Origin of the sequence: Massilia sp. (assembly GCF_031995545.1) — a bacterium.
Lineage (GTDB): Bacteria > Pseudomonadota > Gammaproteobacteria > Burkholderiales > Burkholderiaceae_D > Telluria.
Genome location: NZ_DAMAGA010000009.1, coordinates 114559 through 156787 on the forward strand (window position 1 = coordinate 114559; position 42229 = coordinate 156787).

Sequence of the window (42229 nt, forward strand, 5' to 3'; positions counted from 1 at the left end):
GCGAGGGCGGGGCGGTGACGCCGCTGCTGCCGGGACGGTTCAGCTGGCGCCTGTCGCCGCTGGTGGTGTTCGGCCAGGTCGACGTGACGTTAGAGAATCCGCAGGCGCTGGCCAATCCGGTGCGCGTCACCGGCAGCTGGTCGCAATGGCAGGTCAGCAGCGGCGAACTGTTGCTGCCGGCCGAGGGCCTGTCCGGCCTGGGCGCGCCGCTCAACACGCTGGCGCCGTCGGGCACGATCCGGCTGTCGTGGAATACGCTCGACCTGCTGCGTCAGCCGAACACCGTCACGGTGCAGGGACGCACCGTGCTGTCGATGAGCGACATGGGTGCGCGCATGTCACCGATCAAGCCGCTGGGCAGTTACGAAATGACGATGGACTGGCGTGGACCGCAAGCCGATTTGACGCTGCGCACCGTGCGTGGCGCTCTGCTGCTGTCCGGCTCGGGGATGCTGCAAAATGGTCGCTTGCGTTTCAGTGGCCAGGCCAGCGCCGCCGACGGCTATGAAGATACTCTAGGGAACATGTTGAACCTGCTGGGACAGCGCCGGATGGTGAACGGCAAAAACGTAATCGCACTCGAGTTCAGATAATGAATAAAACCAACCGTACCACCTCCGTCCAAACCCAACTGCCGGCCCTGCGCCGCCTGGCCGCCGGCGCCATGCTGTGCTGCGCCGCTGCATCCACGCTGACGCTGGCGCTGCCATTGCCGGCGCTGGCCCAGGAAAGCGCGAACGCCGCGGCACTGAGCTTCGTGAACGCCGACATCGAGTCGGTGATCAAGGCGATCGGCCACTACACCGGGATGACCTTCATCATCGATCCGCGCGTCAAGGGCACGCTGACCCTGGTCTCCGAAAAGTCGCTCAGCAAGACCCAGGCCTTTGGCCTGCTGACCTCGGCGCTGCGCCTGCAGGGCTTCGCCGTGGTCACCAGCGGCGACGGCTACGCCAAGGTGGTGCCCGAGGCCGAGGCCAAGCTGCAATCCTCGCCGACCCAGGTCGGCGGCGTGCGCGCCAGCAAGGCCACCGGCGACCAGATCGCGACCCAGGTGTTCTACCTGTCGTACGAATCGGCGGCCAATCTCACCGCCGTGCTGCGCCCGCTGATTTCGCCGAACAACTCGATCATGGCCAACCCGGGCAACAACACCCTGGTGATCACCGACTACGCCGACAACCTGCGCCGCCTGGCACGCATCATCGCCGCGCTCGACGCGCCGGTGGCGGCCGAGCTGGACGTGGTCCCGGTGCGCAACGCCATCGCCAGCGATGTCGCCCAGCTGGTCTCGCGTCTGATGGAGCCGGCCGCCGGCGGCGACTCGGGCCGGGTTACGGTGCTGGCCGATCCGCGCACCAACTCGGTGGTGGTGCGCGCGCCGTCGCAGGCGCGTGCCAACCTGGCCAAGAGCCTGATCGCGCGTCTCGACCAGGAAAGCTCGGCGCAAGGCAATATCCACGTGGTCTATCTGAAGAACGCCGACGCCAGCCGCGTGGCGCAGACCCTGCGCGCGGTGGTCTCGCAAGACGCGTCGGCGGTGCCGGTGCAGCAGCAGGGCACCTCGGGCGGCTCGATCACCTCGGCCACCGGGGCCCAGGGCAGCAACGGCCTCGGCGGCCAGCAGGGCCAGCAGAGCAGCACCGGCATGGGCGGCACCGGCAACACCTTCGGCCAGCAGAGCCAGCTGACCGGAAACACCGGCGGCGTGGGCGGCGGCCAGGGTTCCGGCTTCATCCAGGCCGATGCCTCGACCAACAGCCTGATCATCACCGCGCCGGACGCGGTGTACCGCAACCTGCGCGCCGTGATCGACCAGCTCGACGTGCGCCGCGCCCAGGTATATATCGAAGCGCTGGTGGTCGAAGTCAATTCCAACAAGGCATCCGAATTCGGCGTGCAGTGGGTCGGCGCCACCGGCGACTCGGACAGCAAATACCGCTTCGGCGGCGTCCAGAACTACAACGGCGGCGGCAGCAGCAACAGCATCGTCAACCTGGCGCTGGCGGCCAGCCAGGGTACCAGCGGCACCACGGTGCCGTCGATTCCGACCGGCCTGACCTTCGGCCTGTTCCGCCAGGTCGGCGGCGAGCTGGGCCTGGGTGCAGTGGCGCGCGCGCTGGAAAGCGACGGCAACGCCAACATCCTGTCGACGCCGAACATGATCACGCTCGACAACGAACTGGCCACCATCAAGGTCGGCCAGAACGTGCCGATCATCACCGGTTCCTACACCACGTCCGGCAACAACAGCGGCAACCCGTTCCAGACCGTCGACCGCAAGGACGTCGGCCTGCTGCTCAAGGTGCGCCCGCAGATCTCGGAAGGCGGCACCATCAAGATGGCGATCTACCACGAGAACTCGAGCGTGGACGCCTCGACCCGCAACCTGGCCTCGGGCCTGACCACCAATGTGCGCGCGATCGAGAGCAATGTGCTGGCCGACGATGGCCAGATCATCGTGCTCGGCGGCCTGATCGAGGACAACGAAGGCGACGGCGAGGAAAAAGTGCGCGGCCTGGGCGACATCCCAGTGCTGGGCAACCTGTTCAAGTACCGCACCCGGACCCGCAACAAGACCAACCTGATGGTGTTCCTGCGTCCGGTGGTGGTGCGCAGCAAGGACGCGTCGAACTCGATCACGATGGACCGCTACGAATACATGCGCGCCGCCGGCGCCGCCGGCCAGCCGGAAAGCTCGGCGCTGCTGCGCGACCTCGGCTCGCCGGTGCTGCCGCCATTGACCGGCGGCCAGCCGCCGGCGGGCGGCGGCATGGCCACCGCACCGGTGCAGGCGCCACCGCCGGCCCAGGCCGCGCCGGGCGCCTCGCTCGATGGCGCGGCGCGCCCCGCTGCACCGGCCTCGGGCACAATGCAGAACAGGGCGGTGCCGGGCGCATCCATGCCGGGCGCGGCGCTTCCAGCCCGTCCTGCCGCAGGGGTGCCTGCCACAGGATCGCCTGCCGCAGGAACTGTTCCCGCTACCACGGTGTCTGAGCAAGGATCGGGCGTCAATGGTTCCGGCCAATAACGCATCCGAACGAGAAGTGAGTGCATCATGAACAATCTGTTGCCCTATGCCTTCGCGCGCGACCACGGCGTGCTGGCGCGCGGTAATGGCGAACCCGGCCAGAGCGTCGAGGTGCTGGTCTCCGGCGCCACCGCGCCGGCCGCCATCGCCGAAGTGTCGCGCCGGTTCGGCCGCATCGTCCTGCGCCGCATGGAGCGTGGCGAGCTCGACGACGCCATCGCCAGCGCCTATGCCGGCGGCGGCGGCGACGCCTCGCAGGTGGCCGACGAGTTCGACGCCGACCTCGACCTGACCAAGCTGCTGCAGGATGTCCCTGCCATCGAAGACCTGCTGGAGTCGTCCGACGACGCGCCGGTGATCCGCATGATCAACGCGCTGCTGACGCAATCGCTGCGCGAAGGCGCATCCGACATCCACATCGAACCGTTCGAGCAGACCTCGGTCGTGCGCTTCCGCATCGACGGCGCGCTGCGCGACATCGTGCGTCCCAAGAAAGCGATCCACGCTTCGCTGATCTCGCGCATCAAGATCATGTCGCAGCTCGACATCGCCGAGAAGCGCCTGCCGCAGGACGGCCGCATCACGCTGCGCGTGGGCGGCAAGCCGGTCGACGTGCGCGTCTCGACCCTGCCGACCGGCCACGGCGAACGCGCCGTGCTGCGTCTGCTGGACAAGGAAGCCGGGCGCCTGGATCTGTCGCACCTGGGCATGGACCCGCAGATGCTGCCGCAGTTCGACCGCCTGATCAACCAGCCGCACGGCATCGTGCTGGTGACGGGCCCGACTGGTTCCGGTAAAACCACCACGCTGTACGCGGCGCTGTCGCGCCTGAACGCGGCCACCACCAACATCATGACGGTGGAAGACCCGATCGAGTACGACCTGAACGGCGTTGGCCAGACCCAGGTGAATGCCCGCATCGACATGACGTTTGCGAAAGCCCTGCGCGCAATCCTGCGCCAGGACCCGGACGTGATCATGATCGGCGAGATCCGCGACCTGGAAACGGCGCAGATCGCGGTGCAGGCCTCCCTGACCGGCCACCTGGTGCTGGCCACCCTGCACACCAACGACGCGGCCTCGGCCGTGACGCGTCTGCTGGACATGGGCATCGAACCATTCCTGCTGTCCTCGTCGCTGCTGGGTGTGATGGCGCAGCGCCTGGTGCGCAAACTGTGCACCCAGTGCAAGACCTTCGACGGCAGCACCTGGCACGCGGTCGGCTGCGAACGCTGCGGCCACACCGGCTACCATGGCCGGGTCGGCGTCTACGAGCTGCTCGAAACCACCGAAGAGATCCGGGCCCAGATCCACAACCAGGCCTCCGAAGCCGACATCCGCGACACCGCCTTGAAGACCGGCATGAAGACCATGCGCGACGACGGCGAGCGCTGGCTGCTGGACGGCACCACCACGCGCGCCGAGCTGGTGCGCGTGACCAAGGACTAGGACGGGCAGGATGGGCACGAAGATGGGAACTGACTGATGCCGGCATTCCGTTATGAAGCGGTCGACGCCGCCGGCTCCACGCGCAAGGGCGTGGTCAACGCCGATAGCCCGCGCGCGGCGCGCGCCGACCTGCGCACGCAAGGCCTGACGCCGCTGAGCGTGGACGCGATCGCGGCCCAGGTCGACGAATCGGGCGCCACCCGCGCGCGCGGAATCGGCGAGCGCCTGTCGCAGAACGAGCTGGCGCTGTTCACGCGCCAGCTGGCCAGCCTGCTCGAAGCCGGGCTGCCGCTGGAGCAGGCCTTCACCGCGCTGCTCGAGCAGGCCGAGCGCGCCTACATGCGCGACCTGATCGCCTCGATCCGCGCCGAAGTGATGGGCGGCTCGGCGTTCTCGACCGCCCTGAGCCGGCATCCGCGCGACTTCGCCGAGATCTACCGCGCGCTGGTCTCGTCGGGCGAGCAGATCGGCCAGCTGGCGCGCGTGCTGTCGCGCCTGGCCGACTACATCGAGCGGCGCAACGCGCTGGTGCAGAAGGTGCGCCTGGCGTTCACCTATCCGGCCATCGTCACCGTGGTCGCGTTCGCGATCGTGATCTTCCTGCTCACCTACGTGGTGCCGCAGATCGTCTCGGTGTTCGCCAACACCAAGCAGAAGCTGCCGATCCTGACCGTGATCATGCTGGCGGTATCCGACTTCGTGCGCGCCTACGGCATCTATGTCGCGATCCTCATCATCGGCGCGTTCTGGCTGTGGCGGCGCGCCTTGCGCAACCCGGTGCTCAAGCGCCGCTGGCATACCTGGCTGCTGACGGCCCCGGTGTACGGCAAGTTCGAGCGCAGCCTGAACACCGCGCGCTTCGCCAGCACGCTGGCGATCACCACCGGTTCCGGGGTGCCGATCCTGCGCGCGCTCGACACCAGCCGCGAGACCCTGTCGAACGTCGCCATGGCCGAACTGGTCGAGCAGGCCACCGGCAGCGTGCGCGAAGGCGTCAGCCTGGCGCGCGCGCTATCGGCGCAGAAGCACTTCCCGCCGATGCTGGTGCACATGATCCGCGCCGGCGAAATCACCGGCGAGCTGCCGGCCATGCTCGAGCGCGCCGCCAATTCGCAGCAGGCCGACCTCGAGCGTCGCACGCTCACCATCGCCGGCCTGCTCGAGCCGGTGCTGATCCTGGCCATGGGCCTGGTGGTGCTGCTGATCGTGCTGGCGGTCCTGATGCCGATCATTGAAATCAACCAGCTGGTGCGTTGATCCGAAAGAAACCATGAACAAGCGTTTGCCCATTCTCCTCAGCCTGCTGGCCCTGATCCTGCTGGCGGCCTCGATCGCCTACTGGGTGCTGCAGCTGTACCAGCCGCAGCAGCGCCCGCTGGCGGCGGCGCCCGTCGTCAGCCAGCCCGAGCCGAGCCCGGACGCGGCCGCCACCCTGTTCGGCGGCCAGCCGGTGGCGGCGGCGATCTCCAACTTCCAGCTCACCGGCGTGGTGGCGGCCGGTTCCGCCAACAGCGCGGCGATCATCGTGGCCGACGGCGCGCCGCCCGTGGCGGTGCGCATCGGGCGCGAAGTCGCGCCCGGCATCGTGGTGTCCGAAGTGCACCAGCGTTACGTGATGCTGTCCGATGGTGGCGTGCTCAAGCGCGTCGAACTGGCCACCGACAGCCGTGCGCCGGCCAGCATGAACGCGCCGACCCCGATGGCGCAGCCGGCGCCGGCGCCGATGATGGCGCCGCCCGGCATGGAACAGCAGACCGCGCCCGGCGTGGTCAGCGCCCCGCCGGCAATGCAGAGCGTGCCGCCGGCCGGCGGCGGACCGCAGGGCACGCCGACTACTCCCGAAAACGCCCAGACCGTGCCGGAGCCGGCCATGGATCCGGGCTACGATCCGGCCTCACCCGAGAACCAGCAGCAGTTCCAGCAACAGCAGCCGCAGCCACAGCAGCAACAGCAGCAGAACAACCAGGTTCAGATGCCGCCGAACGCGGCGCCGATGAACCAGCCATCGCAGCAGAACCCGGTTCGCTAAGGCTGATCAGCCTGGCTTGGCTGAGCGCTCAGCGCTCAGTGCTCAGCGTCTCAGCGTCTCAGCGCAGTGAATGCCGCCAGCTCCCACGACCTGAAGCCCAGCAGCAGCGTATAGCCTTCGCGCTCGCCGGCCGACAGGCGCCGGCTGTGCTGGTGCAGACGCGCCAGTTCCTCGGCCAGCGCGGCGATGCGCTGCGACAGCTCGGCCGCATCGGCGTGCGACAGCCGTGCCGGCAGGCACATCAGCGTCTCGCCGGCGCCGTCGAAGCGACCGGCGAAATAATCCCCCACCACATGTTCGCGAAAGTAATGCTGTACGGGCCCGTCCGGCAGCCAGCGGAATGCGTTCGACACCCGCAGCAGGTAGCGGTTCAGCGGCTTGAGTTCGATCAGTCCCAGCCGGTCGAGCTCGGCCAGCAGCTTGACGCACTCGGCCTCGGTCAGTCGGTAGGTCTCGACGATCTGTTCCAGGCTCCAGTGGCCGAGGCAGCAGATCGCCACCAGCAGCAGGCGCGGATTGGCGACCAGTGAAGTCTCCTGGGCTAACGTCAGCGCATCGGGCTTGGCCCGATTCTCGAGTGCGCCGCGCAACACGTCTTCCAATGCGATGCCGCTGGCCTGGCACACCTCGGCCAGGCGCGACAATGACATGTCCTTCTGGCCGAACATGCGCTTGACGCTCGACTCGCTGACACCGATGCGCGCCGCCAGCGTTTTATAGGTGATGCCGGCCGCGCGCAGGCGGGCGCGCAGGGCGTCGAGGATCAGGTCGGGTGAACTCATGCGGTGCGATCGAAAAGACGTAAAAAAAGCGGACACGACTGTGTCCGCCTTGAGCATACACCGGAAGCGACGACTCACTCGTCGTCGTCCGCCACCAGTTTCGCTTTCTTGAGCGCCCGCTTGGCTTCGTGCCGTTCGCTCGACAAGGGCTTGGCGTGCGGCCCGGCGGCGCGCGCCTTGGCCAGCGCAGCCAATGGGTTGCGCGGCTTGCCGAACTGCTGCGACGGTTCCACGCGCAGCCGCATCTTTTGCCGTGTCGCCAGTGCCTTGTTCGCCATGCGGGTCTCCTCCAGCGCTTGTTACAGGACGTAGCGCGACAGGTCTTCGTTGACCGCCAGCGCATCGAGCCGTTCGTTGACATAGGCCGCGTCGATCCGCACCAGCTGGTCCTTCTCGCTTCCGGCGCTGAACGACACTTCTTCCAGCAGCTTTTCCATCACCGTGTACAGGCGGCGCGCGCCGATGTTCTCGGTGCGTTCGTTGACCGAATACGCGATCTCGGCCAGGCGATGGATGCCTTCGTCCAGGAACTCTACCTTGACGCCTTCGGTCGCCAGCAGCGCTTCGTACTGCTTGGTCAGGCTGGCGTGGGTCGAGGTCAGGATGCTCTTGAAGTCCTCGATCGACAGCGATTCCAGCTCGACCCGGATCGGGAAGCGCCCCTGCAGCTCGGGAATCAGGTCCGACGGCTTCGACAGGTGGAAGGCGCCCGAGGCGATGAACAGGATGTGGTCGGTCTTGATCATGCCGTACTTGGTATTCACCGTGGTGCCCTCGACCAGCGGCAGCAGGTCGCGCTGCACGCCGGCGCGCGAGACGTCGGCGCCGCCGCGCTCGGAACCGGTCGCGATCTTGTCGATCTCGTCCAGGAACACGATGCCGTTCTGCTCGACGTTGGCGATCGCCTTCTGCTTGAGCTCGTCTTCATTGACCAGCTTGGCGGCTTCCTCGTCGATCAGCAGCTTCATCGCTTCCTTGATCTTGAGCTTGCGCGGCTTCTTGCGCGCATTGCCGACGCCGGCGAACATCGACTTGATCTGCTCGGTCATTTCTTCCATGCCGGGCGGGGCCATGATTTCCATCTGCGGCGCGGCATCAAGCACTTCGATCTCGACTTCGCGGTCGTCGAGCGCGCCTTCGCGCAGGCGCTTGCGGAAGGTCTGGCGGGTGGCGTCGCCGTCCTTGGCGTCGGCGCCGCTATTGCTGACATTGAAGCCGAAGTCGCGCGCCGGCGGCACCAGGATGTCGATGATGCGGTCTTCGGCCGCGTCCTCGGCGCGCTGGCGCACCTTCTTCTGTTCGCTGGCGCGGGTCTGCTTGACGCCGATGTCGATCAGGTCGCGGATGATGGTGTCGACGTCACGGCCGACATAGCCGACTTCGGTGAACTTGGTCGCTTCGATCTTGATGAAGGGGGCGTCGGCCAGCTTGGCCAGGCGGCGCGCGATCTCGGTCTTGCCGACGCCGGTCGGGCCGATCATCAGGATGTTCTTGGGCGTGATCTCGTGGCGCAGCGCTTCGTCCACTTGCTGACGGCGCCAGCGGTTACGCAGTGCGATGGCGACCGCTTTCTTGGCCTTGCCCTGGCCGACCACGTGCTTGTCGAGTTCCGAGACGATTTCGGGTGGGGTCATGTTCATGATGCTGCTCATATCAATCCAGGGTCTCGATGATGTGGGACATATTCGTGTAGATGCACAGCTCGCCTGCGATGGTGAGCGCTTTTTTCACGACCTCGGCGGGCGGCATGTCGGTGTTTTCGTACAGCGCCTTGGCCGCCGACTGGGCGTAGACGCCGCCCGAGCCGATGGCGCCGATGCCGTCTTCCGGTTCCAGCACGTCGCCGTTGCCGGTGATGATCAGGGTCGACTCGCGGTCGGCCACCAGCAGCATCGCTTCCAGGCGGCGCAGCACGCGGTCGGTGCGCCAGTCCTTGGCCAGCTCGACCGAGGCGCGCAGCAGGTTGCCCTGGTGCTTTTCCAGTTTGCCTTCGAAGCGGTCGAGCAGCGTGAATGCGTCGGCGGTGCCGCCGGCAAAGCCGCACAGGACCTTGCCCTGGTACAGCTTGCGCACTTTACGTGCCGAGCCCTTCATGACGACATTGCCCAGCGTAACCTGGCCATCGCCACCGAGCGCGACCTGCGAGCCGCGCCGCACACTAACGATGGTGGTACCGTGAAATTGTTCCATTTTGACCTCGTGATGTTCTAGCCAACAGCAGGTGGGGTTACCCGACCGGATTGCAAGGTTAGCTCAGCAATATTGCCTGCCTCGGTGGCGTCGTGCGCCGCCGGGCAGCGCCAGACGCTACGCTGTCATGACGTTCAACAGCCGGTAGGATAACCATGTTTCTCTTCTTTTCGAACAAGCTCGGCTGCCTTGGCTCGACCTTGTTGTCGCTGGCGGTGACGCTGGTGTTGCTGCTGCTGTTTGGCGTGATCTGAGCCAGCAGCGTGCCGGGTATCAGTAGCGGTGCGGATACAGCAAAATGCTGGCGCCATCGACGCCATCCGCGCGTCCGACACCCAGCAGGCGCAGTAGCGCCGCCACCAGGTGATTCAGTTCGCGCAGCTCGACCCGCTTGCCGGCGCCGGCATGGGCCGCCAGGCGCGCCTGCAGCAGGCCGGCGCCGGCGTAATCGATGCGCGCCAGGCGCGAGCAGTCCAGCACCAGCGTGTCGCGCCCGTCCGCATGGGCATCGATCGCACTCAAGAGCGCGCTGTCCGCCGCGCCGACCGTGGCCGGCAGCATGAAGCGTTCGCCGTGGGCGGCGCCGGCATCCAGTGCCGGGGCCGCGGTGGACACGCGGCGCGGCGCTTCGAAAGAGGGCGGCGACACCTCATAAGTGACGCAGTAATCCATCGCCGCTTCTTCGAATTCCTTCTCGCGGTTGGTCAACAGCAGCAGCTCGAGCAGCAGCAGCCACGGCGCCTGGCTGGGACCGCGCACGCCGATCGTCAGCATCGCGCGCAGCGTGCCCATCAGGGTATCGGCACCGGCCAGGACCAGCTCGCTCCCCTTGGTGCGCAGCGTCTGCAGCGCCGCCAGCAGGCAGGCGGCGCCGTCGGGGTCGATCCGCGTCACCCGGCCGAAATCCAGGCGCACGGCGGGCGCGCCCGCATCCAGCACACGCTTCAGGTGCGGCGCCACGGCGGCGTCGATGGTGGGACCGAAGGTTTCGGCCAGCGCCACCACGGCGGCGGGGCGGTTGGGCGCGGGCGCCGGCAGCGGCTTCCAGGCCGGGGGGGAGGTTTCGAAATGGCTGGCGTAGTCGATCGCGATGCTTTCGAACACTTCTTCGCGACCGTCGGCCTGGTACAGGTCGAACAGCATCCACCACGGCAGGCGTTCGTGGCGGCCCAGCGTCGTCAATGCGTCGAGCAATAACTGCTCGGCGGCCGCGGCCTGGCCGTTGGCATACAGGATCGCGCTTTCGTCGACCGCCGGCGCGCTGGCCGGGACGGCGGCCGGATCGGGCTGGTCGTCGTTTGCAGGCAGCGGGGCGACCGCGGCGCCGGCCGCCGGATGGCGCGCGCCGCTGCCCCAGGCCGGTTCGTCGCTGAAGATGTCGGAAGCGAAGGCCAGCTCGATCTCGTCGATCTTGGCCGCGGTGGCGCGCGCGATCTCGCGCTGGCGCTCGCGCTCGGCTTCGGTGCCCAGGCGCGACGGCTCGCCGCGCAGGCGCGTCTCTGGCGGCGGCGCGAAGTCCGGCCGCGGCGCAAGGTGCGCCTGCGGCTCAGCGTCGTTCTTTCTCTTCAGGAAGGAGAAAAGCCCCATGGTCCCCGTTGTCGTCAGTCGGCCTGCTCGTGCATGACGGTAGCACGGACCGGCAGCACACGTGCTGTGCGCGCGCTCCGTTGGCTAGTGTATCCGAAGGGAAATAAAACCGTATGCATTGCGCATGTCTGGTGCGCGGCCGGTCCGGGGAAGGCAGAGAAAAGCGGCGCCTCAAACAAAAAAAGCATGCGACCGGAGCCGCATGCTTTTCTCGATCGGGCGTGAGGCAGGCCTCAGTCGCCGTACAGCTTTTGCTTCAGTTCGCGGCGCTGCTGGGCTTCCAGCGACAGGGTCGCGGTCGGGCGTGCGATCAGGCGCGGGATGCCGATCGGTTCGCCGGTTTCTTCGCACCAGCCGTATTCGCCGGCGTCGATCGCCTGCATCGATTGCTGCACTTTCTTGAGCAGCTTGCGCTCGCGGTCGCGGGTGCGCAGTTCGAGCGCGTGCTCTTCTTCGATCGTGGCGCGGTCGGCTGGGTCCGGCACCAGCACGGTTTCGCGCAGGTGTTCGGTGGTTTCGCCGGCGTTCTTCAGCAGGTCTTTCTCGAGCTCTTGCAGGCGGTTCTTGAAAAACGCCAGCTGGGCCGGATTCATGTAGTCGTCATCGCCCATTGCCCGAATCTCTTCTTCCGTCAGGAGGCGTTCTTCGGGCTGGGCGGTATTCGGTTTCGTTGTTTTAGTCATGATGCCTTCGATACGACAGAGGTTTTCATTTTATCAGCTAGCTCTGCAGTGATACCCCGGCGCACGTGCGCGGGGCGATCTGCAACACCAGCTGCCTTGATGGCGACGTTGCGCCATCCCTTCTCCGTCCGCGCCGCATGCGCGGCTGGGGCGGTTCGCCCTGTGGGCGGCTTGCCCATATGGGCGGTCCGGCGGGCCGACAAACTGTCGAGGCGAGTCGTCAGGCGACGCCAGGCAGACCAGTCAAACTGATGCAGTTTATACCAAACATTGTTCCAGACCACGGATAAATACGTCTTTTGGTAAATTTTTACCAATAAACACCATCTTGGTGGCGGGCGTTTCACTATCGCTCCACTTCGGTCCGACGTCGCTGCCCATGATCTGGTGCACGCCCTGGAACACCACCTTGCGGTCCACGCCTGCCATCCGCAGCACGCCCTTGTAGCGCAGCATTTGCGGGCCGAATACGTTGACCAGGCTGCCCAGGAACTGTTCCAGGCGCTCAGGGTCAAAAGCGCGCTCGCTCTTGAACACGAAGGCGGCGATGTCGTCGCTGTGGTGGCCGTGGTGGTGGTCGTGGCTGCAGGCTTCGCCGTGTGCGTGGTCATGACCGCAGTGGTCGTGATCATGGCCGTGCTCGTGATCATGATCGTGGCCTTCGTCCACCAGCAGGAAATCCGGATCCAGTTCCAGCTTGTCGTTCAGGTTGAAGCCGCGCAGGTCGAGCACTTCGGCGATCGGCGCACGGCCGAAGTCGCTGGTCGAGATCGGTGCACGCGGGTTGATGCGCGTCAGACGCGTTTTCAGGCGCTCGACCGCTTCCGGCTCGACCAGGTCGGTCTTCGACAGCAGGATCTTGTCGGCGAACCCGACCTGGCGCTGGGCTTCCTCGTGCTGGTCCAGCTGGTCCATCGCATGGCGCGCATCGACCACGGTGACCACCGCGTCGAGCATGTAGTGGGCGCCCACTTCTTCGTCGACGAAGAAGGTCTGCGCCACCGGGCCCGGATTGGCCAGGCCCGTGGTCTCGATCACCACGCGGTCGAAACTGATCTCGCCGGCCTTGCGCTTCTGTGCCAGATTGGTCAGCGCCACGATCAGGTCGCCGCGCACGGTGCAGCAGATACAGCCGTTGTTCATTTCGACGATCTGCTCGCCCGTGTCCTGCACCAGGATTTCGTTGTCGATATTTTCCTGGCCAAATTCGTTCTCGATGACGGCGATGCGCATGCCGTGCTCTTCCTGCAGGATGCGGTTGAGCAGGGTGGTTTTGCCCGCGCCGAGAAAGCCGGTCAGGATGGTGCTGGGGATCAGGTCCATTGGTTCGCTACTCGTGTTGAATGTCGGGGTGGGACGAAAGAACCGGGGGATTATGCCGCAATTCTTGCAACCTCACCATCAACCGTGTCGCGGCTTGATCGAGTTCAAACCGATGGCTGTTCCTGCGTGGCGCATGTGCTTACTTTGCGCTTATTTCACTTTGGCGCGCGGATGGGCCTTGTCGTACACCGCCGCCAGGTGCTGGAAGTCGAGCGCAGTATATACCTGGGTCGAGGTGATGCTGGCGTGGCCCAGCAGTTCCTGCACCGCGCGCAGGTCGCCCGAGGATTGCAGCAGGTGCGAGGCAAACGAGTGGCGCAGCACGTGCGGGTGCACATGCACCGGGGTGCCGGCGCGCAATGCATGCTGTTTCAGCCTGCTTTGCACCACGCGCGGGCTGATGCGGGTGTCGCGCGCCGACAAAAACAGGGCAGCGCTGCCGTCGCGCGCGGCCGGACGCACCGCCAGCCAGGCTGCCAGGGCCTCGCGCGCCGGTCCGCCCACCGGCACCCGGCGCATCTTGTTGCCCTTGCCGGTGACCACCACTTCGCCGGCCTGCGGGTCGAACCAGCCGAGCGAAGGCTGGCCGCCGGCGCGCGGGTCTTGCCATGAAACGTCGAGACCGGCCAGTTCCGACACCCGCAGCCCGCTCGAATACAGCAGCTCGAACATGGCGCGGTTGCACAGTTCGAACGGTTCGGCGTGGCCGCGCGGGTTCGCTTCCATCAGTTGCACGGCGTCGTCGACAGCCAGTGCCTTGGGCAGTGTCTTGGGCCGCTTGGGCGCGCGCACGCCGTCGACCGGATTCGCGGCCAGGCTGGTGTGCAGCGCCAGCCATTCATAGAAGCCGCGCCAGCCCGACAGCTTGCGCGCGATCGAGCGCGCCGACTGGCCGCCGGCGTGCAGCTTGGCGGCGAAGCGGCGGATGTCGAAGTGGGTGAGGCGGGTCCAGTCGCCGTGGCCGGCCAGCGTGGCCAGCTCGGCCAGGTCGCGCCGGTAGGCGGCCACCGTGTGCGCCGACAGCTGGCGCTGCGTGGCCAGCTCGGTCAGATAACGCGTGGCCCAGTCGTCAGGGGCGTCGACCTTGTCCACGCGTAAGTCCCGCTCAGGCGCGCAGCGGTTGCAGCGCGGTAGTGGCGGTGGCGGCGATGTGGACCAGGAAGTCGGTCGCCATCGCGACCGTGAAGCGCGCCGGGTCGGGCGAGCCCAGCACCAGCAGGCCGAAGCTCTGGCCCGGCGCGCCCAGCGGCAGCATGACGGTCGAGCGGATCGTGTCCGCTTCCGGCAGCCAGCGCACCGCTTCGAAATCGTTGTTCGGGCCGCAATACGGCGCGCGCAGGCTGTTGGCGAAGATGCGCACGTCGTCGCTCACGTCGCGGGTGAAGGCCTCGGCGCCATGTTCCGGCTTCACGTTCCACAGACGCAGCGTGACTTGCGGCACGCTGAAGTGCACGCGCAGGCCTTCGACCAGGTCGCCCGCCATCGCCGCGCCGCCACGCGACACCAGCAGCGCCTGGGTCCAGGCGTGGAAGCGGTTGGCGATGCCGGCGTTTTCTTCGGCGCGGCGCGACAGTTCCGACAGGCGCAGTTCGAGCGCGCGGTATTTGTCGCGCATCACTTCCATCTGGCGTTCCTGGAGCGACACCGCGCGCCCCATGAGCGGGCTGGACAGTTTCACTTCGCCCAGCAGGCCGGCGTGTTCCTCGAAGAACTGCGGATGGTCGATCAGGTATTGCGCGACGGCGCTGGCGTCCAGTGGTGCTGTGCTCATGGTGGTGGAAAGGTCCGGCGTAACGATGAGCCATTATTCTACCCGACCAGGCCCTCCGCGGGCACGCCGCCGGCGCGCACTTCACGAGGACTGGCGCAACAGCGGAAGATCGTGGCGCCGCACGCCGCTGGCGCGCGCCAGCGCATTGGCCAGCGCCGCCGCCATCGGCCCCTGCGCCGCCTCGGCCACGCCCAGCATGGGCTGGCCGGGCTGGTCGAGCAGGGCCACGTCGATCCGCTCCGGCACGCCTGAAAAACGCAGGATCGGATAGGTGCTCCAGTCGAAGCTGGCTACGCCGCCGGGGCCGTAGCTCAGCCGTTCCTGCAGGGTCCAGCTGGCCGACTGGATGATGGCGCCTTCGAGCTGGTTGCGCACGCCGTCCGGGTTGACCACCTGGCCGCAGTCGGCCGCGCACGCCACGCGCAGGATGCGCAGGCTCTCGCGGTCGGGATCGTAGGCCACTTCGACCGCGATGGCGACGAACGCCATGCGGTTCTTGTACTGGCCGAAGCCGAAGCCGACTCCGCGCCGGGAGGCCGCCTGCGGCGCCGGGCTGGCGGACCGGTCCGCACCGGGCTTCCAGCCGAACATGCGCGCGGCGCGCTCCACCACCGCCTGCGCGCGCGGCTGGCTGGCCAGGTGATCGAGCCGGAAACGTACCGGATCGGCCTTGGCCAGCGCGGCCAGCTGGTCGATCGTGCTTTCGATCGCCACCAGGTTCAGGTGCGCTCCCAGCGAACGCATGGCCGAGGTGCGCAGCGGCGTCACCGGCAGGAAGTGGTTGACGATGCGCGCATTCGGGATGTCGTACAGCGGCAGCGCATTGCGGTCCCCCCCGCCCTCGGGCATCGGCATCGGCAGCGAGGGCGTCGGCAGGATTGGCGCTGCCAGCAGGCCGGCGGCGGTCAGCTTGCCGGCATTGCCCGGCCGCTCGTTGTGCGAGCCGCTCCACAGTTCGTAGTTCCACTGGTCGATGCGGCCGTCGGCGCCGAGCCCGGCCTGCACCGTCGCCAGCATCGCCGGCGCATACGGTTCCCACAGGTGTTCCTGGTCGCGCATCAGCTGCACCCGCACCGGGCTGCCGGGCGCGGCGCAGGCCAGCAGCGCGGCGTCGGCGGCGACATCGTCGGCCGCATTGTGGCCGTAGCAGCCCGAGCCCTCGGTATGGATGCAGCGCACCTTCTCCAGCGGCATGCGTACCAGTTCGGCCAGCGCCGCGCGCAGCGGGTACACGCCCTGGGTATGGGTCCAGACCGTCAGCACCCCGTCCTTCAGCAGGCCGACCGCGCACGAAGGGCCGATCGATCCATGCGCCACGTACTGCTTGGTGTAGCGCGCGCTGACCGACGGTCCGGCTGCGGCGCGCTGGCGGCCCTGCTCGAGGATCACGATGTCCTGTGACGGCAGCGCCTGCAGCGTGGCATGGATGGCGTCGGGGCGCGGCAGGGTCTTGCCGCCTTCCCAGCGCGCGCCGGCGGCGAGCGCCTGCATGGCGCCGACCGCGCGCCATTCGTCGTCGGCCAGCACCGCCAGGTAGCTGCCGTCGCGCAGCACCTGGCGCACGCCCGGCAGGCGCCGCACCGCCGCCAGGTCGGCCTGCACCAGGCGCGCGCCCAGCCGCGGCGGGCGCACCACGCGCGCATGCAGCATGCCCGGCAGGCGCAGGTCCTGCACGTAGGCGGCGCCGCCGCTGACCTTGGCCGGAATGTCGACCCGCGGCAGCGAGGCGCCGATCATCCGGTACTCGGCGGGCGCGCGCAGCGGCGACGTCTCGCTGGCGGCGCGGTGCAGGCCGGCTGCATCCAGGCCCTTGAGCGCGGCGCCATAATGCATGCTGATGCCGCCCGGGCCGCGTACCCGTCCGGCACGCAGTACGACGCTGTCGGGCGCTACCAGCCACTGGCGGGCGGCGCCGGCGCGCAGCAGGGCCGCGACCTGGGCCGACGCGTGCAGCAGGGCGGTGCCGCTGTCGGCCATGGTGTGGCTGCCGGCGGTATAGCCTTCGTTGGGTGTGAGCAGCGTGTCGCCGCCGATGAAGCGGATGTCGGCCGGCGCCAGCTCGAGCTGTTCCAGCGCCACCTGCATCAGCGCGGTGCGCACGCCCGTGCCCAGCTCCACCTTGCCGCTGCAGACGGTGACCTTGCCGTCCGCCGCCACCTGGATCCAGGCGTCCAGCAGCGGCGTGTTCTTGAGGCTTCCCGGCAGGCGCGGATTGGCCAGTTTCGGCAAACCCATCGCATTGAACTCGGCGCGCGCCGCCGCCGGCAGCAGCGAGAACGCGACCACCAGGGCGCCGCCCTTGAGCACGGCGCGGCGGCCGGCGTCGGCTTGCAGGTCGTGGGCGCTCATGCCGCGGCTCCGGTTGCAGGTGCATGCGCGGCTCCGGCCGCAGGTCCCTGCGCGACTTCGCGGATCGCCGCCAGGATGCGGTGATGGGTGCCGCAGCGGCACAGGTTGGGCTCCATGTGGCGCACGATCTGCCGGTCGGTCGGATGCGGATGGCGATCGAGCAGTGCCTGGGCGCGGGTCAGCATGCCTGCGATGCAGTAGCCGCACTGGGCCGCCTGGTGCTTGATGAAGGCGGCCTGCAGCCGGCCCGGCTTGTCGGCGCTGCCCAGATCCTCCACCGTGCGCACCGCGCGGCCTTCGAGCGCCGCCAGCGGGGTGATGCAGGAGAACACCGGCTTGCCGTCCAGGATCACGGTGCAGGCGCCGCACTGGCCCATGCCGCAGCCGTACTTGGCGCCGTTGAGTTGCAGTTCATTGCGCAGCACGTACAGTAGCGGGGTGGCGGGATCGGCCTGCAGTGCCTGCGGCTTGCCGTTGATGGTGACGCGGGTCGTCATTCGTGGGTCTCCTTGCGCAGCTTGGCGCTGTGTTGGGCGACGGCGTTCCAGGCCGGCTGGCCGGCGCCGCTGCGGACGTAGGCGGCCAGCAGGGCTATCTGCTCGTCGCTGAGGGTATCGGCGAACGGCGGCATGTAGACCGGCGCGGCGCCGTCCACCGGGATGCCGTGCAGGACGGTCAGGATGAAGTTGTCGGGCCGCTCGCCCAGCACCGCGCTGCTGCGCGCCAGGGCCGGCCGGCCGCCGCTGCGCATCATCGGCGCCGGCGCCGCATGGCATCCGGCACAGGCCCCGGCGAACAGGCGGCTGGCCCGGGTGTCGGCGTCGGCGCCGGACGTGGCTGTCGCCGTGCCCGTGGCTGTGGCCGTGGCCGGAACGGCGGGGGCGGCGACTGCCGCAGCGTGCGCGGGCGCGTCCGACTGGATCGACATCAGGTACACCGCGATCGCTTCCACGTCTTCGCGCGGCACGCCGGCCAGGCGCTCGGTGACGGCGCGCATCGGCCCCTTGGCCGCGCCATGCGCCGCCGACAGGCCGCCGCTCAGGTAGTCGACCAGTTCCGCTTGCGTCCAGGGCGCGGCGCCGCCGTTCAGGCGGGTCAGGGCCGGGGCATCCCAGCCGTCGATGTTCCCGCCCTGGAACGGCGGATGGCGCTCGCCGCCGAGCGCCGTCATGCCGCTGTGGCACGAGGCGCAGTGGCCCAGCGTGTCGACCAGGTAGCGGCCGCGTGCGAGCGGCGTATCCTGGCGCGCCGGGATCGCGGCGTCGCCCGGGTGCAGGTAGAGCGCGTTCCAGAACGCCAGCAGCGGCCGGAAGTTGAGCGGGAACACCAGCCCGTTGGGGGGCGCTTCGCTGCGGACCGGCGTGCGCGACATCAGGTAGCCGTAGGCCAGGTCGATGTCGGTATCCGACATGCGCGTGTAGTGGATGTAGGGGAAGGCCGGATACAGCAGGTGGCCATCGCGCGCCACGCCTTCGCGCATGGCGCGCCGGAACGCTTCGGGCGACCAGCGGCCGATGCCGGTGTCCGGGTCGGGCGTGATGTTGGTGCTGTAGATGGTGCCGAACGGGGTGTCCAGCGCCCGCCCGCCGGCATACGCCGGGCCATGCGCCGCCGTATGGCAGACCATGCAGTCGCCCAGCGCCACCACGCGCGCGCCGGCAGCGACCAGGGTCGCGGTGCCGGCGGCCGGGACGTGGGCCAGCGGCGCCAGTTCGGCGGGGCGGACCCACAGGTACAGGCCGGCCGCGGAGACGGCAAGCACGGCGGCGACCGAGGCGGCGGCGGTGGCAAAGGTGCGTAGTTTCATCATGGTCGAGGATCTTGGCGGGTGGACGGGTGTGGCGCAGGCGCCGGACGGTACCGGATGCCGGCGGCTATTCAGGCGACCAGGCGCAGTTCGCGCGGGGCGCCGCGCGCCGCTGCCGGCGCATGCCCGGCGCCGGCGCCGGCAGCGGCGCGGGCTCCGGCCCCGAGCTGGAAGCTGCTGACCAGCTGCGACAGGGCGCTGGCCTGCTGGTGCAGGCTGCCGGCGGCGGCCGCCGCCTGCTCGACCAGCGCCGCGTTCTGCTGGGTGACGCCGTCCATCTCGGTGATCGCCACGTTGACGTGGCCGATGCCGGTGCGCTGCTCGCCCGAGGCGGCGGCGATCTCGCCGATGATGGCGCTGACGCGGCCGACGCTGTCGACCACCTCGTCCATTGTGGCGCCGGCACGCTCGACCATCTGGCCGCCGGCGCCGATGCTGCGCACGCTGTCGTCGATCAGCACCTTGATCTCCTTGGCGGCGGCGGCGCTGCGCTGGGCCAGGTTGCGCACCTCGGACGCCACCACCGCGAAGCCGCGCCCCTGTTCGCCGGCGCGCGCCGCCTCCACCGCGGCGTTCAGCGCCAGGATGTTGGTCTGGAAGGCGATGCCGTCGATGACGCCGATGATCGCTTCGATGCGGCCGGCGCTGGTATGGATCGCGTTCATGGTGTCGACTACCTGGGCCACCGCGCCGCCGCCCCTGCGCGCCACTTCCGACGCCGATTGCGCCAGCACGCTGGCCTGGCGCGAATGTTCGGCGTTGCTGGCCACGCCCTGGGTCAGCTGTTCCATCGAGGCGGCCGTCTCTTCGAGCGAACTGGCCTGCGACTCGGTGCGGTTCGACAGGTCGCTGTTGCCGGCCGCGATCTGGGACGAGGCGGTGGCGATGGTGTCGGCACTGGTGCGGATCGCACCGATCATGGAGGCCAGGTTTTCCTGCATGGTCTTCATCGCGTACAGCAGGCTGGAGCGGTCGGCGCCGTCGGTCTCGACGGTCATGCTCAGGTCCTTGGCCGCGATGCGCAGCGCCACGTCGGCCGCGTATTCGGGGCTGCCACCGATGGTGCGGAACAGGCTGCGGTTGATGCCGGCCACGATCGCCGACAGCAGGGCGCCGGCGGCCGCGAACACCAGCACCGCGTCGCGCAGCGAAGCCCGGAAGGCGGCCTCGATGTCGTCGACGTAGACCCCGGTGATCATGGCCCAGCCCCACGGCTTGTGGCTGACGATATAGGCCAGCTTGGTCGAGGCCGCGCTGGCGCCCGGACGCAGCCACTGGTAGGCCAGGAAGCCGTGGCCGTCGGGCGATGCTGCCAGCTTGCCGATCTCCTGGAACACGTAGACGCCGTCGGCCGAGCGGAAGCCGTTCATGTCCTTGCCGTCGTTGGCCGGGTTGGCCGGGTTCTGGATCGCACGGCCGTCCAGCGACGCCAGCGACACGTAGCCGTCGTCGCCGTAGCGCATCGACTTGAGCACGGCCTTGGCGCGCAGCTGCGCCTCGGCCTGGCTCAGGCGTCCGGCGCGGGCCTCGGCGGCGAAGCCCTCGACGATGGTGCGCGCCGACTGGCCCAGGTTGACCAGGTCGGCCTTGCGCTCGGCCATGCGCAGGTCGCGCGCATGCAGCAGGTCGTACACCGACAGGGCGCACAGGCAGGCCAGGCTGGCGAGCAGCGGCAGCCACAGTTTTTGGCGGAACGTGAAGCGTCTCATGGCGAGATCCCTATTTATCAGTTGCTAATAAAATCGATGAGAATCGGCGCTGCTGGAGAAGCGCCGAAGAAAAGAAGTTTCCGAGAATAAATGATCGAACGATCAGTAGCAAGCGATTAATCGGCCGATTCGCGCGTACGCCACAGTCAGCTACGCCCGTCCAGCGTCGCGTAGTCGAGGTAGCCGCGCTGGCCGCCGCCGTAGAAGGTGAACGGGTCCGGGGCGTTGTACGGGCCGCCGCTGCGGATGCGTTCGACCAGGTCGGGATTGGCGATGAACTGGCGTCCGAACGAGGCCATGTTGGCCATGCCCGAGGCCACCAGCGGCGCCGCCGATTCCGGTGTCAGGCCGCCGTTGGCGATGATGGTGCCGCCGAAGTTCGGCCGCAGCACCGCCAGCATGCGCGCCATGTCGGGTGCGCCGCCCCAGGCATTGGTGTCGGCGGCATGCAGGTAGGCCACGCCGGCTTCGCCCAGCAGGCGTGCCAGGTAGGCGTAGGTGGCGTCGGCGTCCGGGTCCGGTGCGTTGTTGTAGCCGGCGTAGGGCGAGATGCGCACCCCGACCCGGCCGGCCGGGACTTCGTCGAGCACCGCGCGCAGCACCAGGTTGAGGAAGCGCGCGCGGTTGGCCGGGCTGCCGCCGAACTGGTCGTCGCGGCGGTTGGTGTGGGGCGACAGGAACTGGTGCGGCAGGTAGCCGTTGCCGGCGTGGATCTCGACGCCGTCGACGCCGGCCTGCATGGCATGGCGCGCGGCGGTGCGGAATTCCTCGATCGCGAAATGGATCTCGGCCGGCGTCATGGCACGCGCCGGCGAGGCGGCGATGCGGGTGTAGAAGCCGTTGGCCAGCGCGCCGTACACCTGCACCAGGTGCAGGTCGTCGTTGACGGCCGACGGCGCCAGCGGCTCGCGTCCGTCGAGCAGCGCATACGAGCTGGCGCGGCCGCTGTGCCACAGCTGCACGAACAGCGTGCCGCCGGCGGCGTGCACCGATTCGGCCACGCGGCGCCAGCCCAGCACCTGCGCTTCGTTGTACAGCCCCGGCGCCAGCTCGAAGGCGGCAGAGTTGCGCGACACGTTGGTCGCTTCGCTGACGAGCAGGCCGGCCGAGGCGCGCTGCGCGTAGTAGACGGCGTTGTCGGCGGTCGGTACGCCGTCGCTGCCGGAGCGCGACCGGGTGAGCGGCGACATCGCGATCCGGTTGGGCAGGGTCAGGTCGCCGAGGCGGACGGGATCGAGAAGACTTGTCATGGCATGGCTCCGTGTGAAAAGATGTGTCGACTGTACCCGTGGTCGCGGCTGCCGATAATGCGTCCGTGGCCGATGACACTGTTGCGCCAGACGCAAAGGCAGGCATGGATCGATTCGCCGAACTCAAGACTTTCTGTACCGTGGCCGCCTGTGGCGGCTTTTCCCCGGCCGCGCGCCAGCTCGGCCTGGCCACTTCCTCGGTGACGCGCCTGGCCGATGCGCTCGAAGCGCGGCTCGGCGCCATCCTGCTGAACCGCTCGACGCGCAGCGTCACGCTCACCGATGCCGGGCGCGCCTACCACGAGCAGGCGCTGCGCATCCTGGAGCAGCTCGATGCCGCCGACGATCTGGTAACCGACGGTGCGCGCGGCCTGGGCGGCGTGCTGCGGGTGGCCGCGCCGGTGACTTTCGCGGCGCTGCACATCGCGCCGATCCTGCCGCTGCTGCGCGCGCGCCACCCGGGCCTGAACCTGGACCTGCGCCTGTCCGACAGCGACGCCAACCTGGTCGACGAATCGATCGACGTGGCGATCCGCATCGGCGGCCTCGATCCCCAGGCCAACCTGGTGGCGCGCCGCCTGGCCGGACACGAACGGGTGCTGTGCGCCAGCCCGGCCTACCTGGCGGCGCGCGGCACGCCGCGCCTGCCGGCCGACCTGGGGCGCCACGATTGCCTGCAGTTCGCCTTCGACGGCGCGCGCCGGGTGTGGCGCCTGCGCCGGCTGTCCGCGCCGGCGCAGGCATCGTCATCGTCGCCAGTGCCGGCACAGAGCGAGGCGCAGGTCGAGGAAATCGCCGTCAATGCCGTGATCCTGGCCAACAACGGCGAGCTGCTGCGCCAGGGCGCGCTGGCCGGACTCGGGGTGGCGATGCTGGCGCGCTGGCTGGTCGAGCGCGACCTGCGCGCCGGCACATTGGTGGCGGTGATGGGCGACTACCAGGTCAACCCGGGTCCGATGGACGTCGGGCTGCATGCGCTGTACCCGGCCAGCCGGCGTGGCTCGCACAAGATCCGCGTGTTCGTCGACCTGCTGGCCGAGCACTTGGCACGGGTCGAAGTCGCCTGAGGCGCGGCCGGGCCAAGCCAGGGCAGCCTTACACCGCGCAGTAGCGCTCCTGGATCTGCGGGTCGGCCAGCATGACGGCGGCCCGTTGCGCGTACACGATCGCGCCCTGGTCCAGGATGTAGGCGCGGTCCGAGATGGCCAGCGCCGTCTCCACGCTCTGCTCGACCAGCAGAATGGTCTTGCCCTGGCGCTTGAGTTGCGTGAACAGTTCGAACATTTCGTCGACCAGTACCGGCATGATGCCTTCGGACGGTTCGTCGAGCAGGATCATGTCGGGATCGGACGCGATGGCGCGCGCGATCGCCAGCATCTGCTGCTCGCCGCCGGACATCGTCACCGCTTCCTGGCCGAGGCGCTCCTTCAGGCGCGGGAAGGTGGCGGCGATGCGCTCGATGATGTCCTTTTCCTTGTGCCTGTCGGCGCGCAGCGCCTGCGCCGCCAGGATACCCAGGCGCAGGTTCTCGAGCACCGTCATGCCGGGCACGATGCGCCGTTCTTCGGGCACGTAGGCCAGGCCCAGGCCGTAGCGCCTGTGGGCCGGCAGCGCCAGCAGGGCGCGGTCCTTGAAGGTGACCGCGCCGCCGGTGCGGGCGACCAGCCCCATCACGCTCCTGATCAGGGTGGTCTTGCCGGCGCCGTTGCGCCCGAGCAGGGACACCACCTCGCCGCGCCCCACCTCGAGGCTGACATTCTGCAGGACGTGGCTGGTGCCGTACCAGGCATTGAGCTTGTCGATCTTGAGCATGTGGTCTCCGGTGATGGTCTGGTCAGTGCTTGCCGAGGTAGACCCGGCGCACCTCGTCGTTGGCGCGGATGTCGTCCGGGGTGCCGCTGGCCAGCAGCTCGCCATGGTGCAGCACCACGATGTGCTCGCTGATCCCCATCACCATCTTCATCTTGTGCTCGACCAGCACCACGGTACGCTGCTGCGCCAGGCGCTGCACCAGATCCATCATGGTGCGGGTCTCCTCGGGACTCATGCCGGCGGTCGGCTCGTCCATCAGCAGCAGACTGGGGTCGGCCGCCAGCGCGATCGCGATCTCCAGCGCGCGCTGCTGGCCGTGCGCCAGTTCGCGCGCCGGCCGCGCCGCATGGCGCTCGATGCCCACCATCTGCAGCAACGCGTGGGCGCGCGGCTCCAGCCCGAGCGCATCGCGGCGGCGCCAGAAGTCCAACCGCGCGACCCGCGCCTGCAGCGCGACGCGCACGTTTTCCAGCACGCTGAAGGCGGGGAACACATTGGTGATCTGGAACGACTTGGCGATGCCGATATGGGCAAAGCCGTGCTGGCGCAGGCCGGACACGTCGGCGCCGTCGAACACGATGCGTCCCGAGGTCGGCGCGCAGCTGCCCGAGAGCACGTTGAAGAAGGTGCTCTTGCCGGCCCCGTTGGGACCGATGATCGAGGTCAGCTTGCCGCGCTCGAAGTCGACCGTGACGTCGTTGAGGGCGGTGAACTTGCCGAAGCGCCGCGTCAGGCGCTCGGCGCGCAGGATGATGTCAGCGGCCATCGGTTTTCTCCGGCAGGGTGTGCAGCAGCGTGCCCCATACGCCCTTGGGGAAGAACAGCACGAAGCCCATGAAGATCGCGCCCACGTACAGCTGCCAGTGCTCGGTCCAGAGCGAGAACTGGTCCTGGATCAGCAGGAACAGGGCGGCGCCGACGAAGGGACCGAAGAAGGTGCCCATGCCGCCGAGCAGGCACAGCATGACGACCAGGCCCGAGGTTTCATAGTGCAGGCTTTCGATCGCCACGCTCGACAGGTGGATCGCGCCCAGCGCGCCGGCCAGGCCGCACAGCGCGCCCGAGAGCACGAAGGTCATCAGCTTGGTGTGCTCGACGTTGAAGCCGCAGGCGCGGGTGCGCGCCTCGTTCTCGCGGATCGCTTCGAGCACGGCGCCGAAGGGCGACTCCAGCACCCGCGACAATGCCAGCAGGGCCAGCGCCACCAGCACCAGGAAGGCGTAATACTTGACCGTCGGGTCGAGCAGGTCGAGTGTCACGCCGGGCAGCCGCAGCGTGCTGACGTTGGCGCCGCGCAGGCCGTTCTCGCCGCCGGACTGCGGCAGCTGGTAGACCAGGAAGTAGACGCATTGCGACAGCGCCAGCGTCACCATCGCGAAATAGATGCCGCGGGTACGGATCGCGAGCAGGCCCATGGCCAGCGCCAGCAGGGCGCACGCCAGCACCGCAGCCGGCAGCGCCAGCCACCAGGGCGCGCCGGCCTGCGCGATCAGGATCCCGGCGCCGTACGCCCCGGCGCCGAAGAAGGCGGCGTGGCCGAACGAGAGCATGCCCATGTAGCCGAATACCAGGTTGAAGCCGGCGCCGAACAGGCCATAGACCAGAATGTTCACCGCCAGCGACTCGTTGGCGACCAGCCACGGCAGGGCCAGCAGCACCAGCACGCTGGCCAGCACGCGGTGGGCGCGGATCCGGTGCAGCAGGGGACGCGCGCTCGCGCCGCCTGCCGGTGCCTCGGTAAGTGCCTTCATGCTCTTCTCCTCAATTGTTCAAGCCGGCGCGGCCGAACAGGCCTTGCGGACGTAGCAGCAACACCAGGGCCATGATGACGAACATCGACACCTTGGCCGCTTCGGGAACGAACAGCACGGCCAGGCTTTCGACCACGCCGACCAGTACACCGGCGACAATCGCCCCGGGCAACGACCCCATGCCGCCGACCACGGTGACCACGAACGCCACGGTCAGCACCGAGCCGCCCATCTCCGGGCTGATGCCCTGCATCGGCGCGGCCAGGAAGCCGGCCAGCCCGGCCACGCCGGTGCCGACCCCGAACACGATCAGCCACACGCGCGCCACGTCGATCCCGAGGATGCGCACGATCTGCGGATCGCGCGCGCCGGCGCGCACGATCAGGCCGAACGAGGTGCGTTCGATGAAGAACCACAGTGCGGCCAGCACCATCACCGCGACCCCGATCACGAACAGCCGGTACAGCGGGAAGTAGCCGATCGCGATATCCACCGCGCCGTCGAGCAGCTCGGGGGTGTCGACCGGCAGGCCCTGTTTGCCGAAGCCGATCCTTGCCAGCTCCACCATGACGTAGGCCAGGCCGAAGGTGAGCAGCAGCGGATAGTCGATGCCGCGCCCGTACAGCGGGCGTACCAGCAGCCGCTCGGCCAGCATGCCGAGCGCGCCGGTCGCCAGCGGCACCAGCACCAGGCACAGCCAGAAATTGGGCACGACGTGGTACAGCGCGTAACCGGCGTAGGCGCCGACCATGAAGAAGGCGCCGTGGGCGAAGTTGACGATGGTCAGCATGCCGAAGATGAGCGACAGGCCGACCGCGAGCAAGACGTAGACCGCGCCCAGCGCGAGTCCGGTAAACAGCTGGAGTGCGACCAGCTGCCAGGTGATGCCATCCATGCTAGTTCCTCCGTGGGAGAATGCGGGCCATGCGGTCGTCGTGGCTGGCCGGATACCCCGGGCGGCTCACGATGCGTGACCCAGTTCGGCGCAGCTGCGCAGGGCCGCGGCCGATGCCGGCGCCACCCCCAGCACCGTGAAGACGTCGGGCGAGCCGCGCGGCGCCGGTTTCGACTTCACCACCAGCACCGACTGCAGCGACTGGTGGTCGCATGCGCGGTACGACTGCATGCCCTTGTAGGTGTCGTAGCGCAGCGCCGTGAGGGCGTCGACCACGGCTTCGGTGTCGCTGCTGCCGGCCGCCCTGACCGCCAGCAGCACCGACCTGACCGCCGAATACGCCATTGCGCCATAGTCGGACGGCGGGGCGCCGCCATAAGCCTGGCGGTAGCGCGTGTTGAGCGCGCGCGCCGATGGTGTATCGGCCTCGATCGACCAGTGGTAGGAGCTGCCGCCGATCACGTCCTGGTAGACGCGGTCGCCCGCCGCCATGCGCGAGGTGTAGGTCAGCACCGGGGTCACGAACTGCATGCTGCGTTTCAGGCCGAAGTCCGCGACCTGCTTGATCGCGATCTGGTTGTCGCGCCCGAAGTTGTTGAATACCACCACGTCGGGGCGCATCGCCAGCAGGCGCGGCACGAACGGCGAGTAGTCGGTGGCCCCCAGCGGATGCCGGATCTCACCGGCCACCACCGCCCCCAGTTCGCGCGCCACCCGCGTGAAGCCGCGCGTCATCTCGTGGCCATACGCGTAGTCGGCGGTCAGGAAGGCCACGCGCATGCCCTTCCTGAACACGTGGCGTCCCACGGCCTGGGTGGTCATGTGCGGATTGAGCGACTCGTGGAAGGTGTAGCGCGAGAAGTCGGCCGCTTCGTTGATCGCATCGGACTGGCTGATCGAGACGTACAGCACCTTGCGCTGGCGCGTCACGTTGTTGACCGCCAGCTGGGTGGCGGCCGACAGGCTGCCGACGATGAAGTCGACGCGGTCCTTCTCGATCAGTTCGAGTGCGCGGGTGGCCGCCTCGGCCGGATTGAGCTTGTCGTCGCGCACCAGCAGCTCGGCCTTGCGGCCGTTCAGCCCGCCGGCGTCGTTGAACTCCTGGATCGCGAGGCGGGCGTTGCGGACCTGGTCCTGGGCTTCGGCGCCGTAGGGACCGGTGAGCGGCACGGGCAGGCCGATGCGGATCGGTACCTCCTCCGCATGGAGCGTGAAAGGACAGGCGGCGAGGGCGAGTGCGCAGACCGCCGAGCGCGCCCGTGCCAAGCCGGCGGCGCCGGGCGGCACATGGGGTCGGATGCGAATTGTCATGCTGTCTCCATGAGGGAAAGCGGCCGGGCGATCCGGGCATTCGTCGATTTGGTGATCGTTTGATAAATAATCGACGGCGTCGATTTGAATGTCAAGTAAATCTTGTGCCGGGTTTGCTTGATATTGATCGATCGATCACTTATATTCCTCTTCAGCGGGGCCGGACGGCGGCGCCGCGGCGTCACCGACGATGACAAGATGGAGGAGCAGATGGGCATCAGCAAACTGGGACACTATTCGATTCGCACCACCGACCTCGAGGCCTCGCGCCGGTTCTACACCACGATCCTGGAACTGAAGGAGGGGTTCCGGCCTCCGTTCAGGTTCCCCGGCATCTGGCTGTACCGGGGCGGCGACGAAGCCGACTTCGGCGTGGTCCACATCATCGGCATCGACCGCGCCGATCCGCAGGGCCTGAAGGACTACCTGGGCGACAAGGACGAATCCGCGCTCGCGGGCAGCGGCGTGGTCGACCATGTCGCGTTCCTGGCCACCGGACTGGAACGGATGCGCGCGCGGCTGGAAGCCGCCGGCCACCCCTATACCGAGCGCACCGTGCCCTCGCTCGGCCTGTACCAGCTGTTCATCGCCGACCCCAGCGGGGTCACGGTCGAGATGAACTATCCCAACGAAGAAGCGCGCAGCCTCGGCCTGGCATGAGCGGGGCGCGGCCATCCAACCGGAGGAGAACACCATGAATCAAGGACGTGTTGCCATCATCGGCGGCTCGCTGGGCGGCCTGTTCGCCGCCAACCTGCTGCAGCGCGCCGGCTGGCGCGTCGACGTGTACGAGCGGGTGAGCGAGGAACTGGCCGAGCGCGGCGCCGGCGTCGTCACCCATCCCGAACTGTTCGCGGTGCTGGCGCGGCTCGGCATCGACGACGCCCGCATCGGGGTCGAAGTCGCATCGCGCCTGACCTTGTCGCGCACGGGCGAGGTGGTCGGCGAACATCCGCACCGCCAGGTGCTCACCGCCTGGGGGCGGCTGTACGCGCTGTTGCGCGCGGCGCTGCCGGCCGGCTGCTATCACACCGGCAAGCACCTGCTCGGGCTGGCCCAGGACGACGCCGGGGTGGCCATCCGTTTCGCCGACGGCAGCGGCGCCGAGGCCGATGTGCTGGTGGCGGCCGACGGCATCCGTTCGACGGTGCGCGCCTTGCTGGCGCCAGAGGTGGCGCCGTGCTACGCCGGCTACGTGGCCTGGCGCGGCCTGGTCGACGAGAGCGCGCTCGGCGCGGCCACCCATGCGCGGCTGTTCAACCACTTCGGTTTCTGCCTGCCGCCGCGCGAGCAGATGCTGGGCTATCCGGTGGCCGGCGCCGGCAACGCGATGGAACCCGGCAGCCGGCGCTACAACTTCGTCTGGTACCGCCCGGCCGATGCGGCCGAGCTGCGGCGCCTGTCGACCGACAACGCGGGCCGGGTGCACGAGAAGGGCATTCCGCCGCCGCTGATCGCGGACGCGGTGCTGGCCGAGATCCGCGCCGTGGCCGCGCAGTCGCTGGCGCCGCAGTTCGCCGAAGTGGTGGCGCGTACCGCCCAGCCGTTCTTCCAGCCGATCTACGACCTCGAGTCGCCCCGGCTGGCGTTCGGCCGGGTGGTGCTGCTGGGCGACGCCGCCTTCGTCGCGCGCCCGCACTGCGGCATGGGCGTGACCAAGGCGGCGGGTGACGCGCTGGCGCTGGCCGAAGCGCTGACATGCCTGCCGCTGGCCGAGGCGCTGGCCGCGTATTCGGCGCAGCGGGTCGATTATGGCCGGCGCATCGTGGCCCATGCGCGCCACCTGGGTGCCTACATGCAGGCGCAGCTGGCCAACGAGCACGAGGTGCGCATGGCGGAGCGCTACCGGTCCCCGGCGGCGGTGATGCGCGAGACGGCGGTGCCGCCGGCGCTGGCCTAGCGCCCGGCGCCCGGCGCCCGGCGCGCGCCCGTTTGTCAAACGATCATCGACTCTCTATACTCGACGCACTTGGGGGAAAGCCAGCTATGAGTTCGACCGTCGTAAAGAAAACCCGCGCCAGAAAAAGCGCAGCGGCCGCGGCGCCGGTGCCCGAAACCGGACGCCGGCTGGCGCGCGAGGACCGCGAGCAGCTGATCGTCCAGAAGGCGATCAAGTATTTTGCTACCCACGGCTTTTCCGCCAGCACGCGCGAGCTGGCCAGGGAGATCGGGGTTTCGCAGCCGCTCCTGTACCGCTACTTCCCGAGCAAGGAGGCGCTGGCCGACCGCGTCTTCCAGGAGGTCTACCTGTCGCGCTGGAACCACGAATGGGAAGACCTGCTGCGCGACCGCAGCCGGCCGCTGGTCGAGCGCCTGACCGATTTCTACCGCCAGTACGGGCGCGTGATCCTCAAGAGCGACTGGATCCGCATCTTCATCTTCGCCGGACTGACCCGCGAAGGCATCAACAACCGCTACCTGGCACGCCTGCGCGAACGCATCTTCGACGTGGTGCTGGCCGAGATGCGGCGCGAGTTCCGCATCCCCGACCCCACACCGCAGCAGGTCGAGGACGAGATCGAATTCATCTGGGGCCTGCACGCGGCGATCTTCTACATCGGCGTGCGCAAGTGGATCTACGGCCTGCAGGTGCCGAAGGACCTCGACCGGGTGATCGACCAGAAGGTGCATGCCTTCCTCGACAGCGCGCCGTCGGTACTCAAGCGCATGCGCGCCGCCTGATCCGGCGCCGCGACCGGATTGGTCGCGGCGCGCTTTTCAGTCCGTTCAGGTCAGCAGGCCCAGCAGCCGGCGCGCATTGCCGCCCAGGATCGCCGCCTTGTCGGCCTCAGGCAGCGCCGTCGCCAGCACGTGTGCCACCGGCCTGGCCGACCACGGGAACGGGTGGTCGGAGCCGAGCAGCACCTGGCTCGCGCCGACCTGGCGCACCAGGTTCTGCAGCGCCTCGGGCGTGAACACCAGGCTGTCGAAGTACAACTGGCCGAGGTACTCGCCCGGCTTCCTTTTCAGTGCCGGACCGTGCGCGCACGCGCCCGGATTGACGAAGCAGCCATGGTCCATGCGCGCCGCCGAGGCGGCGATGTAGCCGCCGCCATGGGCGGCGCAGATCTTCAGTGCCGGGAACTTGTCGAGCACGCCCTCGAAGATCATGTGCTGCAGGGCGATCGTGGTCTCGAGCGGATAGCCGATCACATTCGGCATCCAGCCGTTGCCCCGGAAGTGCTGTGCCAGTTCCGGCGTGCCGGTGGGATGCACGAACAGGGTGGCGCCGAGTTCTTCGGCCTTGGCCCATACCGGGTGGAAGCGGGCATCGGCGAAGTCGACCCCCGCCACGCTGCCCCCGATCGCCGCGCCGCGCAGGCCCAGCGTGCGCACCGCGTGGTCCAGTTCGCGCACCGCCAGGTCCGGATGCTGCAGCGACAGCGAGGCGAAGGCGGCGAAGCGCTGCGGCTGCGCCGCGCACAGTTCGGCCAGTTTCTCGTTCTGCAGGCGCACGATGCGCGCCGACAGCGTGCGTTCCTGCGTGTACCAGAACGGATTGATGCTCAACACTTCCACGTCGACCCCCTGTGCATCCATCTGCGCCAGCCGTTCCTCGATGACGATCACGTTCTCCTGCCCGCCCCGCATGGTCCTCGGGTAGAGCGCGAACACGTCCATGCCCATCAGTGTTAGCGCCTGCGGAACGACGCAATGAGCATGCACGTCGATGGTCCTGACCGGCGTTCCGTCCGCGCGCAGCGGGCGCCGCTGCGCGCCGGCGTCGGCACCGGCCGCGGCATCCGGACGGCGCGGCGCATCGAGTACGCCGCAGCCGGTGAGCACGATGCCGCTCACTGTCATGGCGCCACGCTTGAGGAAGGTCCTTCTTCGGGTGTGATCGGTCATGTCGTCTCCTGGTTGTGGTCGAGGCCGAGCTGGCCTCTGTACTAATGATAGATCGATCAGCAAATTAGGAAAAGCAAATCGCGTTCCGCACATTCCGGGCACCGTAAAGCCACGTCCGGCACTACGCGAAAGTATCGGAAACAGCCATGTATACAAATTTAAGTGATCGAACGATAATTAGAGCCTTGTTCATTCACAAGGAAGCGGCATGAAATCCATTCTTGCGGCAGGCGGCCTGGTGGCCGCGCTCGCCATCGGGGGCGACGCCTGTGCCCAGTCGTCGACCCAGATCTACGGCGTACTCGATCTGTGGAGCGGACGCTCGCAGATCAGCGCCGGCGGTCCCGCCTCCAGCCAGGTCAACAGCGGCGGCATGACCACTTCGTACTGGGGGATCGGCGGCGGCGAGGACCTGGGCGGCGGCTTGAAGGCGGTGTATGCGATCGAAGGCTACCTGCAGCTCGATAGCGGCGCCGCCGGCCGCACCGCGAGCGACACCATGTTCGCCCGCAACGCTTTCGTCGGACTGCAGGGCCGCGCCGGCGAAGTCAAGATCGGCCGCATCCTCAATCCCCTGTTCGTGGCCACCGCGCAGGCCAATCCCTTCGGCGGCTCGATCCGCTTCGCACCCCTGCTGGCGCAGGTCTGGTCGCCCACGATGGGACGCGCCGTGTCGGGCGACACCAGCTGGGACAATGCGCTGTCGTACACCACGCCGGCCGTTGGCGGGTTCAGGCTGGCGCTGCTGACCTCGTTCGGCGAGAACGCGCGCAGCCGTTCCGCGCGCAACGACGGCGCCACCCTCAGCTACGCGGCCGGCCCGGCGGCGCTGTACCTGACCGTGCAGCGCGCCCGCGTCGGCCCCGGCCTGGCAACAGTCGGCGAATCGGAGCAGAAGACCTGGTTCGCGGGCGGCAGCTACGACCTGGGCCAGGTCAAACTGTTCGCGTCCTGGGACACGGCCGACAGCCGCCGTCCCGGCCTCGAGGCCAGGACGGCACAGGCCGGCGTGGCGATTCCCGCCGCCGGCGGCAACGTGATGCTGTCGTTTGCCCGCACCGACCTCGATGCCGCGTCGCAGGCCGACAGCCGGCGCGATACCAGCGCCCTCGGTTACGACTATTTCCTGTCGAAGCGGACCGACCTGTATGCGGTGGCCCAGAGCGACCGGCTCAGCACGGCCAACCGGGCGCGCACCTATGCGCTGGGGATGCGCCACCGGTTCTGAGGAGCGCGACGGGCCAATGGTACTCGACGGTCAATGATCGAAAATTTCGATGAAATGTCAGGATTTTTTCCGTTTTTCAGATGCGGTGAGGCCCAGCATAATGACTCCATCGCATCGAAACCAGGCGCAAACGAATCAGGATCTCCCTGAGTTGAGCGTCGAACGGTTCGATGATTATTTTCCAGCCATCTTAGAAAGAGACCGCCATGAGCAACCCGAAACTCGACGTCCTGACCCCGCACAACTCGCAGCTGATCATCATCGACCACCAGCCGCAGATGGCCTTCGGCGTGCAGTCGATCGACCGCCAGACCCTGAAGAACAACGTGGTCGGGCTGGCCAAGGCGGCCAAGGTGTTCGACATTCCGACCATCATTACCTCGGTCGAGACCGACAGTTTCTCGGGCCACACCTACCCGGAATTGCTCGACGTGTTCCCCGGCAAGCCGATCCTCGAGCGTACTTCGATGAACTCCTGGGACGATCAGAAAGTGCGCGACGCGCTGGCCGCCAATGGCCGCAAGAAAGTGATCGTGGCCGGCCTCTGGACCGAGGTCTGCAACACCACCTTTGCCCTGTGCGCCATGCTGGAAGGCGACTACGAGATCTACATGGTGGCCGATGCCTCGGGCGGCACCTCGAAGGATGCCCATGACTTCGCCATGCAGCGCATGATCCAGGCCGGCGTGGTACCGGTCACCTGGCAGCAGGTGCTGCTCGAGTGGCAGCGCGACTGGAAGAACCGCGAAACCTACGATGCCGTGATGAAGGTCGTCACCGAACATTCGGGTGCTTACGGCATGGGTGTCGATTACGCCTACACCATGGTGCACAAGGCGGCGGCGCGTAATCACGGCGACAACCCGGTGCTGGCCCCGGTCGCCGCTCCGGTGCGCTGAACCGGCGCCGCTACCGCACGCGCCGGCCAGTGGACATGACGCCCGGCGGCGTCATGTTTCCCGTTGCGCTCAGAAACGGTGGCGGATGCCGATCTGCAGCGCGCGGCCGTCGGCGCCCGGCGCTTCGGTGAAGCCGCCCGGGTTGCCCGAGGTGCCCGGCGTGTACTGGGCTTCGTTGTCGTTGCGGATGAAGGCGGCGACGGTGTACAGGTCGGTGCGCTTGGACAGGAAATAGTCGTAGCCGATCGCATACAGGTCGGCGTCGCTGTTCGATGGCGTGCGGTCGTTCTGGTGCGCCACCGACGCCATGATGCGGCCGGCGCCGATCCGGTAGTGGAAGCCGAGCTGGTAGCTCTTGGCGTCCTGCTTGGTGTTCTCGGTGATCGCGCGCTGGAAAATGCCGCGCAGCGCCTGCTGGGTGCCGGTCGGGATGCCTTGCGCCGCCAGTGCCGGCGCCACCGCGCCGTCCCAGCCGGCCAGGTAGTCCGGCAGCAGGGCCGAGTTGTCGTTGCGCTGGCTGTGGTAGCCGGCGAACAGTTTCCAGCGGTCGTTGACGGTATAGGAGCCACCCACGGTGGTGGTGCGCAGGCTCGGGCGGTTCTGGCGGTCGTAGCCGTGGTTGTAGCCGATGCCGACGTCGAAGCCGTTGGCCTTATAGGTGGCGGCGACGGCGCGGAACTTTTTGTAGCGGCCGAGGTAGCCCGAGCCTTCCGGACCGTACATGACCGAGCCGCCGAAGCCGCTCGGATGGGCGATGCGGTACTGGATCGCTTCCTGCGAGCGGATGTCGGCGCCGAGCGCGGTGAAGCCGGCGGTGCCGCCGGTGATGTGGCCCCAGGTGCCGCCGGTGCCGGATTCGAACACGTCGGCCATGTTGAACACTTCGTAGCCCGGGGTGTACATGCGGCCCAGCAGGAAGGCGCCGATCGGGGTGACGAGGCCGACCATCGCGGTGCGGTCGAACAGCGCCTTTTCCTGGTTGACGGCCGGTGCGCCGGGCGGCTGGATGGTGGCTTGCAGGCGGTCCAGGATCGGCTGCGGGATGCCCTGCATGCCGCGCAGCAGGTAGCGGCCCGGATTGTCGTTCATCAGGGCCGGCTGCTGGCCGCCGGTATCGAGCTCGACGCGCGCCTCGAGATTGAAGATCGCCTTGTAGCCATTGCCCAGTTCTTCGTTGCCGCGCAAACCGATGCGCGAGCCGTCGGCGCCGCCGCTGTAGATCTTGGTCGGGCCGCCTTTCTGCCACATCACGCCGGCGTCGGCGATGCCGTAGATCTGGACGCTGGACTGGGCCAGGACGGGCGCGGCGAGCGTGGCGCCGAAGGCGGCGCCCAGCAGGGCGGCGAGAAGGCTGTTCTTCATTGGGTCTCCAGGATGTTCTTATGGTGCGATTTTTATAGTGCGATGCTTGAGCTCGCTTACACCAATATGCCAGCCGCTTGGCAGGCTGTACAGAATGCCCGCGCGCAAAGCGGATCGTCTATCCGGTGCGTTGTGGAAACACGACATGGCGCATCGCACAAAAAAGCGGTGATGGAAGGCCCATGAACGACAAAGGCGGCCCCGGTTTCCCGGAGCCGCCTTGTCGCTTGCAGTGTAGCGGGCGTAGCCCGCACTGCATCAGAACGAGTGGTTGATGCCGATGTCGTACTGGTTGACGGTCGACGGGTTGGTCGCGGTCGGAATCAAGCCTTTCTTGCGCGACGCGTCGAGGTAGAGGTAGGTGCGCTTCGACAGGCTGTATTCGTAGCCGACCGACAGCTGCTTGACCTTGTCCAGGCCATCCGTGTCCTTTTCGCCATAGCCAGCCAGGAACTTGCCCGGACCCATGGTGTAGTTCGCGCCCAGTACCCACGACCTGGTATTGGCGTTGAACAGGCGCGTGTTTTCCTGGTCCAGGCGCGCGTAGGTGGCCATCAGCTTCAGTTCCGGGGTGGCGAACACCGAGGCGCCGATCGACCACACCTTCGATTCGATCGCATTGCGTTCGTAGCCGGCCATGAAGGCGGCCGGGCCGTTGTTGTAGGTGGCGGTGATCGAGAACGGATTGGCCGAGCCTTCGGCGCCGAGCGGGTATTGCGGACTGGCCGCGGTGCCGCGTCCGATGATCGCCGGGCCGCCATTGTTTTCCTTGGTCGCGAGCGCGGTATTGAGCTGGAAGCCATTGATCAGCGGCGAGTTGTACCAGATCGCGTTCGACCAGCGGTTGTTGGAATAGCCGATCGGATCGAGCGCCTGCGACGAATAGCCGGCGACGGCGATGTCGGTGTAGAAGCCGCCCGGAGTCGGGATCGCGTGGAAGGGCTCGAAGGCGCCGATGGTTTCGTGGAACGGAGTCAGGCCACGGCCGATGCGCAGCATGCCGAAGTCGCCCTGCAGGCCGACCCGGCTCTGGCCCTGGAACAGCGGACGCTGGGTACCGTTGCTGCCGATTTCATTCGAGCCGGTGTCCGACTCGTAGCGTACTTCGACGTGGAACAGGGCTTTCAGGCCATTGCCGAGGTCTTCGGTGCCCTTGAAGCCGAGTGTGTTGGCCGAGCGCTTGCCGATGCTGACCGAGTCGCCGCTACGCTTGATGACGCCGGCATCGATCGTGCCGTAGATCTGAACCGCGCTCTGGGCATGGGCCGCGCTGGCGCACGCGCCGGACAGGGCAATTGCCAGGAGGGTTTTTTTCATTATGGGTAATCCTATGACGGTGAACGCATTCATCCTCGGCGCCGAGACTGTGGCGGAACACCGGATACGTGCACCATAAATGTTTCACGCATGAAGCTATGCTATTTCGTCAATTATGGCGGGCGGGCTCGGTCGAAAGCCAAGAAATCGAATTGTGCTGTTGTATTTTTGAAACGCGTGTCACGGACGATGTAACAAACTCGATGCGCACTCCGGCGCAAGCCGCAAAACCGGCATGGCGGACCCGGCTGAAACCGGAAAAGCGTTATCCCGACAGCGGTTTGTCATGCCTTTTCGTGCCACGGTTTCACCCGCTTGGCCCGGATTTGCGACCCATCAAGGGAGCCGCGATACGCATCGAATCGGGGGCAGGGGCGGCTTAGACTTTCGCCCAAACCACGTCGGAGGCGACGTACCCTGTCAATACCTTGTATATTGGCAACTTCACCGGCATGCCGCAACAGGCCGCCGGTGCGTGTCGCCATCGAGTGCTGCCGATCCACTCACCAAGACTCCAACCATGGCTAACCGCGAAGAACTGGCGATCATTCGCAATGCCCGCGCCGGGCACGTCGCTGCCCAGCTCGAGCTGGGCAAGCTATACCTGTTCGGCAGCACCGGATTGCCGCAGAGCCTGCCGACGGCACTGCACTGGCTGGAGCGCGCCGCACGCCAGGATTGCTCGCCTGCCTGGCAATTGATTGGCGACCATATTCCCCTCGAAATCGCGCAACATAATCCGACGGCGCTGGCGCCGTGGTACGAGCGCGCCTATGACGATGGCAGCGTGCATGCCGGGCTGGTGTTCGCGCAGCTGGTGCTCGGCACGCCCGGCGCGGCGGCGCCGCCGAAAGCAGTGCGGGCGCTGGAAGACGCGGCGCGCGCCGGCTTCGCGCACGCGCAGTGGCTGCTGGCCCAGCAGGACAAGAAGCCGGCGCCGGTGCGTGCCTCCAGCGCTGCCGCACCGGCGCCACGCACGGCAGATCCCGCTGCCCCGTCTGGCGCGACCGGCGGCGCGCCGCAAGGCTGGCTGCGGCGCGCCGCCGACAGCGGCGTGGCCGAAGCGCAGTTCACCATGCTCGAGCAGGCCTGGAGCGCGTGCCAGTGGAACGATTACCTGGGGCGCGCCCTGCCGCTGGCGCGCGCCCTGGTGCGCGAGCGTGGCGAGCAGGGCGAGATGCGCCGCTTCGCTCCCGACGAGATCGCCCTTCTGTCGCGTTGCGCGCGCCTGCTTGATCCGGCGCTGGGGGTGATGCAAGAGGATGGCTCCGCGCTCGCCATTAAAATCGAGCTGGAGGCCGGCGAACCGGCGAATTTCTGGGAGCTCGCGGCGGCCGAGCATGACCGGCATGCGCAGCTGGCGCTGGGTTTGCGCTGCGCGCGCATGCGGATCGACGGGCGGCGCGTGGCGAATGGCACAGGGGCGAAAGTCGGTGCAACCGATGCCAACGCGCATGTCGCCAACGCGCATGTCGCCAACGCGCATGTCGCCAACGCGCATGTCGCCAACTTCAAGAAAGCGATCCGCTGGCTGACGCTGGCGGGCGAGCAGGGCCTGGCCGAAGCCTGGTACGCGCTGTCGCGCATCTATATCAAGCCGGAATTCTCGCAGCGTAACGTCGCCGATGCCCAGCGCTTCCTGGAACGGGCTGCCGAGATGGGCTATCGCGACGCCCAGCTGGAATGCGGCCACAACGCCTGGCGCGCGCGCCGCGAGAACGAGAACAACGATGTGCGCGCCGTCTACTGGCTGCAGAAAGCGGCGGCGCAGGGCGCGCACGAGGCGACCGGGCTGCTGCACAAGATCGCGCCGCGACCGGCCACCACGCCCTATACCGAGACTGGACGCCTGGCCGGGCACGCCGGCCTGCCGGGCACCCATCCGCTGCTGGGCGCGCGCCTGGAGCTGGCCGCGCTGTTCAACCTGACCCGTGCCGAAGCGCTGTTGCTGGACGTGGCCACGGCCGACCAGGGCCATTGCCTGGTGATCGACATCCGCGCCAGCTATGGGCGCAGCAAGCGGCGACTGGTGATGGTGGAAACGGCGGCCGAGCGCCAGGCGTTGGACCGCATCGTGCAGCTGTTCGAACAGGTCGATTGCAGCCCGGCCGGGCCGGAAGGAAATTACCGCCAGCGCCTGTACCGGTTGCGCACGCTGGTCGGAGGAAGCGCCGGCGGGGCGGCGGGAGATGCGGCGCCGGGTGCTGATGAAGCGTCCGACGTCGAGCTGGCGGCCTGAACGAAATGGTTTGAGCGAAATGGTTTGAGCGAAATGGTTTGAGCGAAATGGCCTGAGCAAAATGGCCTGAGCAACAGCGAGCCGGAAGAGCTGCCGCTAGACCTCGATTTCGCCTTCGAACACCGACACTGCCGGTCCGCTGAGGTAGACCGGCTGGCCCGGACCGGCCCAGGCGATGCTCAGTTCGCCGCCGCGCGCCGACACGCGTACCGGCGAATCGAGCAAGCCACGCCGGATGCCGGCCACGACAGCCGCGCAGGCGCCAGTGCCGCAAGCGAGCGTCTCACCGGCGCCGCGTTCGTACACGCGCAGGCGGATGTGATGGCGGTCCATCACCTGCATGTAGCCGGCGTTGACCCGTTTCGGGAAGCGCTGGTGCGATTCGATCAGTGGACCGGTCTGCTCCACCGGCGCGGCGTCGACATCGTCGACCACCTGCACCGCATGCGGGTTGCCCATCGAGACCACCGACACGAATACGGTCTTGCCAGACACGGGCAACGGCCACAGCGTGTCGTCGCCCTCGGCCCAGCCGCCCAGGCCGGCACTGTCGAACGGCACTTCGGCCGGTTCCAGGCGCGGCGCGCCCATGTCGACTGTGACGTTGCCGTCGTCTTCCAGGCGCGGATTGATGATGCCCGACATGGTCTGCACGCGGATGCTGCGCTCGCGGGTCAGACCCTGGTCGACCACGAAGCGCACGAAGGCGCGCGAGCCGTTGCCGCACTGCTCGACCTCGCCGCCGTCGTTGTTGAAGATGCGGTAGCGGAAGTCGACGCCGTCCTGGGCGGGACGTTCGACCACCAGGATCTGGTCGGCGCCGATGCCGAAGCGGCGGTCGGCCAGCTGCTGCCACAGCGCGGCGCTGAAGCCATTGATGTCGACCTGCTGGTTGATGGCGTCGATGACGATGAAGTCATTGCCGGCGCCATGCATCTTGGTGAATTTCAGTTTCATACTCAGTTCCAACGATATCAATCGTACAACGATGGTTCACCCGGCGGACGGGTCTTGAAGCGTTTATGCGTCCAGAAGTATTCGGCCGGCGCTTCGCGCACGCGCTCTTCGATGAAAGCGTTCATGCGCCGGGTCGCCTCGACCATGTCGTCGCCCGGATAGTTGTCCCAGGCCGGGTAGAAGCGCACGCGCCAGCCCTGGTAGTTCGGCAGGTAAGTGGCGATCACCGGGATCACCTTGGCGCCGGTGGTGGCGGCAATCCGGCCCAGCGCGGTCAGGGTCGCGGCCGGCACGCCGAAGAAAGGCACGAACTCGGCATCCTTTTCGCCGAAGTCCATGTCCGGCAGCATGAAGTAGGGCAGGCCGTCGCGCAGCGCGCGCAGGATCGGCTTGATGCCTTCCTTGCGCGTCACCAGCCGCACCGGACCGTAGCGCTCGCGGCCGTGGCGCAGCAGGCGATCGAAAGCTTCGTTCTTTTGCGGCACGTACATGCTGCACACCGGAATCACGCGCGACGCCACGCCGGCCACGTCCAGGCACACGAAGTGCGGGCACAGCAGGATCGTCGGGCCGCTTTCCATCTCGGCCTGCGGCACCGCCGGCTCGACATGGATCAGGCTGCGCACGCGCTTTTCGGACGCCCACCACAGGATCGAGCGCTCGAAGATGCTGCGCGCGTAGGCGCGGAAGTGGTCGCGCGCGATCTTGCGCCGCGCGGTCTCGTCCAGTTCAGGCAGGCACAGGCGCAGATTGGTCAGCGCGATATGGCGTCGGCGGCCCATGATCAGGAACATCAGGCTGCCGACCGCTTCGCCGAAGCGACCCAGGATGGGTAGCGGCAGGAAATGCAGCAGCCACAGGAAACCAAGCAAGATCCTCATGCCGCGGCCTCCTTGTCGCTGTCGGGACCGGCCACGCCTTTCGGCTGCTTGTAACGGTTGTAGCTCCAGAAATACTGGGCCGGCGCGCGCGCGATTAATTGCTCCATGGCGCGATTGATCGCCGCCGCCTGCTCGACCGCCGTGCCGCTCAGGTCGCCTTCAAACGGCACGAAGCGCACGATGTAGCCGGCGCCGCGCGGCCGCCGTTCGGCGTACACCAGCAGGATGTCGGCCTTGCCGAGCTGGGCCAGCTTGGCCGGCAGCGTCATGGTGTAGGCGGTGCGGCCGAAGAACGGCGCCCACACGCCTTCGCCTTCCTGCGGCACCTGATCCGGCAGCAGGCCGATCGGCTGGCCGCTTTTCAGCGTCTTGGCCAGGATGCGCACCCCGGCCAGGTTGGCCGGCGCCAGATGCAGGTTGTGGCGCGCACGCGCGCCCTCGACCAGGGGCTTCAATGCGTTCTTGCGCGGCGGGCGGTACATCACGGTAAGGGCGGTTTTGAGTGCGATCTGCTGCGCCGTCATCTCGAAGCAGCCCAGGTGTGGCGTCAGGAACACAATTCCGCGGCCGGCGTCGAGCCGGCTCTGGACCAGTTCCCAGCCTTCCACAGTAGCATGCCTGGCAACGCGCTCCGGATTGGCGCACCAGACGAAGGCCAGCTCGATCGCGGCCTTGCCGGCTTCGCTCACCGCCTGGCGCCAGTGGCCGTCATAGCCGGCCTGCTGCAAATTGGCGCGCAAACGGCGGCGATACGACGGTGACAGGCCGTACACCAGCCAGCCCATGGCCGCGCCCAGCGCATGCAAGAAAGGCAACGGAAATATAGATAACGTACGGAAAATTACAACTAGCATTCGATTGATGAGGGTTGAATGGTGCGCGTGTTTCCACACCAAAATTCCAAGGAAGCGTAAAATACCATTTTATGCAGGATCCGCCGAGTTAACAGACAACTTGCGAAGCGGAATATAAATGTCGCTAAAGCGTCGCAGGTACCCAGTTACTGCGGCAGATCCCATTGACCCGTAACATGGAGCCCACATGTCGAACGACTACCTCTTCACTTCCGAATCCGTTTCCGAAGGCCATCCCGACAAAGTCGCGGACCAGATTTCCGACGCCATCCTCGATGCCATCCTGGAACAGGATCCGAGCGCGCGCGTCGCCGCTGAAACCCTGTGCAACACCGGCCTGGTGGTGCTGGCCGGCGAGATCACCACGCACGCCAACGTCGATTATATTCAGGTTGCGCGCAACACCATCAAGCGCATCGGTTACGACAACACCGATTTCGGCATCGACTACAAAGGTTGCGCCGTGATGGTCTGCTACGACAAGCAGTCGCCGGACATCGCCCAGGGCGTGGACGAAGGCGCCGGTATCGACCTCGACCAGGGCGCGGGCGACCAGGGCCTGATGTTCGGCTATGCCTGCGATGAAACCCCGGAACTGATGCCGGCCGCGATCTATTACTCGCACCGCCTGGTCGAGCGCCAGTCGCAGCTGCGCAAGGACGGCCGCCTGCCATGGCTGCGTCCGGACGCCAAGTCGCAAGTCACCCTGCGCTACGTCGACGGCCGTCCGGTCGCGGTGGACACCGTGGTGCTCTCGACCCAGCACCACCCTGACGTCACCCACTCCCAGATCGAAGAAGCCGTCATCGAAGAGATCATCAAGCCGACCCTGCCGCGCGAGTGGCTGAAGGACACCCGCTTCCTGGTCAACCCGACCGGCCGCTTCGTCATCGGCGGTCCGCAGGGCGACTGCG

General features: G+C 67.7%; 38 protein-coding genes (1 of these 38 cut by a window edge). 13 read left to right on the forward strand and 25 right to left on the reverse strand.

The features are described 5' to 3' along the window. The 5 genes in view from gspN to RTQ83_RS09355 are tightly spaced (at most 36 nt apart) and all read left to right on the forward strand, a layout consistent with a single transcriptional unit that may run on beyond the window. Window positions 1–593, forward strand: partial view of a type II secretion system protein N gene (gene gspN / locus RTQ83_RS09335; RefSeq protein ID WP_312513624.1) — the 3' portion only. Its footprint begins 181 nt before the window's first position; 593 of the gene's 774 nt are visible here — the last part of the coding sequence; the start codon falls outside the window, past its left edge; it ends in the stop codon at window positions 591–593. Then, window positions 593–3031, forward strand: a complete 2439-nt coding sequence (gspD, locus tag RTQ83_RS09340; protein WP_312513626.1) for a type II secretion system secretin GspD — start codon at window positions 593–595, stop codon at window positions 3029–3031. Before gspN ends, gspD begins: the two co-directional genes overlap by 1 nt. Before the next feature lie 27 nt (window positions 3032–3058). After that, window positions 3059–4480, forward strand: a complete 1422-nt coding sequence (gspE, locus tag RTQ83_RS09345) for a type II secretion system ATPase GspE (RefSeq protein WP_312513629.1) — start codon at window positions 3059–3061, stop codon at window positions 4478–4480. A gap of 36 nt (window positions 4481–4516) precedes the next feature. Then, window positions 4517–5737: a type II secretion system inner membrane protein GspF gene (gspF, locus tag RTQ83_RS09350; RefSeq protein WP_312513631.1), complete on the forward strand. Its 1221-nt coding sequence runs from the start codon at window positions 4517–4519 to the stop codon at window positions 5735–5737. A 13-nt stretch (window positions 5738–5750) separates the two neighbouring features. Further along, window positions 5751–6509: a hypothetical protein gene (locus RTQ83_RS09355; protein ID WP_312513633.1), complete on the forward strand. Its 759-nt coding sequence runs from the start codon at window positions 5751–5753 to the stop codon at window positions 6507–6509. 50 nt (window positions 6510–6559) lie between these two features. Here RTQ83_RS09355 and RTQ83_RS09360 read toward each other — a convergent pair whose 3' ends face one another. The 14 genes from RTQ83_RS09360 to RTQ83_RS09425 all read right to left on the reverse strand — a co-directional run bounded on the left by RTQ83_RS09360 (window position 6560) and on the right by RTQ83_RS09425 (window position 21960). Beyond that, entirely contained in the window at window positions 6560–7291 is a 732-nt protein-coding gene (locus tag RTQ83_RS09360) for a helix-turn-helix transcriptional regulator (RefSeq protein ID WP_312513635.1), read from the reverse strand. A 74-nt stretch (window positions 7292–7365) separates the two neighbouring features. Beyond that, window positions 7366–7569 carry a hypothetical protein gene (locus RTQ83_RS09365; protein ID WP_312513637.1) on the reverse strand — a complete coding sequence of 68 codons (204 nt, stop codon included), beginning with the start codon at window positions 7567–7569 and terminating at the stop codon, window positions 7366–7368. 21 nt (window positions 7570–7590) lie between these two features. Beyond that, window positions 7591–8931, reverse strand: a complete 1341-nt coding sequence (gene hslU / locus RTQ83_RS09370; RefSeq protein ID WP_312513639.1) for an ATP-dependent protease ATPase subunit HslU — start codon at window positions 8929–8931, stop codon at window positions 7591–7593. Between the two features lie 13 nt (window positions 8932–8944). Further along, the gene (gene hslV / locus RTQ83_RS09375) at window positions 8945–9481 is read right to left on the reverse strand and encodes an ATP-dependent protease subunit HslV (RefSeq protein WP_109345517.1); all 537 of its coding nucleotides are present in this window, start codon (window positions 9479–9481) and stop codon (window positions 8945–8947) included. A gap of 273 nt (window positions 9482–9754) precedes the next feature. Then, on the reverse strand, window positions 9755–11068 hold the full coding sequence (locus RTQ83_RS09380; RefSeq protein ID WP_312513644.1) for an STAS domain-containing protein: 1314 nt from the start codon (window positions 11066–11068) through the stop codon (window positions 9755–9757). A 233-nt stretch (window positions 11069–11301) separates the two neighbouring features. After that, the gene (gene dksA, locus RTQ83_RS09385; protein WP_312513646.1) at window positions 11302–11751 is read right to left on the reverse strand and encodes an RNA polymerase-binding protein DksA; all 450 of its coding nucleotides are present in this window, start codon (window positions 11749–11751) and stop codon (window positions 11302–11304) included. Between the two features lie 258 nt (window positions 11752–12009). Next, window positions 12010–13074, reverse strand: coding sequence for a GTP-binding protein (locus RTQ83_RS09390; RefSeq protein WP_312513648.1), 1065 nt, complete (start codon window positions 13072–13074; stop codon window positions 12010–12012). A 150-nt stretch (window positions 13075–13224) separates the two neighbouring features. After that, window positions 13225–14166 (reverse strand): tyrosine recombinase XerC, encoded by a 942-nt coding sequence (xerC, locus tag RTQ83_RS09395; RefSeq protein WP_312513650.1) that lies wholly within the window; start codon window positions 14164–14166, stop codon window positions 13225–13227. 13 nt (window positions 14167–14179) lie between these two features. Next, complete coding sequence (locus RTQ83_RS09400; RefSeq protein ID WP_312513653.1) at window positions 14180–14845, reverse strand: DUF484 family protein; 666 nt, start codon at window positions 14843–14845, stop codon at window positions 14180–14182. 81 nt (window positions 14846–14926) lie between these two features. Further along, entirely contained in the window at window positions 14927–17194 is a 2268-nt protein-coding gene (locus RTQ83_RS09405) for a molybdopterin cofactor-binding domain-containing protein (RefSeq protein WP_312513655.1), read from the reverse strand. After that, a complete protein-coding gene (locus RTQ83_RS09410) occupies window positions 17191–17691 on the reverse strand; it encodes a 2Fe-2S iron-sulfur cluster-binding protein (RefSeq protein ID WP_312513657.1) in 501 nt (166 codons plus the stop codon). The genes RTQ83_RS09405 and RTQ83_RS09410 overlap by 4 nt, the downstream gene beginning before the upstream one ends. After that, on the reverse strand, window positions 17688–19001 hold the full coding sequence (locus tag RTQ83_RS09415; protein WP_409456097.1) for a c-type cytochrome: 1314 nt from the start codon (window positions 18999–19001) through the stop codon (window positions 17688–17690). Before RTQ83_RS09415 ends, RTQ83_RS09410 begins: the two co-directional genes overlap by 4 nt. 71 nt (window positions 19002–19072) lie before the next feature. After that, window positions 19073–20710: a methyl-accepting chemotaxis protein gene (locus tag RTQ83_RS09420; protein WP_312513661.1), complete on the reverse strand. Its 1638-nt coding sequence runs from the start codon at window positions 20708–20710 to the stop codon at window positions 19073–19075. A 146-nt stretch (window positions 20711–20856) separates the two neighbouring features. Beyond that, window positions 20857–21960 carry an alkene reductase gene (locus RTQ83_RS09425; RefSeq protein ID WP_312513663.1) on the reverse strand — a complete coding sequence of 368 codons (1104 nt, stop codon included), beginning with the start codon at window positions 21958–21960 and terminating at the stop codon, window positions 20857–20859. A 104-nt stretch (window positions 21961–22064) separates the two neighbouring features. On the opposite strand from RTQ83_RS09425, the gene RTQ83_RS09430 reads away from it, so the two are divergent. Then, on the forward strand, window positions 22065–23027 hold the full coding sequence (locus RTQ83_RS09430) for a LysR substrate-binding domain-containing protein (RefSeq protein ID WP_312513665.1): 963 nt from the start codon (window positions 22065–22067) through the stop codon (window positions 23025–23027). 28 nt (window positions 23028–23055) lie between these two features. Here RTQ83_RS09430 and RTQ83_RS09435 read toward each other — a convergent pair whose 3' ends face one another. The 5 genes from RTQ83_RS09435 to RTQ83_RS09455 all read right to left on the reverse strand — a co-directional run bounded on the left by RTQ83_RS09435 (window position 23056) and on the right by RTQ83_RS09455 (window position 27729). After that, a complete protein-coding gene (locus tag RTQ83_RS09435; protein ID WP_312513667.1) occupies window positions 23056–23772 on the reverse strand; it encodes an ABC transporter ATP-binding protein in 717 nt (238 codons plus the stop codon). Window positions 23773–23794: 22 nt separating this feature from the next. Then, entirely contained in the window at window positions 23795–24538 is a 744-nt protein-coding gene (locus RTQ83_RS09440; protein ID WP_312513669.1) for an ABC transporter ATP-binding protein, read from the reverse strand. Further along, entirely contained in the window at window positions 24528–25523 is a 996-nt protein-coding gene (locus RTQ83_RS09445) for a branched-chain amino acid ABC transporter permease (RefSeq protein WP_312513671.1), read from the reverse strand. The genes RTQ83_RS09440 and RTQ83_RS09445 overlap by 11 nt, the downstream gene beginning before the upstream one ends. Before the next feature lie 10 nt (window positions 25524–25533). Continuing rightward, window positions 25534–26418 (reverse strand): branched-chain amino acid ABC transporter permease, encoded by an 885-nt coding sequence (locus tag RTQ83_RS09450; RefSeq protein ID WP_312513673.1) that lies wholly within the window; start codon window positions 26416–26418, stop codon window positions 25534–25536. Between the two features lie 66 nt (window positions 26419–26484). Then, window positions 26485–27729 (reverse strand): ABC transporter substrate-binding protein, encoded by a 1245-nt coding sequence (locus tag RTQ83_RS09455; RefSeq protein WP_312513675.1) that lies wholly within the window; start codon window positions 27727–27729, stop codon window positions 26485–26487. 210 nt (window positions 27730–27939) lie between these two features. Here RTQ83_RS09455 and RTQ83_RS09460 point away from each other — a divergent pair, with 210 nt between their 5' ends. From RTQ83_RS09460 to RTQ83_RS09470, 3 genes are all read left to right on the forward strand, one after another. Beyond that, window positions 27940–28389 carry a VOC family protein gene (locus RTQ83_RS09460; RefSeq protein WP_312513677.1) on the forward strand — a complete coding sequence of 150 codons (450 nt, stop codon included), beginning with the start codon at window positions 27940–27942 and terminating at the stop codon, window positions 28387–28389. A gap of 34 nt (window positions 28390–28423) precedes the next feature. Continuing rightward, complete coding sequence (locus RTQ83_RS09465) at window positions 28424–29629, forward strand: FAD binding domain-containing protein (RefSeq protein ID WP_312513679.1); 1206 nt, start codon at window positions 28424–28426, stop codon at window positions 29627–29629. 86 nt (window positions 29630–29715) lie between these two features. Further along, the gene (locus RTQ83_RS09470; protein ID WP_312513681.1) at window positions 29716–30411 is read left to right on the forward strand and encodes a TetR/AcrR family transcriptional regulator; all 696 of its coding nucleotides are present in this window, start codon (window positions 29716–29718) and stop codon (window positions 30409–30411) included. Between the two features lie 45 nt (window positions 30412–30456). On the opposite strand, the gene RTQ83_RS09475 is transcribed toward RTQ83_RS09470, so the two are convergent. Then, window positions 30457–31578 (reverse strand): amidohydrolase family protein, encoded by a 1122-nt coding sequence (locus RTQ83_RS09475; RefSeq protein ID WP_312513683.1) that lies wholly within the window; start codon window positions 31576–31578, stop codon window positions 30457–30459. A 208-nt stretch (window positions 31579–31786) separates the two neighbouring features. Here RTQ83_RS09475 and RTQ83_RS09480 point away from each other — a divergent pair, with 208 nt between their 5' ends. Together RTQ83_RS09480 and RTQ83_RS09485 are read left to right on the forward strand one after the other, a co-directional pair. Further along, a complete protein-coding gene (locus tag RTQ83_RS09480) occupies window positions 31787–32806 on the forward strand; it encodes a porin (protein ID WP_312513685.1) in 1020 nt (339 codons plus the stop codon). Between the two features lie 206 nt (window positions 32807–33012). Further along, window positions 33013–33705, forward strand: coding sequence for a hydrolase (locus RTQ83_RS09485; RefSeq protein ID WP_312513687.1), 693 nt, complete (start codon window positions 33013–33015; stop codon window positions 33703–33705). A 69-nt stretch (window positions 33706–33774) separates the two neighbouring features. Here the strand turns inward: RTQ83_RS09485 and RTQ83_RS09490 are convergent, their stop codons facing one another. Continuing rightward, window positions 33775–35067, reverse strand: a complete 1293-nt coding sequence (locus RTQ83_RS09490; RefSeq protein ID WP_312513689.1) for a porin — start codon at window positions 35065–35067, stop codon at window positions 33775–33777. A gap of 258 nt (window positions 35068–35325) precedes the next feature. Next, window positions 35326–36384, reverse strand: coding sequence for a porin (locus RTQ83_RS09495; RefSeq protein ID WP_312513691.1), 1059 nt, complete (start codon window positions 36382–36384; stop codon window positions 35326–35328). Between the two features lie 520 nt (window positions 36385–36904). Between RTQ83_RS09495 and RTQ83_RS09500 the strand changes: the two genes are divergently transcribed. Next, window positions 36905–38623, forward strand: a complete 1719-nt coding sequence (locus tag RTQ83_RS09500) for a hypothetical protein (RefSeq protein WP_312513694.1) — start codon at window positions 36905–36907, stop codon at window positions 38621–38623. 96 nt (window positions 38624–38719) lie between these two features. Here the strand turns inward: RTQ83_RS09500 and dapF are convergent, their stop codons facing one another. From dapF to RTQ83_RS09515, 3 genes are read right to left on the reverse strand one after another with little or no spacing between them, the layout of a single operon-like run. Beyond that, window positions 38720–39580, reverse strand: coding sequence for a diaminopimelate epimerase (dapF, locus tag RTQ83_RS09505; protein ID WP_312513697.1), 861 nt, complete (start codon window positions 39578–39580; stop codon window positions 38720–38722). A gap of 17 nt (window positions 39581–39597) precedes the next feature. After that, complete coding sequence (locus RTQ83_RS09510; RefSeq protein ID WP_312513700.1) at window positions 39598–40461, reverse strand: lipid A biosynthesis acyltransferase; 864 nt, start codon at window positions 40459–40461, stop codon at window positions 39598–39600. Then, on the reverse strand, window positions 40458–41354 hold the full coding sequence (locus RTQ83_RS09515; RefSeq protein WP_312513703.1) for a lysophospholipid acyltransferase family protein: 897 nt from the start codon (window positions 41352–41354) through the stop codon (window positions 40458–40460). Before RTQ83_RS09515 ends, RTQ83_RS09510 begins: the two co-directional genes overlap by 4 nt. Before the next feature lie 148 nt (window positions 41355–41502). On the opposite strand from RTQ83_RS09515, the gene metK reads away from it, so the two are divergent. Next, the coding region (gene metK / locus RTQ83_RS09520; protein WP_312513706.1) for a methionine adenosyltransferase at window positions 41503–42229 on the forward strand (727 nt) is incomplete at its 3' end.

What these genes read in the sequence shown, in the direction of transcription:
- dksA (WP_312513646.1), bottom strand. Translation starts at nt 11,751, where the DNA reads ATGACTAAAACAACGAAACCGAATACCGCCCAGCCCGAAGAACGCCTC.
- RTQ83_RS09410 (WP_312513657.1), bottom strand. Translation starts at nt 17,691, where the DNA reads ATGACGACCCGCGTCACCATCAACGGCAAGCCGCAGGCACTGCAGGCC.
- RTQ83_RS09475 (WP_312513683.1), bottom strand. Translation starts at nt 31,578, where the DNA reads ATGACCGATCACACCCGAAGAAGGACCTTCCTCAAGCGTGGCGCCATG.
- RTQ83_RS09445 (WP_312513671.1), bottom strand. Translation starts at nt 25,523, where the DNA reads ATGAAGGCACTTACCGAGGCACCGGCAGGCGGCGCGAGCGCGCGTCCC.
- gspF (WP_312513631.1), top strand. Translation starts at nt 4,517, where the DNA reads ATGCCGGCATTCCGTTATGAAGCGGTCGACGCCGCCGGCTCCACGCGC.
- RTQ83_RS09365 (WP_312513637.1), bottom strand. Translation starts at nt 7,569, where the DNA reads ATGGCGAACAAGGCACTGGCGACACGGCAAAAGATGCGGCTGCGCGTG.
- RTQ83_RS09495 (WP_312513691.1), bottom strand. Translation starts at nt 36,384, where the DNA reads ATGAAAAAAACCCTCCTGGCAATTGCCCTGTCCGGCGCGTGCGCCAGC.
- RTQ83_RS09440 (WP_312513669.1), bottom strand. Translation starts at nt 24,538, where the DNA reads ATGGCCGCTGACATCATCCTGCGCGCCGAGCGCCTGACGCGGCGCTTC.
- RTQ83_RS09485 (WP_312513687.1), top strand. Translation starts at nt 33,013, where the DNA reads ATGAGCAACCCGAAACTCGACGTCCTGACCCCGCACAACTCGCAGCTG.
- RTQ83_RS09470 (WP_312513681.1), top strand. Translation starts at nt 29,716, where the DNA reads ATGAGTTCGACCGTCGTAAAGAAAACCCGCGCCAGAAAAAGCGCAGCG.
- RTQ83_RS09405 (WP_312513655.1), bottom strand. Translation starts at nt 17,194, where the DNA reads ATGAGCGCCCACGACCTGCAAGCCGACGCCGGCCGCCGCGCCGTGCTC.
- dapF (WP_312513697.1), bottom strand. Translation starts at nt 39,580, where the DNA reads ATGAAACTGAAATTCACCAAGATGCATGGCGCCGGCAATGACTTCATC.
- RTQ83_RS09455 (WP_312513675.1), bottom strand. Translation starts at nt 27,729, where the DNA reads ATGACAATTCGCATCCGACCCCATGTGCCGCCCGGCGCCGCCGGCTTG.
- RTQ83_RS09415 (WP_409456097.1), bottom strand. Translation starts at nt 19,001, where the DNA reads ATGAAACTACGCACCTTTGCCACCGCCGCCGCCTCGGTCGCCGCCGTG.
- RTQ83_RS09465 (WP_312513679.1), top strand. Translation starts at nt 28,424, where the DNA reads ATGAATCAAGGACGTGTTGCCATCATCGGCGGCTCGCTGGGCGGCCTG.
- RTQ83_RS09460 (WP_312513677.1), top strand. Translation starts at nt 27,940, where the DNA reads ATGGGCATCAGCAAACTGGGACACTATTCGATTCGCACCACCGACCTC.
- RTQ83_RS09420 (WP_312513661.1), bottom strand. Translation starts at nt 20,710, where the DNA reads ATGAGACGCTTCACGTTCCGCCAAAAACTGTGGCTGCCGCTGCTCGCC.
- RTQ83_RS09500 (WP_312513694.1), top strand. Translation starts at nt 36,905, where the DNA reads ATGGCTAACCGCGAAGAACTGGCGATCATTCGCAATGCCCGCGCCGGG.
- hslU (WP_312513639.1), bottom strand. Translation starts at nt 8,931, where the DNA reads ATGAACATGACCCCACCCGAAATCGTCTCGGAACTCGACAAGCACGTG.
- RTQ83_RS09450 (WP_312513673.1), bottom strand. Translation starts at nt 26,418, where the DNA reads ATGGATGGCATCACCTGGCAGCTGGTCGCACTCCAGCTGTTTACCGGA.
- RTQ83_RS09490 (WP_312513689.1), bottom strand. Translation starts at nt 35,067, where the DNA reads ATGAAGAACAGCCTTCTCGCCGCCCTGCTGGGCGCCGCCTTCGGCGCC.
- RTQ83_RS09360 (WP_312513635.1), bottom strand. Translation starts at nt 7,291, where the DNA reads ATGAGTTCACCCGACCTGATCCTCGACGCCCTGCGCGCCCGCCTGCGC.
- RTQ83_RS09480 (WP_312513685.1), top strand. Translation starts at nt 31,787, where the DNA reads ATGAAATCCATTCTTGCGGCAGGCGGCCTGGTGGCCGCGCTCGCCATC.
- RTQ83_RS09425 (WP_312513663.1), bottom strand. Translation starts at nt 21,960, where the DNA reads ATGACAAGTCTTCTCGATCCCGTCCGCCTCGGCGACCTGACCCTGCCC.
- RTQ83_RS09390 (WP_312513648.1), bottom strand. Translation starts at nt 13,074, where the DNA reads ATGGACCTGATCCCCAGCACCATCCTGACCGGCTTTCTCGGCGCGGGC.
- RTQ83_RS09380 (WP_312513644.1), bottom strand. Translation starts at nt 11,068, where the DNA reads ATGGGGCTTTTCTCCTTCCTGAAGAGAAAGAACGACGCTGAGCCGCAG.
- RTQ83_RS09435 (WP_312513667.1), bottom strand. Translation starts at nt 23,772, where the DNA reads ATGCTCAAGATCGACAAGCTCAATGCCTGGTACGGCACCAGCCACGTC.
- hslV (WP_109345517.1), bottom strand. Translation starts at nt 9,481, where the DNA reads ATGGAACAATTTCACGGTACCACCATCGTTAGTGTGCGGCGCGGCTCG.
- RTQ83_RS09510 (WP_312513700.1), bottom strand. Translation starts at nt 40,461, where the DNA reads ATGAGGATCTTGCTTGGTTTCCTGTGGCTGCTGCATTTCCTGCCGCTA.
- RTQ83_RS09355 (WP_312513633.1), top strand. Translation starts at nt 5,751, where the DNA reads ATGAACAAGCGTTTGCCCATTCTCCTCAGCCTGCTGGCCCTGATCCTG.
- gspD (WP_312513626.1), top strand. Translation starts at nt 593, where the DNA reads ATGAATAAAACCAACCGTACCACCTCCGTCCAAACCCAACTGCCGGCC.
- RTQ83_RS09430 (WP_312513665.1), top strand. Translation starts at nt 22,065, where the DNA reads ATGGATCGATTCGCCGAACTCAAGACTTTCTGTACCGTGGCCGCCTGT.
- gspE (WP_312513629.1), top strand. Translation starts at nt 3,059, where the DNA reads ATGAACAATCTGTTGCCCTATGCCTTCGCGCGCGACCACGGCGTGCTG.
- RTQ83_RS09400 (WP_312513653.1), bottom strand. Translation starts at nt 14,845, where the DNA reads ATGAGCACAGCACCACTGGACGCCAGCGCCGTCGCGCAATACCTGATC.